Origin of the sequence: Ectopseudomonas alcaliphila (assembly GCF_900101755.1) — a bacterium.
GTDB lineage: Bacteria > Pseudomonadota > Gammaproteobacteria > Pseudomonadales > Pseudomonadaceae > Aquipseudomonas > Aquipseudomonas alcaliphila.
In genome coordinates, this window is record NZ_FNAE01000006.1 from 114548 (window position 1) to 170816 (window position 56269).

Annotated in this window: 49 protein-coding genes (2 of these 49 cut by a window edge); 25 read left to right on the forward strand and 24 right to left on the reverse strand. The window is 62.0% G+C overall.

From position 1 onward, the window contains the following. A protein-coding gene (locus tag BLR77_RS18265) for an acyl-CoA dehydrogenase (protein ID WP_074680467.1) crosses the window boundary here: on the reverse strand, window positions 1-730 show its start. Its footprint begins 1718 nt before the window's first position; 730 of the gene's 2448 nt are visible here — the first part of the coding sequence; it begins with the start codon at window positions 728-730; its stop codon lies beyond the left edge, outside the window. Between the two features lie 140 nt (window positions 731-870). Here BLR77_RS18265 and BLR77_RS18270 point away from each other — a divergent pair, with 140 nt between their 5' ends. The 6 genes from BLR77_RS18270 (at window position 871) to queF (ending at window position 8736) form a co-directional block, all read left to right on the forward strand. Then, on the forward strand, window positions 871-1533 hold the full coding sequence (locus tag BLR77_RS18270; protein ID WP_074680469.1) for a transglutaminase-like domain-containing protein: 663 nt from the start codon (window positions 871-873) through the stop codon (window positions 1531-1533). 154 nt (window positions 1534-1687) lie between these two features. Next, a complete protein-coding gene (locus BLR77_RS18275; RefSeq protein WP_074680471.1) occupies window positions 1688-2620 on the forward strand; it encodes an ABC transporter ATP-binding protein in 933 nt (310 codons plus the stop codon). Further along, a complete protein-coding gene (locus BLR77_RS18280; protein WP_074680473.1) occupies window positions 2617-3411 on the forward strand; it encodes an ABC transporter permease in 795 nt (264 codons plus the stop codon). Before BLR77_RS18275 ends, BLR77_RS18280 begins: the two co-directional genes overlap by 4 nt. 218 nt (window positions 3412-3629) lie before the next feature. Further along, window positions 3630-4652 carry an efflux RND transporter periplasmic adaptor subunit gene (locus BLR77_RS18285; protein ID WP_074680475.1) on the forward strand — a complete coding sequence of 341 codons (1023 nt, stop codon included), beginning with the start codon at window positions 3630-3632 and terminating at the stop codon, window positions 4650-4652. After that, a complete protein-coding gene (locus BLR77_RS18290) occupies window positions 4649-7717 on the forward strand; it encodes an efflux RND transporter permease subunit (protein ID WP_074680477.1) in 3069 nt (1022 codons plus the stop codon). The genes BLR77_RS18285 and BLR77_RS18290 overlap by 4 nt, the downstream gene beginning before the upstream one ends. A 188-nt stretch (window positions 7718-7905) precedes the next feature. Then, on the forward strand, window positions 7906-8736 hold the full coding sequence (gene queF, locus BLR77_RS18295; protein WP_074680479.1) for an NADPH-dependent 7-cyano-7-deazaguanine reductase QueF: 831 nt from the start codon (window positions 7906-7908) through the stop codon (window positions 8734-8736). A 68-nt stretch (window positions 8737-8804) separates the two neighbouring features. Here queF and BLR77_RS18300 read toward each other — a convergent pair whose 3' ends face one another. The 3 genes from BLR77_RS18300 to BLR77_RS18310 all read right to left on the reverse strand — a co-directional run bounded on the left by BLR77_RS18300 (window position 8805) and on the right by BLR77_RS18310 (window position 10523). Then, entirely contained in the window at window positions 8805-9071 is a 267-nt protein-coding gene (locus BLR77_RS18300) for a DUF4404 family protein (protein ID WP_003460925.1), read from the reverse strand. A 262-nt stretch (window positions 9072-9333) separates the two neighbouring features. Continuing rightward, window positions 9334-10050: an HAD superfamily inactivated hydrolase PcrP gene (locus BLR77_RS18305; RefSeq protein WP_074680481.1), complete on the reverse strand. Its 717-nt coding sequence runs from the start codon at window positions 10048-10050 to the stop codon at window positions 9334-9336. A gap of 62 nt (window positions 10051-10112) precedes the next feature. Next, entirely contained in the window at window positions 10113-10523 is a 411-nt protein-coding gene (locus BLR77_RS18310; protein ID WP_074680483.1) for an acyl-CoA thioesterase, read from the reverse strand. 105 nt (window positions 10524-10628) lie between these two features. Here BLR77_RS18310 and BLR77_RS18315 point away from each other — a divergent pair, with 105 nt between their 5' ends. Then, window positions 10629-11333 (forward strand): MlaA family lipoprotein, encoded by a 705-nt coding sequence (locus tag BLR77_RS18315; RefSeq protein WP_074680485.1) that lies wholly within the window; start codon window positions 10629-10631, stop codon window positions 11331-11333. A 57-nt stretch (window positions 11334-11390) separates the two neighbouring features. Here the strand turns inward: BLR77_RS18315 and BLR77_RS18320 are convergent, their stop codons facing one another. Beyond that, window positions 11391-11690, reverse strand: coding sequence for a PilZ domain-containing protein (locus BLR77_RS18320; protein ID WP_074680487.1), 300 nt, complete (start codon window positions 11688-11690; stop codon window positions 11391-11393). 213 nt (window positions 11691-11903) lie between these two features. On the opposite strand from BLR77_RS18320, the gene rssB reads away from it, so the two are divergent. Together rssB and rssC are read left to right on the forward strand one after the other, a co-directional pair. Continuing rightward, the gene (gene rssB / locus BLR77_RS18325; protein WP_074680489.1) at window positions 11904-13088 is read left to right on the forward strand and encodes a two-component system response regulator RssB; all 1185 of its coding nucleotides are present in this window, start codon (window positions 11904-11906) and stop codon (window positions 13086-13088) included. Window positions 13089-13096: 8 nt separating this feature from the next. Next, window positions 13097-13579 carry an anti-sigma factor antagonist RssC gene (gene rssC / locus BLR77_RS18330; protein ID WP_026088796.1) on the forward strand — a complete coding sequence of 161 codons (483 nt, stop codon included), beginning with the start codon at window positions 13097-13099 and terminating at the stop codon, window positions 13577-13579. 143 nt (window positions 13580-13722) lie between these two features. Here rssC and tal read toward each other — a convergent pair whose 3' ends face one another. Continuing rightward, complete coding sequence (gene tal / locus BLR77_RS18335; RefSeq protein WP_074680491.1) at window positions 13723-14649, reverse strand: transaldolase; 927 nt, start codon at window positions 14647-14649, stop codon at window positions 13723-13725. A gap of 195 nt (window positions 14650-14844) precedes the next feature. Here tal and BLR77_RS18340 point away from each other — a divergent pair, with 195 nt between their 5' ends. Continuing rightward, window positions 14845-15144, forward strand: coding sequence for a transcriptional repressor (locus tag BLR77_RS18340; protein WP_074680493.1), 300 nt, complete (start codon window positions 14845-14847; stop codon window positions 15142-15144). A 7-nt stretch (window positions 15145-15151) separates the two neighbouring features. Here BLR77_RS18340 and dusA read toward each other — a convergent pair whose 3' ends face one another. After that, a complete protein-coding gene (gene dusA / locus BLR77_RS18345; RefSeq protein ID WP_074680495.1) occupies window positions 15152-16153 on the reverse strand; it encodes a tRNA dihydrouridine(20/20a) synthase DusA in 1002 nt (333 codons plus the stop codon). A gap of 269 nt (window positions 16154-16422) precedes the next feature. Then, a complete protein-coding gene (locus BLR77_RS18350; protein ID WP_074680497.1) occupies window positions 16423-17124 on the reverse strand; it encodes an alpha/beta fold hydrolase in 702 nt (233 codons plus the stop codon). 214 nt (window positions 17125-17338) lie between these two features. Here BLR77_RS18350 and BLR77_RS18355 point away from each other — a divergent pair, with 214 nt between their 5' ends. Beyond that, window positions 17339-17881 (forward strand): hypothetical protein, encoded by a 543-nt coding sequence (locus BLR77_RS18355; protein WP_074680499.1) that lies wholly within the window; start codon window positions 17339-17341, stop codon window positions 17879-17881. Window positions 17882-18039: 158 nt separating this feature from the next. On the opposite strand, the gene BLR77_RS18360 is transcribed toward BLR77_RS18355, so the two are convergent. The 5 genes from BLR77_RS18360 to BLR77_RS18380 all read right to left on the reverse strand — a co-directional run bounded on the left by BLR77_RS18360 (window position 18040) and on the right by BLR77_RS18380 (window position 28713). Further along, window positions 18040-18252 carry a CsbD family protein gene (locus BLR77_RS18360; RefSeq protein WP_074680501.1) on the reverse strand — a complete coding sequence of 71 codons (213 nt, stop codon included), beginning with the start codon at window positions 18250-18252 and terminating at the stop codon, window positions 18040-18042. Then, window positions 18249-18467 (reverse strand): hypothetical protein, encoded by a 219-nt coding sequence (locus tag BLR77_RS18365; RefSeq protein ID WP_074680503.1) that lies wholly within the window; start codon window positions 18465-18467, stop codon window positions 18249-18251. Before BLR77_RS18365 ends, BLR77_RS18360 begins: the two co-directional genes overlap by 4 nt. A 106-nt stretch (window positions 18468-18573) precedes the next feature. Continuing rightward, the gene (locus tag BLR77_RS18370) at window positions 18574-19305 is read right to left on the reverse strand and encodes a trypsin-like peptidase domain-containing protein (protein WP_074680505.1); all 732 of its coding nucleotides are present in this window, start codon (window positions 19303-19305) and stop codon (window positions 18574-18576) included. Window positions 19306-19870: 565 nt separating this feature from the next. Continuing rightward, window positions 19871-20086, reverse strand: a complete 216-nt coding sequence (locus BLR77_RS18375) for a CsbD family protein (RefSeq protein ID WP_074680507.1) — start codon at window positions 20084-20086, stop codon at window positions 19871-19873. Window positions 20087-20091: 5 nt separating this feature from the next. Then, window positions 20092-28713, reverse strand: coding sequence for a glycoside hydrolase family 94 protein (locus tag BLR77_RS18380; protein ID WP_074680509.1), 8622 nt, complete (start codon window positions 28711-28713; stop codon window positions 20092-20094). 292 nt (window positions 28714-29005) lie between these two features. On the opposite strand from BLR77_RS18380, the gene BLR77_RS18385 reads away from it, so the two are divergent. Beyond that, window positions 29006-29719 (forward strand): Crp/Fnr family transcriptional regulator, encoded by a 714-nt coding sequence (locus tag BLR77_RS18385; protein WP_074680511.1) that lies wholly within the window; start codon window positions 29006-29008, stop codon window positions 29717-29719. Window positions 29720-29836: 117 nt separating this feature from the next. Here the strand turns inward: BLR77_RS18385 and BLR77_RS18390 are convergent, their stop codons facing one another. Together BLR77_RS18390 and BLR77_RS18395 are read right to left on the reverse strand one after the other, a co-directional pair. Beyond that, entirely contained in the window at window positions 29837-31075 is a 1239-nt protein-coding gene (locus BLR77_RS18390; RefSeq protein WP_074680513.1) for a diguanylate cyclase domain-containing protein, read from the reverse strand. A gap of 267 nt (window positions 31076-31342) precedes the next feature. Continuing rightward, window positions 31343-32176: a BON domain-containing protein gene (locus tag BLR77_RS18395; RefSeq protein ID WP_074680515.1), complete on the reverse strand. Its 834-nt coding sequence runs from the start codon at window positions 32174-32176 to the stop codon at window positions 31343-31345. A gap of 358 nt (window positions 32177-32534) precedes the next feature. On the opposite strand from BLR77_RS18395, the gene nhaA reads away from it, so the two are divergent. From nhaA to BLR77_RS25190, 4 genes are all read left to right on the forward strand, one after another. Then, window positions 32535-33836 (forward strand): Na+/H+ antiporter NhaA, encoded by a 1302-nt coding sequence (gene nhaA, locus BLR77_RS18400; protein WP_083366085.1) that lies wholly within the window; start codon window positions 32535-32537, stop codon window positions 33834-33836. A 242-nt stretch (window positions 33837-34078) separates the two neighbouring features. Then, window positions 34079-34297 carry a hypothetical protein gene (locus tag BLR77_RS25185; protein ID WP_139203037.1) on the forward strand — a complete coding sequence of 73 codons (219 nt, stop codon included), beginning with the start codon at window positions 34079-34081 and terminating at the stop codon, window positions 34295-34297. 109 nt (window positions 34298-34406) lie between these two features. Continuing rightward, window positions 34407-34565, forward strand: a complete 159-nt coding sequence (locus tag BLR77_RS18405) for a DUF3309 family protein (RefSeq protein WP_074680519.1) — start codon at window positions 34407-34409, stop codon at window positions 34563-34565. A 327-nt stretch (window positions 34566-34892) separates the two neighbouring features. Then, window positions 34893-35327, forward strand: coding sequence for a hypothetical protein (locus BLR77_RS25190; RefSeq protein WP_139203039.1), 435 nt, complete (start codon window positions 34893-34895; stop codon window positions 35325-35327). An 87-nt stretch (window positions 35328-35414) separates the two neighbouring features. Here the strand turns inward: BLR77_RS25190 and BLR77_RS18415 are convergent, their stop codons facing one another. Together BLR77_RS18415 and BLR77_RS18420 are read right to left on the reverse strand one after the other, a co-directional pair. Next, complete coding sequence (locus BLR77_RS18415) at window positions 35415-36140, reverse strand: Crp/Fnr family transcriptional regulator (RefSeq protein WP_074680524.1); 726 nt, start codon at window positions 36138-36140, stop codon at window positions 35415-35417. Between the two features lie 121 nt (window positions 36141-36261). Further along, on the reverse strand, window positions 36262-36993 hold the full coding sequence (locus BLR77_RS18420; protein WP_074680526.1) for a Crp/Fnr family transcriptional regulator: 732 nt from the start codon (window positions 36991-36993) through the stop codon (window positions 36262-36264). A gap of 1462 nt (window positions 36994-38455) precedes the next feature. Between BLR77_RS18420 and pqqF the strand changes: the two genes are divergently transcribed. From pqqF to nahK, 4 genes are all read left to right on the forward strand, one after another. Beyond that, window positions 38456-40846 (forward strand): pyrroloquinoline quinone biosynthesis protein PqqF, encoded by a 2391-nt coding sequence (gene pqqF, locus BLR77_RS18425; RefSeq protein WP_074680528.1) that lies wholly within the window; start codon window positions 38456-38458, stop codon window positions 40844-40846. Window positions 40847-41167: 321 nt separating this feature from the next. After that, a complete protein-coding gene (locus tag BLR77_RS18430) occupies window positions 41168-42352 on the forward strand; it encodes a porin (RefSeq protein WP_074680530.1) in 1185 nt (394 codons plus the stop codon). Between the two features lie 368 nt (window positions 42353-42720). After that, window positions 42721-43884, forward strand: coding sequence for a nitric oxide-sensing protein NosP (gene nosP / locus BLR77_RS18435; protein WP_074680532.1), 1164 nt, complete (start codon window positions 42721-42723; stop codon window positions 43882-43884). Further along, window positions 43814-46456: a hybrid sensor histidine kinase/response regulator NahK/ErcS' gene (nahK, locus tag BLR77_RS18440; RefSeq protein WP_162275019.1), complete on the forward strand. Its 2643-nt coding sequence runs from the start codon at window positions 43814-43816 to the stop codon at window positions 46454-46456. The genes nosP and nahK overlap by 71 nt, the downstream gene beginning before the upstream one ends. 256 nt (window positions 46457-46712) lie before the next feature. On the opposite strand, the gene BLR77_RS18445 is transcribed toward nahK, so the two are convergent. The 7 genes from BLR77_RS18445 to BLR77_RS18475 form a co-directional block, all read right to left on the reverse strand. After that, window positions 46713-47132 carry a GNAT family acetyltransferase gene (locus tag BLR77_RS18445; protein WP_074680536.1) on the reverse strand — a complete coding sequence of 140 codons (420 nt, stop codon included), beginning with the start codon at window positions 47130-47132 and terminating at the stop codon, window positions 46713-46715. Between the two features lie 203 nt (window positions 47133-47335). Beyond that, on the reverse strand, window positions 47336-48001 hold the full coding sequence (locus BLR77_RS18450; protein WP_074680538.1) for a response regulator transcription factor: 666 nt from the start codon (window positions 47999-48001) through the stop codon (window positions 47336-47338). Between the two features lie 23 nt (window positions 48002-48024). Beyond that, entirely contained in the window at window positions 48025-48600 is a 576-nt protein-coding gene (locus BLR77_RS18455; RefSeq protein WP_074680540.1) for a PQQ-dependent catabolism-associated CXXCW motif protein, read from the reverse strand. Between the two features lie 358 nt (window positions 48601-48958). Continuing rightward, complete coding sequence (locus BLR77_RS18460; RefSeq protein WP_074680542.1) at window positions 48959-49750, reverse strand: ABC transporter permease; 792 nt, start codon at window positions 49748-49750, stop codon at window positions 48959-48961. Beyond that, window positions 49747-50571, reverse strand: a complete 825-nt coding sequence (locus tag BLR77_RS18465) for an ABC transporter ATP-binding protein (RefSeq protein WP_074680544.1) — start codon at window positions 50569-50571, stop codon at window positions 49747-49749. Before BLR77_RS18465 ends, BLR77_RS18460 begins: the two co-directional genes overlap by 4 nt. Further along, window positions 50568-51533, reverse strand: coding sequence for a YVTN family beta-propeller repeat protein (locus BLR77_RS18470; protein ID WP_074680546.1), 966 nt, complete (start codon window positions 51531-51533; stop codon window positions 50568-50570). The genes BLR77_RS18465 and BLR77_RS18470 overlap by 4 nt, the downstream gene beginning before the upstream one ends. 214 nt (window positions 51534-51747) lie before the next feature. Beyond that, entirely contained in the window at window positions 51748-52929 is a 1182-nt protein-coding gene (locus BLR77_RS18475) for an ABC transporter substrate-binding protein (protein WP_074680548.1), read from the reverse strand. Window positions 52930-53175: 246 nt separating this feature from the next. Here BLR77_RS18475 and BLR77_RS18480 point away from each other — a divergent pair, with 246 nt between their 5' ends. The 5 genes from BLR77_RS18480 to BLR77_RS25195 all read left to right on the forward strand — a co-directional run. Next, complete coding sequence (locus BLR77_RS18480; RefSeq protein ID WP_074680550.1) at window positions 53176-53613, forward strand: cupredoxin domain-containing protein; 438 nt, start codon at window positions 53176-53178, stop codon at window positions 53611-53613. A gap of 13 nt (window positions 53614-53626) precedes the next feature. Beyond that, on the forward strand, window positions 53627-54892 hold the full coding sequence (locus BLR77_RS18485; protein WP_074680552.1) for a HAMP domain-containing sensor histidine kinase: 1266 nt from the start codon (window positions 53627-53629) through the stop codon (window positions 54890-54892). Beyond that, on the forward strand, window positions 54889-55539 hold the full coding sequence (locus tag BLR77_RS18490; protein ID WP_074680554.1) for a response regulator transcription factor: 651 nt from the start codon (window positions 54889-54891) through the stop codon (window positions 55537-55539). The genes BLR77_RS18485 and BLR77_RS18490 overlap by 4 nt, the downstream gene beginning before the upstream one ends. 287 nt (window positions 55540-55826) lie before the next feature. Then, entirely contained in the window at window positions 55827-56150 is a 324-nt protein-coding gene (locus tag BLR77_RS18495; RefSeq protein ID WP_074680556.1) for a hypothetical protein, read from the forward strand. A 95-nt stretch (window positions 56151-56245) separates the two neighbouring features. Next, window positions 56246-56269, forward strand: the beginning of a protein-coding gene (locus BLR77_RS25195; protein ID WP_139203040.1) for a hypothetical protein. 381 nt of this gene lie beyond the right edge of the window; the window shows 24 of its 405 coding nt (coding positions 1-24); the start codon lies at window positions 56246-56248; the stop codon falls past the right edge of the window.

Genomic DNA, 56269 nt, shown 5'->3' on the forward strand with positions numbered 1-56269 from the left:
TGAGGGCGAAGCAGGGAATGTCGTCACCGCGTGCCAGGCGCGGCAGATAGTGCTGGCGCTGCTGCTCGGTGCCGTAGTGCAGCAGCAGTTCGGCCGGGCCGAGGGAGTTGGGCACCATCACGGTGGAGGCCAGGTCACCGCTGCGGGTGGCCAACTTCATCGCCACCTGTGAGTGGGCATAGGCAGAAAAGCCCTTGCCGCCGTACTCCTTGGGAATGATCAGGGCGAAGAAACCGTGTTGCTTGATGTGCTCCCAGGCTTTCTCCGGCAGGTCCATCTGCTGGCCGACCTGCCAGTCGCTGATCATGGCGCAGAGTTCTTCGGTGGGGCCGTCGATGAACGCCTGTTCCTCTTCGCTCAGCTTGGCCTTGGGGTAGGCCAGCAGCTTGTCCCAGTCGGGCTTGCCGCTGAACAGCTCGCCGTCCCACCACACCGTGCCGGCTTCGATGGCATCGCGCTCGGTCGCCGACATCGGCGGCAGCACGCGCTGGAACCAGGCGAACAGCGGGCTGGTGAACAGTTGCCGGCGCAGATCGCCGAGCAGGATGAAGGCGGCTACGGCGCCGGTGACGATCCACAGCAGCAGTTGCAACCAGCCCGGCACCGGGCTGAACAATGTCATGGCCACCAGGTAGGCTGCGGTGATGCCGAGGGCAGGTAGGGCGGCGGTACGGCTATGGGCCAGGTAGACGACCCCGAGCAGCAGAACCAGCAACCAGATGACGAGCATGTGCATTCCTCCATGATTCAAGCGGGCGACGCCCCGAGCATAGCCATAAATGGCGGCAGGGGCGGTGAGCTTGGCCGGATCGTCGTGAACGTGGCGCAATCGACGGGATTAGACTGAAGCGAACTTCAGGAGTATCCGTCATGCAGACCTGTTTACGTCCCGGCCGCTTCATTGACAGTGACCACCCAGCGGTAATCGAGTTCGCCGAACGTTGGCGTGGCGCATCACGAGAACCGCTCGGTCAGGCCGTGGCGCTGTATCACGCGGTTCGTGACGAGATTCGTTACAACCCCTATGCCTTCAGCCTTGATGCGCAGACATTGAAGGCCAGCCATGCGCTGGCGGCCGGTGAGTCCTACTGCGTACCCAAGGCCAACCTGCTCGCCGCTTGCGCCCGGCATTGCGGCATCCCCGCGCGTATCGGCCTGGCCGATGTGCGCAATCACCTGTCGACGCCGCGCCTGCTGGAGCTGCTGCGCAGCGAGGTGTTCGCCATGCACGGTTATACCGAACTCCATCTGGACGGGCGCTGGGTCAAGGCCACGCCGGCGTTCAACGAGGCGCTGTGCCGGGTGTTCAAGGTCGCGCCGCTGGAGTTCGACGGCGTGCATGACAGCGTCTTCCATCCCTACAACGACAAGGGCGAGCGCTACATGGAGTACCTGCATGATCACGGTCAGTTCGAGGATCTGCCCGAGCAGCTGTTCTTCGAGCACCTGCGCGGGTGTTACCCGCACCTGTTCGAGGCCGGTGCGCTGGCACTGAGTGGCGACATGCAGCGTGAGGGCAGTGTTATCGACTGAGTCGATAATCAAGATCGGCAGGACGGCCTTTTCTCCGCGCGTTGGGGTCGGTAGGGTGCATGCCAGCAATGAGCGGACGAAACACGCAGTTGCAATCGAGCGTCTGTGCCCTCATCTATGACAACCTCACTCTCGCGCGGGAAACCCCATCTTCATGAGCTCCGCCCTGACCATTCGCCAGTTGACCAAGACCTACGGAAACGGCTTCCAGGCCCTGCACGGCATCGATCTGGACGTTGCCGAAGGGGACTTCTTCGCTTTGCTCGGCCCCAACGGTGCCGGCAAATCCACCACCATCGGCGTGCTTTCCACACTGGTGAACAAGAGCAGCGGTACGGTCAGCGTGTTCGGCCATGACCTCGACCGCGAGCCTTACGCGCTCAAGCGCTGCCTGGGCGTGGTGCCGCAGGAATTCAACTTCAACCAGTTCGAGAAAGTGTTCGACATCGTCGTCACCCAGGCTGGCTACTACGGCATCCCGCGCGCCATCGCCAAGGAGCGTGCCGAGCAGTACCTGACCGAGCTCGGCCTGTGGGACAAACGCGACGTGGCTTCACGCGAGCTGTCCGGTGGCATGAAGCGCCGCTTGATGATCGCTCGTGCGCTGGTTCACCGGCCGCGCCTGCTGATCCTCGACGAACCGACCGCCGGGGTGGATATCGAGCTGCGCCGTTCGATGTGGAGTTTCCTCACCGAGCTGAACAAGCAGGGCACCACCATCATCCTCACGACTCATTACCTGGAAGAGGCCGAGCAGCTGTGCCGCAACATCGGCATCATCGACCATGGCCGCATCGTCGAGCTGAGCAGCATGAAGGATCTGCTCAAGAAACTGCACGTCGAGACCTTTCTCTTCGACCTCAAGGACTCCTACAGCGCAGTGCCGGCGCTGCAGGGCTATCCGGCGCGCCTGGTCGATCACCACACCCTGGAAGTGCAGGTGGAGAAGAGCCAGGGCCTGAATGCGTTGTTCCAGCAATTGGCCCAACAGCAGGTCGAGGTGCTCAGCCTGCGCAACAAGAGCAATCGCCTGGAGGAGCTGTTCGTCTCCCTGGTGGAAAAGAATCTGGCCAAGGGGGCGCAATGACTTCTCAGTATCTCAACAGCGAGTTCGCCGCCAATCTGGTGGCCCTGCGTACCATCGTTCACCGTGAAATCCGCCGTTTCGTGCGTATCTGGCCGCAGACCCTGCTGCCGCCAGCGATCACCATGGTCCTGTATTTCGTCATCTTCGGTAACCTGATCGGCCGGCAGATCGGCGACATGGGCGGCTTCAGCTATATGGAGTACATCGTGCCGGGGCTGATCATGATGTCGGTGATCACCAACAGCTACGGCAACGTGGTGTCGAGCTTCTTCGGCAGCAAGTTCCAGCGCAACGTCGAGGAGCTGCTGGTATCGCCGGTATCGCCGCATACCATCCTCATCGGCTTCGTCGTCGGCGGTGTGTTGCGCGGCCTGGCGGTGGGCTTCATCGTCACGCTGCTGTCGCTGTTCTTCACCCAGTTGCAGGTGCATCACCTGGGGGTGACGGTGCTGGTGGTGCTGCTGACGGCGACCATCTTCTCCCTCGGCGGCTTCGTCAACGCGGTGTATGCGCGCAACTTCGACGATATCTCGATCATCCCCACCTTCGTGCTGACGCCACTGACCTACCTGGGCGGGGTGTTCTATTCGATTACCCTGCTGCCGCCGTTCTGGCAGACGGTATCGCTGGGCAACCCCATCCTGCATATGGTCAACGCCTTCCGCTACGGCATTCTCGGGGTGTCCGACATCCGCATCGGCGTGGCCATCGGCTTCATGCTGCTGGCCACGGCTGCGCTTTATACCCTGTGCATCCGCCTGCTGGTCAGCGGCCGCGGCATGCGTCAGTGACGTTTGCCGCTCATGTAGGAGCGGATTTATCCGCGATTCTCGCGGCGCAAGCCGCGCCTACACGTTTGCGTCATCCGGACTACGGTTGACGCTCGCGGCTGAAGCCGCTCCTACGGAGCCAGGCGGCGACAGAAAAAACATAGCGAAATAACTTGCGCTCCTGTCAGTAACGCAGCAGCCAGTTAGACTCCGCCTCTACCAAGAAAAAGGGGCTGATCATGACCGTGCTGTTGCGTGCTCTTCCATGGCTGTGGCTGGGCTTGTTCGCGTTGCCTGCGGTGGCTGCCGAAGGGCCGATGGTCGAGGTCGTGCCGGTACGGCAGATGGAGGTTCGTGACGAGCTGATCACCTTCGGTTCGCTGCGTTCCGACGAGTCGGTGATGATCCGCCCGGAAGTGGAAGGGCGCCTGGCCACCCTGCATTTTCGTGAAGGCCAGGCGGTGACCGCCGGTGACCTGCTGATCAGTCTCGATGATGCGATTACCCGTGCCGAATTCGCCCAGGCCCGGGCCAATCTCGATCTCGCCGAGAAGAACCACCAGCGCGCGCAGATGCTGTTCCAGCGCGGCGCCAGCAATGCCCAGGCGCTGGATGAGGCGCAGAGCCAGCTGCAGGCCGCGCGTGCCAGCCAGGCCCTGGCTCAGGCACGGCTCGACAAGACCCAGATCAAGGCGCCCCACGACGGTACGCTCGGCCTGCGTCAGGCCAGCGTCGGCGACTACCTCAGCGCCGGGCAGAACATCGTCAACCTGGAGGTGCTCGACCCGCTCAAGGTCGACTTCCGTATCCCGCAGAAGGCCGTGGCTCAGGTGCGCCTCGGCCAGACGGTGGAAATCACCCTCGATACCTTCCCCGGCGAGCGCTTTCGCGGCGAGATCTTTGCTATCAACCCGCGCCTGGACGAAGCCGGGCGCAGTCAGGCGATCCGTGCCCATATCGGCAACGATGACCGCCGCCTGCGTCCTGGGCAGTTCGTCCGTGTTTCGGTGATTCTCGAAGAACGGCCCAATGCGCTGGTGATTCCCGAGGAAGCAGTGATGCCGCAGGGTGACAAGCTGCTGGTCAATCTGCTGGTCGATGGCAAGGTCGAGCGCCGTGAGGTGATCCTGGGCAAGCGTTTCGATGGGCAGGTCGAGGTGCGTGAAGGCCTGCAGGGCGACGAAACCATCATCAGCGCCGGCTGGCAGCGGGTGCGCGAAGGGCTGACCGTGCGCAGCAAGAGCGGGGAGCGCCAGCCGTGACACTCTCCGATATCTGCATTCGCAGGCCGGTGTTCGCCACCGTCCTGTCGCTGATCGTGGTGCTGTTGGGCCTGATGGCCTACGACCGCCTCAATGTGCGTGAATACCCCAATATCGACGTGCCCATCGTCACCGTGCAGGTCACCTATCCCGGCGCCAGTCCGGAAATCATGGAATCGCAGGTGGCGCAGCCGGTGGAGGACGTGCTCTCGGGCATCGAGGGGCTGGACTTCGTTACTTCCATCAGCCGCGCGGAGAACACTCAGATCACCGCGCAGTTTCGCCTCGGGCGCAGCGCCGACGAGGCGGCCAATGACGTGCGTGATCGCCTGGGGCGGGTACGCAACCAGCTGCCCGACGAGGTGGACGAGCCCATTGTGCAGAAGGTCGAGGCCGACGCCCAGCCGGTGATCTGGATCGCCTTCCACAGCCAGCAGCACAGCGCCATGGAGATCACCGACCTGCTGGAGCGGGTGATCAAGGATCGTCTGCAGACCATTCCCGGCGTGTCCGAAGTGCAGGTACGCGGTGCGCGTACGTTTTCCATGCGTATCTGGCTCGACCCGGAGAAGCTCGCCGCGCACAACCTGACCGTGCAGGACGTGGAAGACGCCCTGCGTAGGCAGAACGTGGAGATTCCAGCCGGGCGCATCGAGTCGCGCGAACGTGAGTTCAGCGTGCTCTCGGAAACCGATCTGCGCACCCCGGAGCAGTTCAACGAGCTGATCCTCGACGACTCGCAAGGCTACCTGCTGCGCCTGTCCGATGTCGGCCGCGCCGAAGTGGGGCCGCGCGACGAGCGTACCGTGGTGCGCTTCAACGGTTTGCCGGCGGTGACCCTGGGCCTGGTCAAGCAGGCTACGGCCAACCCGCTGGATATCTCCGACGGGCTCGAAGCGGCCTGGGATGACGTCAAGGCCCTGCTGCCCGACGGCATGAACATGACCGTGGCCAACGACAACTCGCAGTTCATCCGCGAGTCCATCGACAACGTCTTCACCACCATCTGGGAAGCGGTGGCGCTGGTCATCCTGATCATCTTCATCTTTCTGCGTTCGCTGCGTGCCACGCTGATCCCGCTGGTGACCATTCCGGTATCGTTGATCGGCGCCTTCGCCCTGATGTCGCTGATGGGCTTCACCATCAACACCCTGACCCTGCTGGCCATGGTCCTGGCCATCGGTCTGGTGGTGGACGACGCGATCGTCATGCTGGAGAACATCCATCGCCATATCGAGGCCGGGATGAAGCCCATGCAGGCGGCCTTCAAGGGCAGCCGCGAGATTGCCTTCGCGGTGATCGCCATGACCCTGACCCTGGCAGCCGTCTTCGCGCCCATTGGCTTCATGCAGGGCACCACCGGCAAGCTGTTCACCGAGTTCGCCTGGACCCTGGCCGGCGCCGTGCTGGTTTCGGGTTTCGTCGCGTTGACGCTGACGCCGATGATGTGCGCGGTGATGCTCCGACCGCACCAGCACGAGCAGCGCCATGGTCGCGTGTATAACCTGATCGAAGGCTTCCTCAACGGCCTGACCTACAGCTACAAGCACAGCCTGGATCGTGCGCTGCACGCCTGGCCGCTGGTGCTTGGCGTGCTGCTCGGTGCTTTCGTGCTGTGCGCCTGGCTGTTCGGCGGGTTGCGCTCGGAGCTGGCGCCGACCGAAGACACCGGCACCATCGTCGGCGTGTTCAATGGCCCGGATGGCGCCACCATCGACTACACGGCGCGCTACGGCCGCGAGGTCGAGGCTGCTTACGCGAGCATTCCGGAGACCAATCGCTACCTGATGATCGCCGGTTTCCCCACGGTGGCCCAGGGCATCTCCTTCATGAAGCTGGAGGACTGGAGTGACCGCTCGCGTACCCAGTTCGAGATTCGCAACGAGTTGCTGCCACAGTTGCAGGATATCGCCGGCATGCGCGTCACCCCGGTCAATCGCCCACCGCTGGGGCAGAGCGCGCGCAACCAGCCGATCAACTTCGTCGTTCGCTCGTCCATGGAGTACGCCGAACTGCAGGGCTACGTCGATCAGCTGATGGAACGCATGCGCGATTATCCGGGCCTGGAAGGGCTGGACAGCGACCTCAAGCTCAACTCGCCGCAGCTCAAGGTCACGGTCAACCGCGAGCAGGCAACGGCGGTCGGCACCGATGTGTCGGTGATCGGCCGCAGCCTGGAGAGCCTGTTCGGTAGCCGCCAGGTGACCCGCTTCAAGCAGAACGGCGAGCAGTACGACGTGATTGTGCAGCTGCAGGATATCGACCGCAGCAACCCGCAGGACCTGGACCGTGTCTATGTGCGTGATCGCGACGGCGGCATGGTGCAGCTGTCCAACCTGATCGAGGTGCGTGAGACCGTGGCGCCGCGTGAGCTCAACCACTTCAACCAGTTGCGTGCGGTAACCATCAGCGCCAACGTTGGCACCGGATACACCCTGGGTGAGGCGCTCAATCATCTGGAAGTCGCCGCCCGCGAGGTATTTCCGCCAGAGACGCAGTACGACTACACCGGCACTTCGCGCGACTTCAAGGAGTCCAGCTCGGGCATCCTGCTGATCTTTGCCCTGGCCCTGGCGTTCATCTTTCTGGTGCTGGCGGCGCAGTTCGAGAGCTTCAGCGATCCGTTGATCATTCTGTTCAGCGTGCCCCTGTCGATGGCCGGCGCCTTGCTGGCGCTGACGCTGTTCGGTGGCACCTGGAACATCTATTCGCAGATCGGCCTGGTGACCCTGATCGGCCTGATCACCAAGCACGGCATCCTTATCGTCGAGTTTGCCAACCACCTGCTGCGCGAGGGCAGGGCGCTGCGTGAGGCGGTGATCGAGGCGTCGGTACAGCGTTTGCGGCCGATTCTGATGACCACCGGCGCGATGGTGCTCGGCTCGCTGCCGCTGGCCATCGCCAGCGGTGCCGGCGCAGAGAGCCGTCAGCAGATCGGCCTGGTGATCGTTGGCGGGTTGCTGGTCGGCACCTTCTTCACCCTTTACGTGATCCCGACGCTGTACCTGCTGCTGCGGCGCTGGGCGCCGCTGCGGATGATCGAGGAAGAGCCCGCCGCGGCCTGAATGGGGGGCATTGTGGTGCGCGCGGCGCACCCTACCTGTGTCGTCACGTGGCCGGGATTAAATTTGAGGCATTGATCGGCGGTAGGGTGCGCCATGCGCACCGAGCAGAAGCAGCTGTTGCGGCGGGTGCGGCGTGGCGATCAACCCGTTAAACTCGCGCGGTTTTTCGCCACCCTGGATTGCGCCCCATGCAGCACCCCGCCGAACATTCCCCGCTGGGCAAGTCCAGCCAGTACATCGCCGAGTACAGCCCGGAACTGCTGTTTCCCATCTCGCGTGCCACCAAGTGGGTGGAGCTGGGCCTGGATGGTGCTAGCCTGCCGTATCAGGGCGTGGACTACTGGAACTGCTACGAGCTGTCCTGGCTGCTGCCGTCCGGCAAGCCGGTGGTGGCCATCGGCGAGTTCGCCATTCCTGCCGATTCGCCGAACATCATCGAGTCGAAGTCCTTCAAGCTCTATCTCAACTCGCTGAATCAGACGGCATTCGCCAGTTGGGACGAGGTGCAGGCCACGCTGGTTCGTGATCTGTCGGCCGTGGCCGGCAAGCCGGTGGCGGTGCGCCTGCGTTCGCTCGCCGAGGTTTCTGCAGAGGGTGTGGCGACGTTGCCGGGGCAATGCATCGATGAGCTGGACGTCAATGTCAGCCAGTACGATCACCCGCAGCCCGAACTGCTGCGTTGCGACGCCGATCGGGTGGTGGAAGAGAGCCTGCACAGCCATCTGCTCAAGTCCAATTGCCCGGTCACCGGCCAACCGGACTGGGGCAGCCTGGTCGTGCAATACCGGGGCGCGGCGCTGGATCACGCTAGCCTGCTGGCCTATCTGGTGAGCTTCCGTCAGCACGCGGATTTCCACGAGCAGTGCGTGGAGCGCATTTTCCTCGATCTGCAGCGCCTGCTGCAGCCGCAGTCGCTCACCGTCTATGCGCGTTATGTGCGTCGCGGTGGGCTGGACATCAATCCGTACCGCAGCAGCGAGGCGGTCACGCCGGAAAATGGTCGCCTGGCGCGGCAGTAACCATGAAAAATGCCGCCATTTGGCGGCATTTTGCTTGAGGCGTCGGGTTTTATCCGGGGGAAGGGCGTTCAGATACCCATATTGGCCAGGCTCTGCATGATGTTGCGCAGGGTGCCGGCGAGGGTGGGGTGGCTGGCCTCGAAGCGTTCCACTGCCAGATTGACGCCATCGATCAGCGTGGCATCGGGCGCTGATGCGGCTTCACGCGCCAATTGCACCTCGATTTCCTGGGTCAGCAGGTAAAGCGATGCGCGTTCTTCCTCGCTGAGCGGCGTGTCCTGGGCCAAGTGTTGCTGGAGGGCTTCCAGTTGCTGCTGCAGGTCGCTTGCTGGCATAGAGTTCTCTCCTTGTCGAATCGGCATAGCAGGCCGTTGAAAAACTACCTACGTTGGCAATACTGCGTTAAAAACGACCTAAAAATGCTCATTTACAGCATGTAAACTCCGCTTTTTCGGTCGTTTTTGCCTTGTCTTGCCTGCCTCGCCTACGTTTTTCAACGGCCTGGTAGGCATTGACCCCCAGCACCGCCGGAAGTTTTCAGCCCGTACCTGAAGGTTAATCCAAGCGGGCCGGCTTTGCCTGATCCGAGTCAAAGGCTCAGGGCTTTTCGCCCTTGCTCCGGCGCACGCCGATATCGTCCAGGCTGGCCTCGATTTCCCCCAGATGATCGACCACCGAGTGTACGCCCAGACGATAGAGCTGCAGCGTGGCCTCGGCGCGCAGGTGCTCCTGATCGCTCGCGCCAAGTGCCTGCCAGTCGGCCAGGGCGTAGCCACAGAGTGGCCCGCAGGCGGCCAGGCCGATGGTCCAGCAGCCGGCATTGAGCCCGGCTTGCAGCAGTAGCGGATTACCGCTGACGACAATGCAGCCATCCAGGCGCTCGACCTCCAGCTGGCTCAGTGCCTGCCAGCAGCTGTCCGGCGCCGGCCACGGTCTGGCCTGGCGTGCCAGCACCGCTTCGATGGGCGTTGGCAGTGCCTCGGCCAGGCGCAGGCTGCTATCGGCTGGCAGGTCGTCCAGCCAGGCGCAGGGCGTACCGTTGGCATGCAGGGTTTGCAGCAACTGTGCAGCACCTGGGGTGAGTTCGGCATGTTCGCCGGCCACTTCGCTCAGCGTCTGTTGCAGCGCCTGCAGTTGCGCCGCGGTTGCCGGCTTGCCTAACCAGGCGTCCAGCGTCTGGTGCGGCGTACCGACGAGGTTCGGGGGCGTGCACTCGGGATGCAGTCGCTGTAGCGCGACGGGCAGCGTACGGGCGCCGAAGTCGACCAGGCAGCCGGACAGTTGAAAGATCAGGGCAGTGCAGGGGGAGGGCATGGGATCATCCGTGGCATTGGCCTAGGCCAATCTAACGCCGACGGATGACCGGAATGTGACTGCTAGATGACGTTGAACAGGGCGCGTACATGCTCCGGCAGGGCCACCGACTTGCCGCTTTCATGGTCGACCCACACCAACTTGCAGTAACCCTCACCGTAGACCGTGAGCGGGTCTTCGACGGTACGCAGCCGGTGTTCGATCACCAGGCTGCTGCGCCCCACCGCACCGGCTTTCAGTTCCACCACCACGGTGGCGGGATGTATCACCGGTTTCAGGTAGGTGTGCTGGGTCTGCAATACCACCGGGCCGAACGGCACGTTGCTCATCGGCACGCCGGCCAGCTCGAACCAGGCGACGCGGGCCTCTTCCAGGTACTGCATGTAGATGATGTTGTTGACGTGCCCGTAGCTGTCCATGTCGCCCCAGCGTACGGGGATGTGTGCAGTGTGCAGCAAGGTTTCGTCGGTCATCGCTTTTCTTCACTATGCTGCCCAATCAGGGCTCCAGGCTTTATACTACGCGGCCTTCGGCCCGCTGGCGGTGGCCACATTATTTTCCTCAAGGAGAGACTTCAAATGCATGTGATCGTTGCTCGCTGGATCGCGCGCCTGGGCGGCCTGATGGCCCTTGCTGGCCTGAGCCTGCTGCCTGCGATGAGTCAGGCAGCCTCGGAAGAAGATCCTTGGGAAAGCTTCAATCGCCCCATCTTCCGCTTCAACGATACCGTCGATACCTATGCGCTGAAGCCGATCGCCCAGGGTTACCGGGCCGTCACGCCGCAGTTCCTCGAAGACGGCGTGCACAACGTCTTCGGCAATATTGGCGATGTGGGCAACCTGGCCAACAACCTGCTGCAGGGCAAGCTGCACAACGCCGGTGTCGATACCGGTCGCCTGATCTTCAATACCACCTTCGGTCTGTTGGGTTTCTTCGACGTGGCCAAGCACATGGGCCTGCGCAAGAACGACGAAGACTTCGGTCAGACCCTTGGCGTCTGGGGCCTGGACAGCGGCCCTTACCTGGTCATCCCGCTCCTCGGCCCAAGCACCGTGCGTGATGCCACTGGTCGAGTACCGGACAGCTTCCTGACGCCGTATCCGTACATGGACCACGTGCCGACGCGTAACGTCACCCGTGGCGTTCAGGTGGTCGACACCCGTGCCAACCTGCTGCAGGCCGAGCGCCTGGTCAGCGGCGACAAGTACATCTTCATCCGTAATGCCTACCTGCAAAGCCGTGAGTTCAAGGTGAAGGATGGGCAGGTCGAAGACGACTTCTAAGTCCTCACAGATGCAAAAAAGGCGGCTCTGGAGCCGCCTTTTTCGTAAATGCAGATTTCAGCTCATGGAGATGATTGCCAGGCCCAGCGACTGACGACCATCGCCCAGATCGCCCACCCGCACTACCTCGGCCTGGGCGTCGAGGCCGGCCAGCTCGCTGTGCTCTGAGGGGATGTGGACCCTTACCTTGTCGCCCATGCTCAAGGCTGCTTCAGCCTCGATTTGCATGCCGGTACTGGAAAGATCCAGGCACAGCGCAGGGATTTCCTGGCCTGCATGATGGAGGACGACTGCAGCTTCCAGTCGCATGCGGATGTAGTCGCGTTTCTCGCTGTATGCTCGATCGTTCTGACTCATGGACCCTGTCCTCTTCTTATGAGCTCTTCCGCGGCTCTTATAACCCCCGTCGATTTGACCTGTAAAGCCGCCGAACGACGACCGGTCCCGGCTTGAATCGGCCGGCAGATGGGAGTACCGTCTGCCCCTTGAAATCGCCCTGGCGCCTTAGATGCGGCGCCGCGCCATGGGCAGTGACCAAAATTGCCCTGGCGCAGTTTGCCTGGATACCCCATGCACAAAACCAGTGCCACTCTGCTGATCATCGACGACGACGACGTCGTACGTGCAAGCCTCGCGGCCTACCTCGAGGACAGCGGCTTCAAGGTGTTGCAGGCCAACAACGGTTTGCAGGGGCTGGAAGTGTTCCAGCAGGAAGGCCCCGACCTGATGATCTGCGATCTGCGCATGCCGCAGGTCGATGGTCTTGAACTGATCCGGCGTATCAACGCGCTGGGTGTCGAAGTGCCGGTGATCGTCGTTTCCGGTGCCGGCGTGATGAACGATGCCGTCGAAGCGCTGCGTCTCGGCGCTGCCGACTACCTGATCAAACCTCTCGAAGACCTTGCGGTGCTGGAACATTCGGTGCGCCGCGCGCTGGATCGTGCGCGTCTGCGCGTCGAGAACCAGCTCTATCGTGAAAAGCTGGAAGCCACCAATCGTGAACTCCAGGCCAGCCTGCATCTGTTGCAGGAGGATCAAAACGCCGGCCGTCAGGTGCAGATGAACATGCTGCCGGTGACGCCCTGGCAGGCCGATGGCCTGAACTTCGCGCACCAGATCATTCCTTCGCTGTATCTGTCCGGTGACTTCGTCGATTACTTCCGGATCGATGAGCGACGTATCGGCTTCTACCTGGCCGACGTTTCCGGTCACGGTGCGTCCTCGGCATTCGTCACCGTGCTGCTCAAGTTCATGACCACGCGCCTGCTCTACGAGTGGCGTCGTGGCGGCACGCTGCCGGAGTTCAAGCCCTCCGACGTTCTCGGCCACATCAACCGCGGTCTGATCAATTGCAAGCTGGGCAAGCACGTGACCATGCTCGGCGGCGTGATCGATGAGGAGAGCGGCCAGCTCACCTACAGCATTGGCGGACATCTGCCATTGCCGGTGCTGTTCGAGAATGGCCAGGCGCGTTACCTGGAAGGGCGCGGCCTACCGGTCGGTCTGTTCGAAGAAGCCGAATATGGCGATCTGGTGATGGAACTGCCGGAGTCTTTCAGTCTGACCCTGCTCTCCGACGGCATCCTCGACTTGTTGCCGGGCGACACGCTGAAAGCGAAGGAATTGGCGCTGCCACAACTGGTTAGTCAGGCTGGCGGTACGCTGGGCGGTCTGCGTCAAGTTCTCGGTCTGGCCAATCTGGGCGAGATGCCGGATGATATCGCCTTGCTGGTGTTAAGCAGGAACCTTGCATGAATCCTGGGATAAGCCCCGGTCGCATCCAATTCGCCGAGCAGGACGGAACATTCGTCCTGAAGTTCGTCGGCGAAGTCCGTCTGACGCTGTGTTCAGCACTGGATGCCACGATTGAAAAGATCTTCACCGCGTTGAATTTTTCGGCCATCGTCATCGATCTGACCGAAACGCGCAGCATCGACAGCACCACCCTCGGTTTGCTGGCGAAATTGTCCATTCTGTCGCGGCAGAAGGTTGGCCTGTTGCCGACCGTTGTCACCACTCACGACGACATCACGCGCCTGTTGGAGTCCATGGGCTTCGATCAGGTGTTCAACATCGTCGACCGACCTATTCCGTGCCCGGATTGTCTGGATGATCTGCCCTCTCAGGATCAATCAGAAGAAGTGGTCAAGGCCAAGGTGTTGGAAGCGCACCGCATCCTGATGGGGCTCAACGACTCCAACCGCGAGGCCTTTCACGACTTGGTCAGCGCGCTCGAGCGGCACTGACTTTGCGCTTTTTCAGTGCTTACGCAGGGTGCGCTGTGCGCACCGATCTCTGCCGATAAAGTCGCTGGCGCGCACGGCGCACCCTACGTATTGAGCGCGCAGTATTGAAAAGGGGCGTCAGCTTGGCTGACGCCCCTTTTCATTCAGGCCTTGGCGGCCAGCAGGGCTTCTAGTTTCTCCTGATCGCGGGCGAACAGGCGGATGCCCTCGGCCAGCTTCTCGGTGGCCATGGCGTCTTCGTTCAGCGCCCAGCGGAACGCACTCTCGTTCAAGCTCTGGCGCGGTTCGCCATTGGCGCCCGGAGCGAGTTGGCGGCTCAGTTGGCCATCGTCCTCGGCCAGTTTCTGCAGCAGCTCGGGGCTGATGGTCAGGCGGTCGCAGCCGGCCAGCGCCTCGATCTGGCCGACGTTGCGGAAGCTCGCGCCCATCACCACGGTGTCGTAAGCGTTGGCCTTGTAATAGTCGTAGATGCGCTTGACCGACTGCACGCCCGGGTCTTCGCTACCTGCGAAATCACGGCCCTCAGCCTTCTTGTACCAGTCGTAGATGCGCCCCACGAACGGCGAGATGAGGAATATGCCGGCATCGGCACAGGCCTGCGCCTGGGCGAAGGTGAACAGCAGGGTCAGGTTGGTCTGCACACCGGCTTTTTCCAGTTGCTCGGCGGCGCGGATGCCTTCCCAGGTCGAAGCGATCTTGATCAGTACGCGTTCGCGGCCGATGCCCGCTTTTTCATAAAGACCGATCAGGCGTTCGGCGCGGCGCAGGGTGGCGTCGGTATCGAACGACAGTCGCGCATCGACCTCTGTGGAGATACGGCCCGGAATGACCTTGAGGATCTCCTGGCCGACGGCAACCGCGAAATGGTCGCAGGCCCGGCCCAGATCACCCTGGCCGGCGCTTACGGCCTGGCCCAGCAGGTCGGCGTAGCGGGGCAGGGCGGCGGCCTTGAGCAGCAGCGAGGGGTTGGTGGTGGCATCCACCGGTTGCAGGCGGGCGATGGCATCGAGGTCACCGGTGTCGGCGACTACGGTAGTGAACTGCTTGAGTTGTTCCAGCTTGGAGGTCATGACGAGGCCTTGTCGTTGCAGGTGACATGACCTTACCCGAGGCGCGGCAGGCGCTCAACGGTCGGGTCACTGACAAAATTTACCTTTTAGGGCTGTGCTTTTCGCCGGCTCGTTCGTCTTTACCTATGAGGGTGCGTGAGAACGCGCCGAAGTCGGTGGAGTCCGACTTTAGACGAGCTGCCAAGGAGCCCGAATATGTCGACCCAAACCCTGCCTTCTCGTTCAGTTTCCGCAGGGCCGGATACGCGCCAGTGCCGTGAGTGGCTGCAGGCCGTCGGACTGCGCTTCAGCATGCCCCGGCTCAAGGTGGTGGAAGCGTTGTGCAGTGCCAATGACGAACAGGGCGTGTCGGCGCGTGAGCTGCACCGGCAACTGAGCGAGGCCGGCGAGCCGCTGTCACTGGTCAGCGTGCGCCAGGTGCTGCGGCGCATGGAAGAAAACGGCCTGGTGCAGGCAACCGGGCGTAGCCGCTATCGCCTCAGTACGCCGGATTAACAGCCTGTTAGTGCCCGCGTAGCAGTTCGGCTGCCTGGTCGAGCAGCGCCAGCGGGTCTTTCACCTTGTGAATGTCGACCGACAGCAACTGGCGGAAGCGCCGCGCACCCGGGAAACCCTGGGCCAGGCCGAGCACGTGACGGCTGACGTGATGCAGGGTGCCGCCCTCGCGCAGATGCTGCTCGACATAGGGTTTGAGTGCCAGCAGGGCATCCATGCGGGTGATGCCGGAGTCCTTGGCGCCGAACAGGCGGCTGTCCACCTGCGCCAGCAGATAGGGGTTGTGATAGGCCTCGCGACCGAGCATCACGCCGTCGAAGGTCTGCAGATGCTGCTCGCATTCCTCTAACGTCTTGATGCCGCCGTTGAGGATGATTTCCAGGTCCGGGAAGTCCTGCTTGAGCTGTGCGGCCACGTCGTAACGCAGCGGCGGGATTTCGCGGTTTTCCTTCGGCGACAAGCCCTCGAGGATGGCGATGCGGGCATGCACGGTGAAGCTGCGGCAGCCGGCCTCGCGCACCTGGCCGACGAAGTCGCACAGTTCGGCATAGCTGTCGCGGCCATTGATGCCGATACGGTGCTTGACCGTCACCGGGATGTTCACGGCGTCCTGCATGGCCTTCACGCAATCGGCAACCAGCGTCGGATGACCCATCAGGCACGCGCCGATCATGTTGTTCTGCACCCGGTCGCTGGGGCAGCCGACGTTCAGGTTGACCTCGTCATAGCCATGCTCTTCGGCCATCTTGGCGCAGGTCGCCAGATCCTGCGGGTTGCTGCCGCCGAGTTGCAGGGCGATGGGATGTTCGCAGTCGCTGTAACGCAGGAAGCGTTCGCGGTCGCCGTGGATCAGCGCGCCGGTGGTGACCATCTCGGTGTAGAGCAGGGCGTGGCTAGACAGCTGACGGAGAAAGAACCGGCAGTGACGGTCCGTCCAGTCCATCATCGGCGCCACGGAGAAGCGGCGGGACAGGGCGGGCGACGTGGTTACAGCATTCTCTAAAGACATGTGGAATGACGCGTTCTGACGTGTTGACGGGGGTTGCAGGGCAAGAAAGCCGTGAGCAGCGCTGTGCCACTGGCAACCCTCGCTGAATGACAAGGAGGCTGCGGGCAGCGGTGTGCAAGTCTATCAGGAAAGCCAGGCGTTCGACCGGCAGCAGATCGCCAAGGCCCAGACCGCCGATAGCACCCCAGGGACCTGGGTTTGCTCGATGCCCTTGTACGAGGTCAGACCGGCATGATTAAGGCAGGGCAAGGCGCTGCGCGCATACGCACCTACAGCCTTGCCAGCCAATTGTTCATTTCCCTCGAGACAGCATGGGCTTGTTCCAGCGGAGCCAGATGCCCACAGCCCTCGATAATGGCCAGATGTGCGTTGGGGATTGCGTCGGCCATTTCCCGATGAACCTCTGGCGGAGTGATGGCATCGGCGCGACCACACAAGACCAGGGTCGGGCATGTGATTCGGCTCAGGTCAGGTCGGCTGTCGATACGGTCGATCATTGCCCGCTGCTGGTTGATGCAGACTTGAGCGCCTTGACTGTTGGCCATGGCGCGGACCACTTCGATTAACTCCGGGTGATCCAGGTGAGCCGGGTGGAGAAGTTTTGGCAGCAGTTCCTCGATGACCTGAGGAAAGTCCAGGGTCGCCATGATGATCGACTGTTTTCGGGCTTCGGTATTGGCCTCGGTATCGGGCCGGGCGCTGGTGTCAAGCAAGGCCATGGCGGTTACTCGATGCGGCGCCTGGCGGAATATTTCCAGGGCGACATAGCCACCCAGAGAAAATCCGGCCAAGGCGAAGGTCTCGTCCGGCGCCATGGCCAGTACAGCGCTGGCCATGGCGCTGATGGTGTTTTCATCAGCAAGGTTGGCGATCGACACATGGGCGCTGGAGGCGAGTGCTGAAGCCTGGTGTTGCCAGAGTCGTGCGTCGCATAGAAGTCCGGGAAGTAGCAGCAGGTGGGGTCTGCTCATGGTGATCCTCGCGATTGCAGGGAGGCGGAAGGAGTCAGCTGGCGAAAGGGCGAGAGAATGATTGTGTTCACTATGCGCCGCGTACTGCCGGCTTACCGTGCGCTGGCACACTCAGCAAAAGTGTGGACGTACGCGGCCGCACAGACGCGGCATTGCGGCGAACGTAGCCTTGGGCTGTAAGCGCTTTACGCGCCAGTCACTCGGGAGTAGAAAAATGGACGTTTATCGTCATGACCTATCCGCCAGTTTCGCCCAGCGTTCAGCCGCTGAGCTGACCCTGTCGCAGTTGGTTGAGCGTGGGATGTCACGTGAGCAATTGCAGATTTTCGACGCTGGCAAGCACGCACCCGTCAGCCTTTCGACTCGGCTCGGCAGTCGAGCCGCGCGCAACTCCATGCTCATGTACGGTGGCGCGGGCACCGTGATCGGTGGTGTGCTGGGAGGCTTGGTTCAAGCCGGCCTGGTTGTGTCCGACATGGGATTGCTGATCGCGAGTCCGGTGCTTGCGCCAGTCATGCTGGTTGGTAGCGGTGCGTTTCTGGGCGCCTTCGTTGGGGCTCTGGCCGGGGTCTCGTCTCTTGCACGGAAGTCTCCACCGCTTACGCAGGCCGAGATCGCGGCCGGCGGCAGCGTGCTGCTGGCCAATACTCGCAGTGCCGAGGAAACCGCCATGGCCCGTGAAGTGCTGACGGCTTCCAGTGGTACCTGCAAGGATCTGGATATGGCCAGGAATGAGCGTTCGGGCTGGTTGAGCTGACCTGCCAAACAGGCGCTGACTTCGATGTTCAGCGCTAGCGGGATATGCCACTGCTCTGTCGAATGAGTGCGAATCTCTCGTTCGCACTGATGGCAAGCGCTGAACGCCAGGTAACCAAACGCTCTGAATGAAACGGAGCGATGGCGTTCGAGGTTAGATCAGCTTTTGCAATTCTGCAGGACGCTGTTGACCTGTTCCTTGGCCTCGTCGCGGGTCACCCCGTAGCGCTCCTTGACCAGCTCAGCCAGTTTTTGCACCTGGCCTTCGGTTTTCAACAACTCGTCTTCGGTCAATCGTCCCCAGGCAATTCGCGCGGCTCCGATCCGTCGCTGCCATCTATCCCTGAATGCATCCGAACTGAGCAGACTCATGAGTTTTTCGGCTTGCGGTTCAGCGCGTCGTCCTGGCTTTGCGAGGCTTGTTTTTGAGGAGACTTGGCGGGGCCTTCAAACGTGTCTTTGCTGATCACTGGATCGCGATCGGCTTTGTAGAAGGGTTGAGGCTCACTGGCTGTTGCCGGTTTCTGAGTCTGTGCCTCGGGTTTGCCCGGGTTCTTGGAGGGCTGCTGGTAAGTGGGCTTGTTCATGGTGACCTCTGGTGAATCCGCCATCTGCGAAGGTGCGAGATGCCGAGCAGAGGAGTGTTGCAGCCTTCTGCGCTCCGGTCGGTGCGTTGACGAGCTTAGGTCGGAATCAGTGCTCGGTGAGCGTCATCAGGATGTCGGCATACCAGGTGCAGTTGAGGCCCAGTGCCTCGTCCAGTAACAGATCACGGCTGCCCAGGTCGACTCGGGCCGAGTGAATACCCAGCAGGCGCCACGGCAAGGCTTGCTGCCCGGCGGCGGGATTGCTGACGCGCATCACCACGGGTGCACCACTGGTGCCGCGGTGAGTGCGGGCATCGGTGAGAAAATAACCGAGCCCCTGAAAGCGAAGGCCGAACGAGGACGCGAGAATTGCGTGGCGTACCACTGGCATATGGTGAAGGCTGTCATGGAAGCCGAGCGGAAAGCCAACCACCAGCAACTGCGCGCCGATTTCGATGTGTTCCTGGGGCTGCAGTAAATGCTCGGGTCTGAAGGCGTGATACGCGATGGCATCGGGCAGTGCCGAGCGTTCGATTTCGATGGCGGCCACATCGATCTCGCCGGCGCTATCCTGGCCTTGGCGCCACAGGCTGCCGCCGTTGCGGTAAAGAGGGATGGAGAAGCCCGTGGAGCTGGCCATATTGGTCGAGTCGGTGTGGACCTCGATCTCGAGGCTGTCCGGGTGATGACCACTGGGCTCATCGATCAATACGTGGCGGCTGGTGACCAGGAACAAGCGCTCATCGCGAGCGAAGAAGAACCCGCTGGCATTGGTCAGCACCTGCGTGCCTGCAATGGTGGTGATGCGTGCCACGCTCAACATCAGGGAATCGATCATCGTCTTCAGGGCCTCCGGTCGATAATGTGCTTACCGACTGACATGTCGTATCAAGTCCTTGGGCTAGCCCGCAAACAGTGAAAGCAGCGTCAGTGTGTTGCTTGTACTGACTGTGTCATTGTTTCTTGATTTTTCATTACCGATGAATGCCGATCACCTCTCCACGGTGCCGCCCAGTCTATAGGGTGAAAAGCGAACCGTATGCGTGTCAGCGTACGGATCGGCTGGACACCCGGTGGCAGTATCCAGCTTGATGACGCGTATGCCTCGCGCCGGATACATCCGATGGGTGAACAACATGAGCAAGCCCAGAAAATCTGACCAAGCGAATAAACCTGCTGCCCAGTATTTGCCCGGTGGTTCTGATTCCAGCAGCTACCAGCAAGATGTTGAGCAGCGTGAGCGTCGGCTTTTCAAGCGTGAAAGGCGAGCGCAATCGACACGCGACTTGCAAGATGACTTGGATAGCTAGCTTGACGAGTGGCTTCTGCTCTTCGGGGTTTTACAGGTTGAGGTGGCTGCTCTGCTTTTCCAGCAGTCGTTGTGTTGAAGGCGTGCGTGGGCATCAGCTGGTGCGATTACGCTCGAAGAAGCTCAGCACCTGTTTTTCTGCCTCTTCGTGGGTCATGCCGTAGCGTACCTCTACCAGGTGGGTCAATTTATCCTTATCCCCTTCGGATTTGATCAACTCGTTGAGGGTCAACTCATCCCAGTTGATCATGGCCGAACCGGCTAGCTGCCGCCATTTCCCTTTGATGATGTCGGTAAGTTGTCTGCTCATGGGATCTACTCCGCAATGCCCAATGGCTGAGTGGGCGGCATGACAGGATCAGGGCCGCTGATGAGATTCAGCGGCAGCCTGATGTCCACGTGGTGTTCCCGGTCATCATCGCGCAACGGCAGCCCATCGCCTTCGAGGCGGATGCCATCGAGGTCGATCGTCTGTTCATTCTGTTCCGTGCGCCGCACCGTGATTCGGTAAGGCGTGGCGCCATAGCGGTAGTGCAAGGTGAAGCCGGGCCAGTGCGCCGGCAGTAGCGGACGCATGTGCAGGCAGGCGCCGCTGCGCTGTACACCGAGCAAGGACTCGACGATCAAGCGGTACATCCACCCGGCGGAGCCGGTGTACCAACTCCAGCCGCCACGCCCCTCATGCGGCGGCATGCCGTAGACATCGGCAGCCAGCACGTAGGGCTCGATCTTGTAGGTCGCAATCGCGGCGGCACTGTCTCCGTGCGTGATCGGGTTGATGGCGTGCAGGAGTTCCCAGGCCCGCGCGCTGTCGCCGAGCGCGGCGAAGGCCATGCTTGCCCAGACTGCAGCGTGGGTGTACTGGCCGCCGTTCTCGCGGATGCCGGGTAGATACCCCTTGATATAGCCCGGATCCATGGCGCCGCTGTCGAAGGGCGGGGTGAGAAGCTTGATCAGGCCGATGTCGCGACGAAACAGGTGATGGTCGAGCGACTCCATGGCCATGCGCTGGCGCTTCTCGGGGGCCGCGCCCGAGAGTACGCACCAGCTCTGGGTGATGGAATCGATACGGCACTCGTCGTTGCTGGCAGAGCCCAGCGGCGTGCCGTCGTCGAAGTAGGCACGACGATACCAGGCACCATCCCAGGCGTGGCTTTCCAGGCTTTCACCGAGGGCCCTGGCCTGCTGCAGGCAGCGGTGTGCAAAGTCCGGATCGCCATTGAGTTCGGCGGTCGTCGCGAACCGGCTCAACACTTCATGGCCGAAGAAGCCGAGCCAGACGCTTTCCCCCTGGCCCTGTTCACCGACACGGTTCATCCCGTCATTCCAGTCGCCATGCCCCATCAGTGGCAGGCCATGAACGCCGCGTCGCAGGCTGTGCTCGATGGCGCGCACGCAGTGCTGGTAAAGCGTCTCTCGCAGAGCCGACTGGCCGGGCAGGTCGTAATAGGATTCCTCACCGCTATTGAGTGCGCGGCCTTCCAGGTAACCAACGCTTTCCGAGAGTACGCTGTGGTCACCCGTGACCTGCACGTAGCGGCTGGTTGCCAGTGCCAGCCAGAGATAGTCATCGGAGCAGCCGGTGCGCACGCCACGGTTCATCGGCGGATGCCACCAGTGCTGCACGTCGCCCTCGATGAACTGGTGGGCTGCACACAGCAGCAGATGCTGACGTACTGCTGCCGGCTCGCTGTGCAGCATGGCCATGCCGTCCTGCAACTGGTCGCGAAAGCCGATGGCACCGCCAGACTGGTAGTAGCCGCTGCGTGCCCAGAAGCGGCTGACGATGACCTGGTACATCAGCCAACCGTTGATCAGCACATCGATCGCCGGCTCGGGGGTTTCAATCTGCACCGCTGCCAGTGTGGAACGCCAGTGGGTGCGTACGATTTCCAGTTCGACCGCTGCCGTGGCGCTGCCGCGCATGCGCTGAACCAGGCGCGAGGCGCTCTGTGCGCTCTGCTCGGCGCCCAGGCGGAAGATCACCTCGCGGCTTTCCCCAGGCGCCAGTTCGATCCCGACCCTGAGCGCTGCACAGGGATCGAGCCCCGTACCTCTGCGTCCTGACAGCTGCTCCTGGGCCATGGCTGCCGGTGCCTTGAGGTTGCCATTGCGGCCGATGAATTCGCTGCGGTCGGCCGTGCTGCTCATCAGTGACATGTCGACATCGAAGAACGCCACCCGGCCAGGGAATTCGATCGAGTAGGCGTTGCGTGCGAACAGGGCGCCAGTGTCCGGGTCCGCATCGGTGACAATGTGCATGGTCGATTGACTGCGCAGTTCGCCCAGAACCCAGGCTACATAGCCGGTGATCGAGAGTCGCCGTGGCCGATCCGAGGTGTTGCGCACCAGCAGCTGCGAGAACTTTATCGGCGCCTCCAGCGCCACGTAGACGCGCAGCTCGGTCTGAATGCCGTCCTCATCGTGCTCGAACAGGCTGTAGCCGAACCCGTGGCGGGTGAGGTAGTGACCGTTTCCCGGACAGGGCAGGGCAGTCGGTGACCAGTAGTGGCCAGTGTCCTCGTCGCGCAGGTAGAGCGCCTCTTCGCTGGCGTCGGTGACGGGGTCATTGCACCACGGCGTGAGGCGGAATTCGTGAGCATTCTCATGCCAGGTGTAGGCGCTGCCGCTTTCCGATATCACCGTGCCGAACTGCGGGTTGGCGATCACGTTGACCCAGGGCGCCGGAGTCGGCTGACCGGGCATCAGACGAATGACGTATTCGTTGCCATCGGCGCTGAATCCTCCATAGGGGTTGCTCAGTAACAGACTTGGGTCTGGCGCCGGAAGTGTTGAGCTGCGCGCGGGCTTGCGCAGCAAGCGCGCATCGAACGCCGGCAAGGCCGGGCCTGCTTTGCGATGGCGAATCTGCTCGGACAGACGGCCATGCCTGTCGCTGAGCACCAGGTGTGCCACGGCCTGCATCAGAATGCGGTCCTCGCTGGACAGCTGCTGCACCGGGCGGACGAAAATGCCGCCGGGTCTATCCAGCAGATGCGCCTCGCTGCCGGAGGTCGCCAGGCCCAGGATGAGGTCTTGCAGGTTTTGCCGGTAGCCGGCCTTGTCTTCGTTCCAGATCACAAGGTCTACCACCAGCCCCTTCTGGCGCCAGTAGGCATGGGCCTGGACCAGCTGGCGCACCAGTTCGATGTTGCCCACGCTGGAAATTTGCAGCAGCACGATGGGCAGGTCGCCCGAGATGGCCTGGCCCCAGAGCCCGCTCTGATTGCGCTGGTTGGCCGCCAGGACTTCAGGGGGCGCGCGCAGCGACGGTGCGCTGTAGAGGATCGACGCGGCCATTTGCTCGAACAGGCGGGCATCGGCGTGGCTGATGTTCAGTTGCCGCAGCAGCACTTGGCTATGTGTCCAGGCCAGATCGAAAACACGATCGGCGAGGTGACGATCGCGGTATTTGTTGATCAGGTGCAGGCACCCGCTGCGACTGTCGCTGACACCGCTTACCAGATCGATGATGGCGCCCTGGCCGGCCTCCAGAGTGAATCGGCAGCGTATCGCCACGATGGGATCGAGCACGGCGCCGACCGTCCCCGAGAGCTCATCGACGTCCATGGCCGCCGGCTGCGCCAGGTCGCGCCCGCGACCGATGAAGCGGGCGCGGTCGGTTTCGTAGGAAATCGCCTCGATGTCAACGCCATGGGCGGCCAGCAGATGGCATAGCCAAGGGGGGCGTTCTGTTTTCGAACGCGGCCGGCGGGTACACAGAATCGCCTGTAGATCCGCTTGCAGCTCGGTCTCTATGAACAGCTTGCTGAAGGCCGGATGGGCCGAGTCGCTGCGCTGCGGCGCCAGCACCACTTCGGCGTAGCTGGTCAGTTCGATGGATCGACGCGTAAGGCCACGATTGTTGATATGCAGGCGCCGCAGTTCGGCATTGTCCTCGGGGGAAACGACGATCTCCGTATGGGTGTCGATATCCTGTTCGCGCACGCGGAATTCGGCCCTGGCGTCGGTGAATATCGCTTCGAAGCTGTCCGTGCGTTGCAGCGTTGGTTGGAATGCGCTTGACCAGAATGCTCCACTGGCGGTGTCGCGCAGGTAGCAGAATGTCCCGGCGGCATCACAGGTAACGTCCTCCTGCCAGCGGGTGACGGCGAGCTCGTTGCATCGGCTGTAGCCGCCGCCGGCATGGCTGATCATCACGTGATAATGGCCGTTGGAGAGCAGCTGGACGGCAGGGTGGGCGCGATCAGGCTGGGTATAGACGCGCAACTTGCTTTCATCGGCGCGAGTTGCCGCTTCTTCCTGCGCCACCTGGGGCGCATGCAGGTATTGAGTCGCGCTCTTGGGCATGCGCTCCTGGAGCAGCAAGGCAGTGGCCTGGAACTGTGGATCGGCCTCGAAGCGCCGGTGCATGGGGCGCTCGAGCAGCACGGCAGTAAGCGCCAGGAAGCTCATGCCCTGGTGATGGGCCATGAACGACTGGATCACCGCCGAGCTGCGCCCCAGGGGCAAGCGCGTGCTGGTGAAGTCCAGTGCCTCGTACAGGCCATAGCGACCCGCCATGCCCATGCCAGCCAGCGCCTGCAGGTTTCGGCACGCCTCGGCAGGCGCCACCATCAGCGCCAGAGCCGATGCGTAGGGGGCGATGACAATGTCGTCGCCGAGCCCCCGTTTCAGGCCAAGGCCTGGAACGCCAAACGCTCGGTACTGGTAGTTCAACTGCGTGTCCAGGGCGTTGTAGCCCGACTCGGATACGCCCCAGGGCAGGCCGAGTTTGCCGGCATAATCGATCTGGCGCGCCACTGCGGCCTTGCAGGTCTGATCCAGCAAGGTTCTCGGGTAACTGGGCATGACCAGCAGCGGCATGAGGTACTCGAACATCGAGCCGGTCCACGACAGCAACACCGGGACGCCGCCGCTGCTGGTCAACAGCCGGCCAAGGGCGAACCAGCCCTCCTGTGGCAACTGACCCTGGGCAATCACCACGAAGTTGGTCAGCCGCGCCTCAGAGGCCAGCAGGTCGTAGTAGGCGCCATCGAGACGCTGTTCATCGGCGTTGTAACCGATGGCCAGCAGGTCGCGCTGCGGGTCATAGAGAAAGGTGAAATCCATGTCTGCCAGGTCGCCCGCCAATTTGGCCAGGCGCTCTACCAGCGCGATTCGCTCCATTGCGCAGCCTTTGGCTTTGCGCGTTGGCACCTGCGCGTCTGCCGGCCAGTCGTTGGCATCGAGCGTTGCCAGTTGCCGCCAGGTGATGCGTCGCGAGCGTTCGCCTGGCAGGAGCAGGCTGGACATTTCAGCGCTCAGGTCTCGGCATTGCGCGCTCAGCACCTGTAGCCAGTAGCTGGGTTCTTCTTGCTGGCCCAGGGGGATGGTCAGTTTCTCTGCCTGCTCGAGCAGGCGCTGCAGGGTAGGCAGCAGGTCGTTCGGGGGCTCTGGCGTGAGCGCTGGCGCTGCCAATACCTTGAACAGCTCGTCGAGAAGCTGTTCATCCAGATCGGCATCCTGCACGGCTTCCTGCAGGACACCGAGGCAATCTCTCAGGCCTTGCAGCGTGCACGCGTCATTCGGCGCAGCATCAGGCAGCTCCAGCAGTCCCTGGCGCAGCGTCATGAGCAGGCCGGCCAGGTTGCCGCTGTCCACCGTCGAGATGTAATGCGGCGGTAGCGGTTTCAGGGTCAGCGTGTCGTACCAGTTGTAGAAGTGCCGGTGATGGCGCTGCAGCAGGGCCATGCTGGTCAGCATGTGCTCCAGTCGCGAGAGCAGGTGCCCGCCGCTGATATAGGCGAAATCATGGGCAGCCAGGTGGGACAGCAAGGCCATCCCCATGTTGGTGGGGGAGGTGCGATGCGCGGTGACGGCCACCGGCTGTTCCTGGATGTTGTCCGGCGGCAGCCAGTTGTCCGCAGGCCCGACCAGGTCCTCGAAGAATGCCCAGTTTCGCCGGGCCTGCTGGCGCAGGAAGCGTCGCTCTTGCGCAGTGGGTTCGAACGCCAGCGAGGCCGATGGCTTGCTCAGCCACCAGGCGAGTGCGGGGGCCATCGACCAGGCGAGCAGGAAGGGCGCGGCGACCGCCAGAGCCAGAGGGTGCATGACCAGCAGGATGAACAGGCTGGCGGCCAGCGCTGGGCATACCCACATGAGGCGGTACAGCCCGGATAGATCGTTACGGCTACCGCGCTCGACTTGCCGAGAAGGGTTCCACTGCAGCAGGTTGCGATGACTGACCAGCATTCTCCATAGCGTCCGGCCAATCGCATCCAGACTGTTGAGCGTCTCGAAAGGCAGCCAGACCAGCGGCAAGAGGGCGCGCTGAAAGCTCGATCCGCTGCTGCGCAGGGTTGTACTCAGATGCAGGCGCAGCGGCACCTCGGGCGGCTTGTGCAGCAATTCGAGCAGTAGGCCAAGCAAGGGTTGCGTGACCACCAGGGCAATGATCGCCAGTGTCCATAGCAGCGGCTGCGAGCTGGCGAACCAGGCCCACAGGAGACCGCACAGAAAAGCCGTCGGCTCAAGGCTGCGGCGCAGGTTGTCGAGGATCTTCCAGCGGCCCAGGGCATCCAGGCCGGTGGCCTGCCGGCAGCCCGCCGAGGGCGGACATGAGAGCAACCAGGGCAGCAACTGCCAGTCGCCGCGAATCCAGCGGTGGTGCCGTTTGGCATCGGCGCTGTAACAGGCGGGGTACTCCTCATAGATCTGGATGTCGCTGATCAGGCCGGAGCGTGCATAGCACCCCTCGATGAGGTCATGACTGAGGATGCGGTTTGCCGGTAGGCAATCCGCCAGCGCACGCTCGAAGGCATCCACGGCATAGATGCCCTTGCCGATGAACGAACCATTGCTGAACAGATCCTGGTAGACGTCGGAAACGGTGCGTGTGTAAGGGTCGACCCCTGCATCGCTACCGAACAAGTGGGCGTAGGTCGAGCGCGCGATACTCGACAGGCTGATGCCGACCCGTGGTTGCAGGATGGCGTAACCGCTGGTGATGCGTCGCGTGCTGGCGTCGAACTGAGCCACGTTCAGCGGGTGCGCGAGGGTGCCGATGAGCTGGCGGGCGACATCACGCGGTAGCTGCGTGTCAGTGTCCAGGGTGATCACGTAGACGGTCTGCTGCAGTCTCGCCAGATCACCGACGATCGAGGCGAAGCGTTCTTGTCCTTGGCCGCGCAGCACGGCATTGAGCTCGCTCAGCTTGCCGCGTTTGCGTTCGTGCCCCATCCAGCGGCGTTCAGTCGGGTTCCAGCGTCTGGGCCGGTGCAGCAGGTTGAACCGGCTGCCTTCCATGGCCGGGTACTTGTCATTCAACGCTTCGATTGCCTGACTGGCCCGCTCCAGCAGCGCCGCATCCTCATCCTGCGTTTCCTGCTGCGCGTCGAGGAAGTCGGTGAGCAGGGCAAAATGCAGATGGCTGTCGCGGTTGGCCAGGTAGCGCACCTCCATGCCCTCCACCAACTCGTCGACATCCAGCGCGCTGCCAATCAGTGTCGGCACGACCACGAGGGTGCAGGCATCCGCGGGAATGCCCTCGCTGTAATCGAGGCGCGGCAACATGTTCGCCGGCATTGTCAGGGTCACTAGCCAGTTCACCAGGCCGATGGCCAGGCGGCTGGTCATCAGCAGGAGCGGCACGCTGAGCAGGGCCAGGTACAGCAGCGACCAATTGTCGGCATGCGCCAGGGCCAGCAGGGGCCAGGCCAGCAGGACGGTGAGCAGCAGGGCTGGAATCAGGAAAAAATACAGTGGCGCTCGGCTCAGCAGCCGTTGCCCCTGCTCGATGAGCGACAACCGCACGCCGAGCTGTCGCTCCAGTGCCGGTACGCCTTTATCGACCAGGAAGAAACCGACATGGGCCATGCGCGGAATATCAGGCGGTGCGCCTGCGGCCAGGTCGAGCGCCGCGCGCGCGACGGCTGTCTCGTCGTGCTGACACGCCCGGGACAAGCGTTCCACCGCATGCCGATAGTGATCGCGCGTGGCGAAGTCCATGCGCGCGTAGATGCCCGCAGGGTCCTCGCGCAGCACCTGCTCCACGCCACTCATGCGTTCGACGAACTTGCGCCAATCGGTTGCCGAGAGCATCCGCAGGCTGTTGATACTGTTGCTGATGGAGACCTGTTCGGCCGCTTGTGATTGCGCGTCCAGTTGCACCAGACGCTCGATGTTCAGGTCGGACTCGGCCAGCGTCTGCTCGATCCAGGTCAGCGGCAGGATCAGCGCGGTGTTCTGCCCCTGTAGCCGACGCGCCAGTTCGGCGACGAACGAACTGGTCATGGGCAGTGGTGAGCGCGCCATGTCCGCGACGGCCAACACGACGCTCTTGGCATCGCGCTCTGCGGTCTCGCTCAAGCGGTCTGCCCAATGGTTGGCCAGGTCGCGATCGTTCCAGCTGGCCATGACCCGAGCAGCGACGCGGCGCAGGTTCTCGATCAGCGCCAGGCGCAGCATGATGGGCACGGCCCAGAGTTCGCCGAGCGTCAGCGGAGTCGAGGCCTGGTAGGCGGTGATGAAGCGCCCCAGGCTTTCACTGTCGACCCGTCCATCGCCGTGGGAGATGGTCTCCAGGGCGATGTCATAAACGCGGGGCAGGGTGGACGATGGTCCATTGGCCAGCCCGGGCAACTCGCGGCAGTACCCTCTGGGAAGGTGCTTCTGGGCTGTTCGTATCTGCTCTTCGATCAGATAGAAATTATCCAGCAACCACTCGGCGGCGGGTGTAGCCCGTTGGCTGGAAAGCGTCGCGGCCGTCATCGCCTGGCAGCTGCTCGCCAGTACCCTGGCGTTCTCGGTCAGGCGCTCCAGCAAGGCGTCAGAGGTGGTGTGCGGGCTGAGTTGATGCTGATGCGCGAGCTCGGCACCGTGGTTTGCCATTTGCTCGGCACTGAACAGTTCGGAGCGTAAGACGGCCTCGTATTCGAATGTACGAGGCGCGGAGCGCCATAAACGCCGGATGAGGCTAGACCATTGAGTATCCATATGCTTCCTGGCGTGCGGCGTCAGCGTTCGGACAGGCCAACGCAGAGGAGTCACTCCAGAGTTGCCAGCATGCCGTTGCGCGGATCCAGATGCGTGAACATTCATCAGGCCTTGAAACAGCTGGAGCGTCTGTCCGCTGTCGCACATAGCTTCCTGGCTCGCGAGACGTCACTCCAAGCCCGGTTCGGCCATAGAACAAGCCTTTGGCGGCGTCTGTGCTCCAGCGTACTGACCGGCCGTATTTTCGGCGTATGCTGGGGCTGCGTTTCGCTTGTATTGCGGGAGATCGGACATGCAAGAACTACCACTGCCTCTGCGAAACCATCTGCTCAGTGCGCTATCGCCGGATGTCTGCACACGTCTCTTTTCACACCTTGAGCTGGTGCACCTGGTATCGGGTCAGGTTCTCCATGAGCGACATGACGTGATGAGTCACGTCTATTTCCCTGTCGATGCCCTCATCTCCCTGCTCTACCAGACAGAGCACGGCACCGCGACGGAGCTTTCGGTCGTTGGATATGACGGGATGGTGGGTATCGCCTTGTCGATTGGCGGGGAGAACCTGCCGAGCCGTGCCGTGGTCCAGCGCAGTGGCCATGCCTTTCGCCTGGAAGGAGGGTTGCTCAAGGATGAGTTTGATCGTCACGGCGATTTGCTGGGGCTGGTGCTGCGTTATACGCAGACCTTGATCTCGCAGATGGCGCAGGCCGCCGTTTGTATCCGGTATCATTCTATCGATCAGCAGCTCTGCCGCCTGCTCTTGCTCTGGCTTGATCATCTGCCGGGTAACGCTGCGACGGTGCCGCAGGAGTTGCTCGGAGACAGGCCCGGTAGCAGTCGCACCAACATGGTAGGCGCCGCCGATAAGCTCAAGCGCCAAGGGATAATCGATTACGGTCCAGAGAGCATTACCGTACTGGACCGGCATCAGCTGGAGCAGTTGTGCTGCGAATGCTACGGCCTCGTAAAACGGGAAACCGAGCGCCTGCAACTCTGCGTGCCGTAGTTCAAGTAGCCGCGTTGCCTGGACTTCGCTGCGGCTCGGACGAGGAGGGTAAGGCAGGGATCAGCCCGCGCCTGAGTCGCGTTCAAGGCATTGGGCAGGATCCCGACCGAACCTCGACTATCGACTATCGACTGAATTTTCCGCAGGTGCTTCCTGCATTTCTTGGTCGGTCCTGAAGAACTGATAGCGGTTGCGCCCGGCTTGTTTGGCTTGATACATGGCGTGGTCAGCATGACACACCAACACATCCGAACTCTGGCCATCACGCGGGTACAGGCTGATACCCAGGCTGCACGTGATCGTCAGCGCCAGGTTCTCGATAGCGTGCTCCAGGGCCATGGCCTCGAGAATCTTCTTTGCAGTACCTGCAGCATTGCGTTCACCCTGAACCTCGGTCAACAGCACGATGAACTCATCACCACCCGTGCGGCTCACCGTATCTGAGCTGCGCACGCAGGCTTGCAGTCGATCCGCCACCGATTTCAGCAACCTGTCGCCCACTGTATGGCCAAGCGAATCATTGATGGTTTTGAAGTTGTCCAGGTCAACGAAGATCAATGCCAATGCCCTGGAGTGCCGCTTTGCCTGCTCGATTCCCTGCGCGATGCGATCGTCGAGGAGCATGCGATTAGGGAGGTGAGTCAGAAAGTCGTGCTGAGCCAGGTGGGTCATCCTGTCAGCCGTTGCCTGCGCCTGGCTGACGTCATGCCGCACGATCACCGAGCCACTGAGCTTGCCATCGTTGTCATGTATCGGTGTTTGCGCATCTTCAAACACTTGCCGTAGGCCGTCGACCTGGATGGCCGGGCGAGACAGGGTGGAGCATTTGATTACGGCTGTAGGCATCACCTCGCTGAGCAGATGGCCACGCGCCTGCTCCAGTGTCCAGCCACTCATGCGCTGTGCGGCTCTGTTGAGATAGTCGATCTGACCATGCAAGTCAGTTCCGATGATCGCATCGCCAATCGAGTCGAGAATGGCCTGCGCACGCAGGTTTTCACTCAAGTAGCTGGACGCCGTGAGCCATTCACGTAACGAGCTTATGGGCGAAAAGGGCAAGCCATTGCTGACTGAGGGCTGGCTACTGCCATGGGTTCTCGCCATGTGCGCACAAAGCATGAGTGGAACCCTGGCAGCGATGCGTGACAGGAGTTCGAGTGTGGACAATGCATGGCCCTGAGCCAGTGCATCGTCCAGCAGTACGATGTCCAGTGAGCCGTTCTGCACTCGACTCACTGCGCTGTCCAGGCGGTCCAATTGTTCTATGACGATCTCGGTGTCCTGGCGCCTCAGCTCGCTCTGAGCCATCGCACTGAAAGCGGTATCGCTGGTAACCAGGAGAATTCGATAGCCCATCGTGTGTCGTCCCTTCGCAGTGCTCGACCGAGCCTCTTGTCAAACCCAGGCAGTGCCGCTGACGTTCTGCCACGTAGCCGTTTTCTCATGGGAAAGCTCGGCAAGCGCTCAACCTTTGCCACGTTCATTGGCCAATCGGTACGCGGTTTCCGAGCGTTCGATCCGCTGTGGGAGGTTGTAGAGGTTTGCAATGGGCGTCGGTGCGTTACCGCGCATAGGATGTTCGGCGGTAACGCGCAGTAATTTCGTGCTGGAAACGCGCTTTGTTCAGAATGTCAGTGCATTGGCCTGAACGCTTTTTACGCCTCGCACGCTTTGCGTCAGCTTCACCGCCAAAGCCCGTTCTTTGCCGTCATGGACCTTGCCCGTGAGCGTGACGATGCCGCTGGCGGTCGTTACATCGATGTCCGTACCACTGACATTGCGCGAGTACAGCAAAGTGGACTTCACTTTCGTGGTGATCCAGGTATCTGCGATGTCGTCACCCGCGTCGTCGACAGCGTTCTTGCCACTGGCGACCATTCCGGATTCATTGGCCTGAACCCTCAACTGATTGTCGACGCTGTTCACGCCTTCGGTATTCATCGCCAGATCCACGGCATGCTCCCGGGCTTCGCCGCTGGTGACCGTACCGCTGAGGGTCACCTTGCCGGCACGGGTAACGACTTTGGTATCCATGCCCTCGGCATACCGACTCCAGAGCAGCTTGGACTTGATCGCGGCCGTGACGCTTGCATCCTCGATGGCTTCGCCAAAGCTGCGCTCCTTGCTGGCGCGAGCAGGCGTGAAGTTCTTGTCCACGACGATGTCGTTGGTCACTGACTTTATACCGCTGACGTTCATGGCAATTTCATTGGCCAGCTCCTTGTTCGACTCATCGGGAACACGTCCGCTGAGGCTGGCGGTGCCATTGTCCACGGTGGCTTTCAAGTCGAAGTCACGCAGGTATCGGTTCAGGGTGTAAGCCGTTTCTATCTGGCTTTCCTGGCGAGCCTCGAGGATGTCTTGAGAGGGACTTTCGGCCATGGCGCCTGGGCTGGCGACAGCGATGGCAAGGGCAAGCGAAGAGGCCAGGAGCAGTGAGCGTGACGGGATGTTCATGATGGACTTCCTTGCTGGGGATCCAAACAAGACAGGTGCTTGCGACTTGTCCGGATAGAGGGCGAAAAAGGATGTGGCGCCCAAGGCAGCTGGCGTAATGGGCGACTGTTCCAGCTTTACCCTGTGCGCGTCGGAAGTCGGTGCGTTACCACACCAAGGTTTGAACAGCGATTGGACGATGCGTACTGACTTGTGTGCGTCAGCGGACAGACCCTGTCCCGGTTTGCCGACAGAGTCCTTCGGCTATCGACGCCCATCGACAATCCTGTCTTGGGCTCCTTTGGATCTTGGAGTGTTCAGACATGCGTGAACACCACAGGCCGGCATGAGCGGTCATTCACCTCGCCCAGGAACCGTGATGAAGCTGCCGGCAGAGCTGACCGATCGGCTTGCCAAGCCTTTCTCGCACTTTCTTCGGATAGAAGCTTCTGCAGCGTTTTTGCTATTGCTGGCGACTATTGTTGCCCTGGCCGTCTCCAATTCGCCCTGGGCGCCGAGCTATCACCAATTCTGGGAGATTCAGGGCGGGTTACAGGTCGGCAGTCTCAACTACATGCGCTCGCTCAGAGACTGGGTCAACGATGCAGCCATGACGCTGTTTTTCTTTCTCGTCGCGTTGGAACTCAAGCGTGAAATTTCCCTGGGTGAGATGAGTCGTCCGCGCCGCGCAACGTTATCGATCGCTGCAGCCGTTGGCGGCATGGCCGTGCCCGCCATGCTCTATTGGGGGCTGCAACAGGGGCTCCCAGGTGCACATGGCTGGGGTATGGTCATGGCAACCGACACTGCGTTCGTCATCGGCTGCCTTGCCCTGCTCGGTAAACGCATCCCGCGTAGCTTGCGCGTATTCATGCTGTCGTTGGCAATCGTCGACGATATCGGCGCCATCCTCATCGTCGCCATCGGCTACAGCGAGCAGGTATCCATGGGCATGCTGGCCCTGGCAGGGCTCGGAATCGCTGTGGTGCGTGCTATGTCCTGGGCGGGTTTTCGCGGATTTCCGCTCTACTTCCTGGTGGGTGGGCTGACCTGGATCGCGGTGGATGTGTCAGGCATCCACGCCACCATCACAGGCGTGATACTGGGCCTGATGACGCCCGCTCGCCGCTGGGTCAGTGACCGGCGTCTCTACGCGATACTGAGTCAGGTAATTGCTCATCCCGCGGGGGAAGGCAGTGGTGATACCAGGGACCGACACACGTTGTTGGCTGCAGAAATTGCAGCAAGAGAGACGCTCTCTCCGGTAGAGCGCCTTGAGCTGGGACTGCACCCCTGGGTTGGATTCGTCATCATGCCGCTATTCGCTCTGGCCAATGCCGGATTTTCATTGCAACTCGAGGCGCTGGACACCTCGCTGGCGTTCGCGGTCTTTGTCGGCTTTGCCGTGGGCAAACCGGTGGGTGTTCTGGCATTCAGTTGGCTTTCGTTGCGTGCAGGTATTGCTACGCGGCCTCCGACCTTGACCTGGGGGCTTATGAGCGGCGGTGCGATGTTGGCCGGCATCGGCTTCACCATGGCCTTGTTCATCGCCGGCCTGGCCTTGCCAGTCGATCTGCTCGACAGCGCCAAACTGGGTATTTTCATGGCATCGGGCTTCTCGGCACTTGCCGGCCTGGGCTTACTGTTTCATGCGTCCAGGGCGCCTGTGGGGCGCCGCTGAATGGATCATGCCGAGGCGCTGCCCTCACTCAGTTCGCTGCTCCACCACCTGGCTTGGCCAGGTAAACATATCTTTTAACTATGTTCAGCCAGCACGGCATTCACGGTTCTTTATCTATAAGACGCGGGCTGGGGTTGTTTTACGTTTAAGTGTGTTAGCGCACCGACGTATAGGTGCCAGCTGTCATTATCGAACTCGAGTGTCGGCAACAACGTCGGCATATCCCTTCCGTCGAGGTCATCATGAACAAGCCCCTTGTGCCCCGCACCCCCAATGACTCAGCTAAAAGTACCGAACAGTCAAAAGGTAATAATTCGGGGGGCAAACAACCTGCTGGCAAGCCCGAACGTAACTCACAAAAAAGCGACAATGCTCAAATACCCGACAAGCATGAGCGTTCTCAACAGAAGCATGCTCAGGTTGAGAAGTCAGCCGTAGATCGGGGCCCCAAAAAATCCTGAGCGATTTGATTGTGCAGGTTATCAAGTGGGTTTAGCCAGGCAGCGCTGACAATAGTGCTGCTTGCAGGGTACATGGTATCACCCACACGGCCCATGGGAGTACTTCACGATGAGTCTCGGTACGATTCTACTTATAGTTCTGGTGCTTATGCTTGTTGGTGTCTTCCCTGCCTGGCCGCATAGCCGGTCTTGGGGTTACTGGCCAACAGGTGGTTTGGGCATCGTGGTAATAATTTTGTTGGTTCTCCTGCTGCTTGGGCGAGTCTGAATGGAATATGTCCACCCGTAGCGGGTTACGTCCATCTCTACCCATGCGTTCACCGACTTTTGAAATGAAGCACCGTTAAGGAGTTCGTTATGAAAGAGCCCGCGACGCCAGGCAGCACATTGCCCGCTATAGAAGGCGGGCAGGAGAATATAAAGAAATTGGCTGAGGCCCCTGCGGCAGTTCCTAGGCGGCTACCGCTTCCGGGTGAGCTTATTGAACCCAGACTACCGACCGAGTGCTCCAATCAGAAGTTGAAGTCAATTCTGAAGGCAACTCGCCGCACGGCGGATCTGTTTCGAGCTGCCTGGTGAATAGGTGCGAGCCGGAATGAAGCACTCAAGCGCACATGCTGAGCAAGAGGGTGCTGTGCGAGAGCCAGCAAGCCTGAAGCTTCGCCGGGTGACTATCAGTGGCTGCGCAGTTGCTCTGGGGGGCGTGTGGGTTTCGTTGTGCGCGCTGCAGGTATCAGGCCCTTCCAGTTGCTGGATCAAGACTGCAAAAGAGAGCGTACTGGTGATCGCGCTGGGCTTCAGCGTTACACTCGCTTCAAGCGATATCTGGTATTTTCCTGCGGCGCGGGGGCAACACTTTGTCAGTGCTGAAGTGCGCCAGGCTTTAGATAAAGGCGTGGCGTTTTATGGTGAAGATTTGCGTGGTGTTTATATGGAATCTTCTTCCGCGTGCTGTGCGACGGTTGGTGATGAACATGTAATTCGTCAGCCCATAAGAGTGATAAGCACGGCGCCACGGCTAAGACTGTGAGAACGTTTCATGTTTGCAGTGTGGCTGAAATCATATGCGCCATGAGCGTGCCAATGAATGCGGCGGATGGCGGAAAATTGTATTGACTTATTCGCTGTTTTCAATGTGTTCAAGCTGGCGTGCGTATTCAGATTTCAGGATGGAGTAGCACTTGCACGTTTCCCGTTCAAGAGCCTGGCGATTTATTATCGTGATATGGCCACGTTTATATTGAACCAGATGGCGGGTCTTCAGCAGGCCCGCCGCAATGCTAATAGCGCTACGACGGACGCCCAGCATCCCAGCCAGATCGCTATGTGTCAGCTGCAAATGCTCGGACTGAACGCAGTCTTGAACCGTCAGCAGCCAGCGCGCCAGGCGATGCTCTACGCCATGATAGTGACCACAAGTGGCATTGCACATCAGTTGCGCCAGGAGGACATATAAATAGCGCTTGATGATGCTCAGTAATGTCGGGCAGGTAAGCGCGAGCTGTTGCATATGCCTGATGTCTATGCGAAGCGCTTCGCCGTCCGCTTTCACTACTGCATTGGCAGGGGCTGTATCTACCCCGAGTATTACAGTAGCTCCCAGCATACCCTCATAGCCTGTTAGCCCTAGCTCAATTGAACGACGATCACTTGAGTGATAGCTGTGCGAGATGAATCCGCTCAGGGGGAAGTAGAGATGGCGGATGGGCTGATAGGCTTCGAATAGAACTTCACCCACGTGCATGGCGACTGTTTCGCCGCTCAATAAGAGTCGCTGGCGCTCATGCTGGGGGAGCGCGCAGAGTAGTCTGTTTCTTTCGGTAAGGAGAAGAGAAGAGGGCATCTATATGTCCGCAGCACGATGAGGCCTTTGGCGGTAGGGGAAGGGTGCTATGCAGTCCCGTTCATATAGTCTGTCAAGATGCCGTTGATTTCAGTTCGTTATAGCACGCAGGGCAAGATTTTTATTCCTTCAGCGTGTCTCGTGGTAAATAGGGCAGCAGCCGGTCCGTTTCCCGTTTGACCACGGCATAACATTCGCAACTCAGCTGTTCGAGTTTATGCCTGTCCAGTACGGTTATATGGCCGCGGCTGTATTCGATGACGCCCAGTCGCTGGAGCTTTCCAGCGGCTTCGGTAACACCTTCTCGACGCACGCCCAGCATATTGGCGATCAGTTCCTGGGTCATGGTGAGTTTATTGTTCGGCAGTCGGTCCATTGACAGGAGTAACCAGCGGCATAGCTGCTGGTCGATCTGATGATGGCGGTTGCAGACAGCGGTCTGGGCCATCTGCGTGATAAGTGCCTGGGTGTAACGAAGCATCAGTACTTGAAGCTCGCCGTGACGATTGAATTCGTCCTTTAATTTTCGTCCAGGTAAGCGATAGGCATGTCCGGCACTCTGGACAATTGCGCGGCTGGGCGTGCTTTCGCCGCCCATGAACAAGGCGACGCCAACAAGTCCTTCGTTGCCCACCACTGAAATCTCGGCCGAAGATCCATTTTCCATTACATAAAGCAGGGAGATTATGGAGTCCGTTGGAAAATAGACGTGGCGCAGTGTCTCACCGGATTCGTAGAGAACCTTGCCAAGCGGCAAGGCTATTTTTTCCAGTTGTGGATAGAGGCGCTCTCTAACGTCCGCAGGTAATGCAGCCAGCAGATAATTGTTTTCAGGCCTGACTGTGTCGCTCATATTCCTCTCCCGATTAGGCTGCGCAAATGTAAAGATTACACCTTTCGAAACAGGCTTCTGTTCGGTAGCGTACGCAGCATGCGCCCAAAGCAAGCCTATTGAAATGCTTGACCACTATTTTTATGGCGCTTGAAATGGCCTGAGCCGGTGATGTCACAGGAATGGCGCTGGGTGGCTGTGTGCTATCAAGGCGATCGGCCAGATCGGTTGGAGTGCAAGGCCAGGTTTACATTGCGTGAGCGACTGTCTTGTGTGTCGTAAGTGCGTTATGTAGGCAGGGGTGTTGATTGTCTATTTGGAAGTGTCTCGGCTGATTGATGTTTTTCAGAGTTTGCTGCTTATACGTTTCCCTGCTGCCTGCTTATTGTCTATCTCTGCGGTTAATGATTGCGGGCGTAGAATGTCCAGGTGCATGTCCTTTTTTAGATAGTGAGTGGTTGTTCTCGGGGCAGAACTTATGCACTTGTTGCGATGAGTGTCGGGCGTTGATGTGCCGTAGTCTTTTGCTCTTGTACTAGGCTCAGCGCCACTCAGTGGCTTACAAAGGATGTACTTCTCTCTGTGTTCGCTGTCGCACAGACAGGCCGTCTCATGCTGCTAAGATCGTATTCCAATGTGTTCGTTCAATTTATGGGGTTTCTACCTGGATTATTGCGTCGGGTAGTGCCAATGCCGTGTCGTGTCATTCGGTATGGCGATATGTGCAGGTGTATTAACTTCCACGTTAATCTATGGCACAAGGAGGTAAAGGTGAAAACGATATCAAAGGACGCCGAGGTTTTTTTTGATGGCTGCATGACTCAATCCAAGATCCGGCCTGACGGGAGTCTCTTAATTACTGTCACGCATAAAGGTCGTAGGCTGGAGCGTGTTTTCGAACATACCTGTCCTATTGCCGAGTTGATTAGGACGATAAGGTACGACCTTGCATCTGCTGGCAACGAAGGTGGTCTGATTGGCATGCTTGACCAGTCCTCGTTGCGCCCATTGCCAACTTACGTAAATAAACCTCTGCATGAAACCCGCTGGGCCAGGCTGTGGCGGATGCGCAAGTTGAAAGGTTGTTGAGGGTGTCAGTGTCGACGCAGCCAAAAGAGGTGAGGTCGAATGCACTTGCTTTCATCTTCGCCGTCACCTACCGGGCAGCGTTCTCTCTGTGGCGCGGCCTGGATGCCGGGGCAAGGCTTGAGCCACATCAACATGCTGTTGACGCGGGTTCTGTTCCTGTTGGTTGCGCTCGGTATTGGTGGCGATAGCGCGCTCAAGAGCATGATCGACGACTGCCGCAGTTGACGTCTGCCAAACGATGCCCCGACACTGGCCTCAGGCCGGCGGCGGGGCGTTTTCGTTTCTGCGTGCAGTGCGTTTACGACCAAAGGCGCGTTTTGACCAGCCGAAGGCAGCATTGTCCGGCGCGGGTGCGTTGTCGAAGCTGGACGGTACGCTGCCCCGAGAACCCTCGATGACCCTGCAAACTCCACTTTCTGCCCCTGTTCGGCGCCTGGCTAATGGCGCGCAGCTGTGTGCGCAGCAACAGCCGTGGGCGCAGCAGGTGGGGTTGTGCTTGCGGGTGGCCGCGGGCAGTCATGATGAGCCGCAGGCCTACCCTGGCCTGGCGCACTTTCTCGAGCATCTGCTGTTTCTTGGTAGTCGGCATTACCCGAGTGATCAGGGCTTGATGGCCTTCGTCCAGCGCCATGGCGGCATGGTCAATGCCTCGACCCAGGCGCGGCATACCGACTTCGTCTGCGAGGTGCCGGCCGAGCTGCTGCAGCCAGCGCTGGCGCGTCTGCTGGATATGCTCTGCCAGCCGCTGTTGGCGATCGAGGCGCAGTTGCGCGAGCGCGAAGTGCTGGATGCCGAATACCAGGCGCGTAGTCAGGATGCCACCAGCCGCATCGATCACGCCCTGGGCCAGGCTCTGGCAGCCGGGCATCGCTGCGGCGAGTTCCTGGCGGGCGATCGCAGCACGCTGGTTGTGGAGTCTCCGGCGTTTCAGCGGGCGCTGCGCGATTATCACCAGCGTCACTACCAGGCCGGGCATATGCACCTGACCCTGGTGGGGCCGCAACCGGCCGAGCAACTGCTGGAGATGGCCGGTGCGCTGCTGGGGCAACTGGCGGCTGGAGAGCCCGCAGCCGAGTCGGAACCGGCGGCCGATCTGCTGCCGCTGCGCGCGTCTCGCTTGTGCCTGCAACAGAACCGCCCGGCTGTGCACCTGGGGTTTGCCGCACAGCTCGATGCCAGCGAGTTGGACGTGCCATTGGCGCTCTTGCTCGATGCCCTGCATGACCCCGCGCCTGGCGGCCTGCTGGCCGGCTTGCGTGAACTGCAGCTGTGTCGGCAGTTGCAGGCGCGGGTGCTGTATCAGCACCAGGGGCAATGCCTGCTGCGTTTGGACTTTCCTGGCGCCACGGCGGAGCAGGGCGCGGCCTTGCGCGCGGCCCTGCAGAGCTGGGCCGCGCAGTTGCAGGGCCATCCAGATTGGCCGCTGCGCCTGCGGCACTATCAGCAGGCGGCAGCGCTGCGGCTGCTCGGGCTCAGCCCTTTGGGCCTGGCCCAGCGCCTGCAAACGCCGCCGCAGAAGGACGACAACACCCTGGATGCTCTGACCGCTCTGCTGGGGCAATTGGCACAAGGTGATGGGTTGATAGTGCTGCAGTGCAGCGAACAGCCACAGCCCAAGTGGCCTGCAATAGGGCTGGATTTGCCGTTGCAGGCCTTGCCGGCGCAAGCGCTTGCACCAGTTCTGAAACACCAGTGGCGACTGTCCAGCGATGAGCCCTTGCTGGAACGTCGCGCCCCTGTATCAGCCGTTCTGCCGGTGGCTGCGCTGCGACATTGTCCGGGGCAGGCCGAAGGCGGGCCGGCCGCGCTTTACTGGCGCGGCCCCTGTTCAAGTGCAGGCGACCTGACTGCCATCGAAGCCGCTCTGCTGGCACGCAGCGCCGATCTGCGTTGGCGCGGTGAGCGGCTTGGCATCGGCAGCCAGCTGAGCGTGCACGCCTCTGGCTGGACCCTGGCATTGCAGGGGCCTGCGGCGCTGCTGCCGACTTTCAGCGCGCAACTGCTGCTGTTGTTGTTGGCGCCGGTAAGCGAGCCGGCCGAGCCCTTATCGCAGGGCATGCTGTTGCGGATGCTGCTGCAGCGCTTGCCTCAGCTGTGCGAGCTGCCCGCTGCATCGAGTCTGCAAGGGCTGAGCGTCGGCCTGGGCGAGCGGGAGCAGGCGCAACTCGCCGAGTTGTGCACGGCGGTCGAACCGCTGGCGGATCTGCCGCTAGCGCCAGGTGCCAGGACAGGGATCGACTGGCACCAGCTCGCGCAGCCAGGCACGGATGCGGCGCTGCTGCTGTTCTGCCCGCTGCCTGCTGGCGATGCCCATGCCGAGGCAGCCTGGCGTCTTCTCGGGCAGCTACTGCAGGGTCGTTTTTATCAGCGGCTGCGCGGCGAGCTGCAACTGGGCTACGCCTTGTTCGCCGGCTTTCGTCAGGTGCAGGGCAGCAGGGGGTTGCTGTTCGCCCTGCAGTCGCCGGTATGCGATGCGGCTGGAATCTTCGCCCATATCCGCGCCTTTCTTGAGGAGCAGCGTCAGGTGCTCGAAGCGCTGGACGACGCGGCGCTGTCGAGTTGTCGTGATGCGCTGCAATCCGCGTTGAGCCCGGCCAGGGCCAATCTGGCTCGCGCCGAGCAGCTGTGGCAGCTGTATCTGGCCGGCTTGCCCGAGGTGCATCCGCGGCGGGTGCAGCAGGCATTGAAGGCACTGTCCGCGAGCGATCTGCTGCGGGCGCATGAGCAGTTGCTGCTTGTCCGCGATTGGCGAGTATTGGCCAGCGGAGCGCCGGCGCCCGTCTAGGCAGCGCTGCTTCCCACGCATCTCCATGAAACCGGCCCGGAACGGCCTGGCGTTCTGCAGTGGGCGTCTTTCGGTATTCCTTCTTCACAACTTCTGCGCGACGCGTAATTGCGCTTCTACGCCCAAGGGCTGGCCAGGGACTACGACCTTTCTCCCGCTACCGGTAGGAGACCGGTCGTGAGCCGGCGGGAGCGGCCTGGTAGCGCCCGGCCAAAGCAGCAGCGAATCGCTGCCAAGGCAGCGTATGGCGGGCATGACGCGCTTTCGATAATCGCCTCCGACACGACTGCCCTGGCGGTCGCCACTCAAGCGGAGAGCGTTATGCACAACAAAAAGATCGCCATCACTCGATTTCTGCCCCTGACCCTGGCTGCCGCCGTCGCTCTGGCGACCGCACAGCAGGCCGCCGCCGAGATCGTCCTGTATGACAAGGACGACACCACGTTTTCCACCGACGGCTATATCAACGCCTTCTATGTCAACAGCGACGTGGACCGTGATGGCGAGCAGTTCGACCGTCGTCAGTCGCGAGTGAAGATGGGCTTTCTGCCCAACTGGATCGGCTTCAACTTCGGCAAGCAGATCGACGACCTGAAACTCACCGGGCGCTCGTCCTTCTGGGTCACCATCAACGACAGCGAAACCAACGGCACCGACACCGCCATCGACGTGCGTCAGTTCTACGGCACCGTCTCCAGCCCGGAATGGGGCGAGGTGCTGGTAGGCAAGGATTTCGGTCTGTTCTCGCGTTCCAACATCTTTCTCGACGAGCTGCTGGCCGGTTACGGCAACGTGTCCGACACCCTTGGCCTGGTGGACGGCACCGGCGTCTCCTTCGGCAACATCGGCACTGGCTACCCGTACCCGTTCCCGACCTCGCAGATCACCTACCGCAACAACAACCTGGCCGAAGGCCTGCGCGTTGCGGTCGGCATCATGGACCCGGTCGACACCAACGACGACAGCGCCACCGGCAAGGCCTACCAGGAAAATCCGCGCTTCGAATCGGAAGTCAGCTACCAGTTCGATCTTGGCGGCTCGACCATCTACACCTGGGTCAACGGCGCCTACCAGACCTCCGAGAACACCGACGACACCGTCGACAAGGTCACCTCCAAGGGCCTCGGCTATGGCGTACAGGCCAAGTTCGGCGGCCTGTCGCTGACCGGCTCGGGCTTCCAGGCCAAGGGCATCAACCCCTTCTTCACCAACAACCTGGGTGAGCCGACCCTGCGTGACATCGACAGCGACGGCTATCTGCTGCAGGGCTCCTACACCTGGGGCAAGAACCGCGTGGCGCTGTCCTACGGCAAGACCGAGGACGACGGCAACGGTCTGGGCGTGGCGGCGGACTACGAGACCCGCGGCATCGCCTATTTCCGCACCATCAATGACAACCTCAAGCTGGTCGCCGAGTACAACCAGTACCAGATCGATGCCGCCGCCGGCAGCGGTCTGAACGAGGACACCGACACCTTCGCCGTCGGTGCCGTGGTCAGCTGGTAATCACCGTTGCACAAGGCCGGGCAGGGGGCGACCTCTGCCCGGTCTTTTTTTTGTTCTATGGCTTCCTGGGCTACTTACGCCGACCCTACACAAGCGCGGTGCCGTCCCAGGTAGGGTGCGCCATGCGCACCAGTTTGTAGGGCGGGTGCAACCCGCCGTTTCCCCGTTGGCGGGTTGCACCCGCCCTACCTATTGAATTGCAGCGGGTTGTCGACCCATGTATGGCGTGACCAGGGTGGTGGCGTGCGTCGCGTACTGCTTCGCGAGTACGCCCTACGGATCTACTACCCAGTACTCAAGTAGCATGGGGTGGGCCGCGCCAGCTTCGTAGAATTTCCCCAGGATCAGCAGGTGTATTGGGGCGTCTTATGGCCTTGCAACAGTCGGAAGGCGTGCTTCGCGCCGTATCCAGCACGAAGGAGGTCGAGTTGGCAGCCCAGGAACTGGCGCGCCAGCTGATCCATCCCTATCTCGGGTTCGTGCTGTTCTTCTGCTCGGCGGAATACGACCTCGACGGGCTCGGCCAGGCGCTGGAGGCGCACTTCGGTGGCGTCAGCCTGGTGGGGTGCACCAGCGCTGGCGAGATCACCCCGCAGGGCTATGACCGTGGCTGTGTGGTGGCGCTGGGTTTCGACCTGCGCTGCTTCTCCATCGCCAGCGTGCTGATCGACGAGATGGAGCGCTTCAATCTGCTCGACGCGCAGCACCTGGTCGATGGCCTGGTCAAGGACTGTCGCAGCAACGAGCTGGCCTCGATCAAGGGCCACAGCTTCGCCCTGACCCTGCTCGACGGACTTTCCAGCCGCGAAGAGCTGGTGCTCGGCGCGCTCAGCGCAGCACTGGGCAGCATTCCGCACTTCGGCGGTTCGGCCGGCGACGACAACCACCTGACCCACACCCACGTCTATCACGGCGGACGCTTTCACAGCGGCGCGGCGGTGGTGGTGCTGTTCAACACCTGGCTGGAGTTCGAGGTGTTCAGCACTCATCACATCCAGCCCAGTGCGGAGAAGCTGGTGGTGACCCGTGCCGACAGTGCCATGCGTCGAGTGTACGAACTCAATGCCGCGCCGGCCGCGCAGGAATATGCCGATCTGATCGGTGTGCCGGTCGAGGCCCTGGATCTGCGCGCGTTCGCCGCCTATCCGCTGGCGGTGCGCATCAGCGATCACTATTACGTGCGCTCGATCCAGCAGGTGCATGACGACCTCAGCCTGACCTTCTACTGCGCGGTGGAGAACGGCATCGTCCTTACCGCCATGCGTCCGGGCCCGCTGTTGCCCAACCTGCAGCAGCTGTTCGCCGGGCTGGAGCAGCGCCTCGGGCCGCTGCTGCTGACCATCGGCTGCGACTGCTTTCTGCGCCGCCTGGAGATCGAGAACGATGGCGGCGTCGAGTCGGTTGCCACACTGCTGCGCCAGCAGCGGGTGATCGGCTTCAACACCTACGGAGAGCAGTTCAATGGCATGCACATCAACCAGACCTTCACCGGTGTCGCCATTGGCCGACCTGCTGGGCGTGGCGAACGCTGAGCTGCAGCCACGCTGCACGGCGCTGGAGCTGGAGAACGCCAAGCTCAAGCGCATCAACGCGGCGCTGATCGAACGGGTGGAGTCGATCCATTCACGTGGCGATGATGCCTACGCGGCCTTTCAGCATTCGGTGGTGCTGTCCGAGCAGGTGCGCGAGCGCACCGACGCGCTGAACCAGGCGATGGCCGAGCTGAAATCCAGCAACCAGCTGCTCAGCGACGCGCGGCTGCGCGCCGAGACCGCGCACCAGCACCTGATCGATGCCATCGAGAGCATCTCCGACGCCTTCGTGCTGTTCGACGACCGCCAGCGCATCGTGCTGTTCAACAGCCGTTTCAAGGCATTGTGGGCGCGCAGCCGGGCGCGTATCGGCACCGGCACCCGGCTGGAGGAGATCAAGCGCCTGAGTCGCAGCACCGGCCTGGTGGTGGAGGCGCAGTTGGGCAAGGAGGGCGAGCCGAGCCTGTTCCGCCTGCAGGACGGGCGCTGGGTGCAGGTCAGTGAACGCCCGACCCGCGAAGGCGGGCTGGTGATCCTCTACACCGATATCACCGAGGTCAAGCAAAGCGAGGCGTTGCGCCGCGAGCAGGCCCTGGCGCAGAAGTCGCGCCTGCTGCAGCGCGCGGTCGACAACCTGTCGCAGGGCATGGCCATGGTCAACGCCGAGGGTGCGCTGGAACTGTGGAACCACCGCTTTCTCGAACTCTGCGGCCTGGCGCCGATCAACGCCCACCGGCCGTTCGCCGAAGTCATGGCCGAAAGCGAGCTGGAGCCGCTGACCCCGGACAGCCGCGATGCCGGCGGCAAATCGCTGCGCCAGGTCGAGGTACGTCTGTTCGACGGGCGCATGCTGGAAGTGCGCACCCATCCGCTGCCCACCGGCGGTTTCGTCAACACCTTCACCGATATCACCGAGCGCCATCGCCAGGCCCAGGCGCTGAGCGACAGCGAGCGCTGGATCCGGCTGATCACCGACCACGTGCCGGCGCTGATCGCCTACCTGTCGGCCGATCTGGTCTACGAGTTCACCAACAAGGTCTACGAGGAATGGTACTGCTGGCCGCGTGGCGCCATGCTCGGTCAGAGCCTGCGCGAAGTTCACAGCGAGGAGCATTGCCGGCGTCTGGAGCCCTACGTCGAGCTGGCGCTGTCCGGCGAAAGCGTGACCTTCGAATTCGCTGAAACCAACCACAACGGCCAGGAGCGCTACATGCTGCGCTCCTACGTGCCCAACCGCCAGGCCAGCGGCGAGGTGGTCGGCATCTTCGTGCTGATCCGCGATATCACCGAGCGCCGCCGCACTGCCGAGGCACTGCACCAGGCCTATCAACACCTGGAGCAGCGGGTGCGCGAACGCACCGCCGAGCTGACCACGGTGAACGAGCAGCTACGCCGCGAGATCGACGAGCGCACGCAGATGGAGGCACGCCTGCGCGAGGCCAAGGGCGAGGCCGAACAGGCCAACCTGTCCAAGACCAAGTTCCTCGCCGCCGTCAGCCATGACCTGCTGCAGCCATTGAATGCCGCGCGGCTGTTCACCAGCGCCTTGCTGGAGAAGAACGACCTGTCCGGCTGCGCGCCGCTGGTGCGCAACGTCAGCAACTCGCTGGAAGACGTGGAAAGTCTGCTCGGCACCCTGGTGGACATCTCCAAGCTCGATGCCGGGGTGATCAAGCCGGATATCGCCCCGTTCGCCGTCAGCGAGCTGCTGGAGAACCTGGCCGCCGAGTATCACCAGATCGCCCGTAGCGAAGGCCTGCGCCTGGATTACCTGCCGAGCTCGGCCCTGGTGCGCAGCGACGTGCAACTGCTGGCGCGCATCCTGCGCAATTTCCTCAGCAACGCCATTCGCTACACCGCTGGCGGGCGCATCCTGCTCGGTTGCCGGCGGCGCGGCAACAGCCTGTCCATCGAGGTCTGGGACACCGGCATCGGCATCGCCCAGGACAAGCTCGGCGAGATTTTCCAGGAGTTCAAACGCGGCGATAACGTGCAGCGCAAGCAGGATCGCGGTCTGGGTCTGGGCCTGGCGATCGTCGACAAGATCGCCGGCATGCTCGGTCATCGCATCCGCGTGGCGTCGCAGCAGGGCAAGGGCTCGATGTTCGCCGTGGAAGTGCCGCTGACCCGCCGCGCGCCGCGCGTGCGCAGGGTGCAGGACAGCCCGGATCTGTTGCTCGAACGCCTGAGCGGCGCGCGGGTGTGGGTGCTGGATAACGACGCGGCGATCTGCGCCGGCATGCGCACCCTGCTCGAAGGCTGGGGCTGCCGGGTGGTCACGGCATTAAGCGAGGAAGACCTGGCGCGCCAAGTGGACAACTACCACGCCGAGGCCGACCTGCTGATCGCCGACTACCACCTCGACGACGAGCGCAATGGTGTCGACGCCGTGGCGCAGATCAATGCCCGGCGCAGCACGCCGCTACCGGCGCTGATGATCACCGCCAACTACAGCAACGAGCTCAAGCAGCAAATGCGCGAGCTCGGCCACAGCCTGCTGCATAAGCCGGTGCGACCGATGAAGCTGAAGGCGGCGATGAGTCATTTGATGGAGCGTGGGGCCGGGGTTTGAACCCCGGTGCGCACGGCGCACCCTACGATGCACTCGCATGGCGCCAACTGCGCAGGCGGCCTCGATTCCGTAGGAAGCTAGCCCGTAGCCCGGATGCAATCTGGGAGCGATCATGCCGTTCGGCCCCGGATTGCATCCGGGCTACGGTTCGCCTTGGCGAGCGGGACGCAGGAATTGTAGGGTGGATGTCGCTTTTTACATCCACCGTAGCGGTGGATCGGTCCAGCGTGATCCACCCTACGACGCCGGCGCGCTTTCAATCATCCGCAATCAGGCGCTTGCCCAGGCTTACCGAGGCATCGACCTTGTAGCCAAGCCGCTCGTAGAAGGCCAATGCCGCGGCGTTGGTATCACGCACCTGCAGGCTGAGCTTGGGGCAGCCCAGGGCCAGCAGTTTCTCTTCGATATGCGCCATCAGCTGGCGCGCCAGGCCTTGCTGGCGTTGCTCCGGGCACACCGCCAGGTAGTTGACCCAACCACGATGCCCTTCATAGCCGGCCATGGCCGAGGCCACCAGCCTGCCGTCGATCTCACCGACCAGAAACAGCTCGGGTTGCACCTGCAGCTTGCGCTGGATGTCCTTGTGCGGATCGTTCCAGGGGCGGGTCAGGTCGCAGCGTTGCCAGAGGTCGACGACGGCGGCTTCGTCGCAGAGCTGGAAGGGGCGGATGTGCATGGTGGGCTCCAGTCGGTGAGGCCGCCGTTTTAGCACGGGTTGGTGACGGGAGTCAGGGCAAACCTCGTCCGTCACTCCCGCGAAGGCGGGAGCCCAGGTGCTTCTCGGTTTCTGGCTTATTCCCCTGCGGGCCAGCGCAAGCGCTGTTCAGCGATGGAGCCGCTGTCCCGCCTGCGCGGGAATGACGGCCAACCTATCGGGTGCTAGCGACGCAGGTAGGAGGCGAAATCGATATCGCCAGCCGAGAGAATCGCCTGCACTCGGTTATGCACGTTGAGCTTGCGCAGAATGGCCGAGACGTGGGCTTTTACCGTGGTTTCGGCGATATCCAGGCTGTAGGCGATCTGCTTGTTCGATTCGCCCTTGGTCATACGCTCGAGCACCAGCAGTTGCTTGCGCGTCAGGGCCTGCAGCAGTTCCGGGGCGATGCTGTGGTTGTCGTGGTGCTGGCGCGAGCTGCCGCTCTTCTGCGAGCGGATGATGTCCGGCGGCAGGTAGACGTTGCCGTCGAGAATCTGCGCGATGGCGTCGGTCATCTGCGCCCGCGGCGAGGACTTGGTGATGAAGCCCACCGCGCCATAGGTGATGGCCTGCAGCACGATCTGCTTGTCCTGTTCGGCAGAAACGATCACCACCGGAATGGTCGGCGCCTCGTTGCGCAGGTTCATCAAGCCGCCCAGGCCATGCATGCCGGGCATGTTCAGATCGAGCAGGATCAGGTCCAGGTCGTCGTGCTCCTGGGTCAGCGCCAGGGCGCTGTCCAGATCGGCGGTCTCCATGATCTCGCTGCCGGGAAAACCGTCGGCGATGACGTTGTGGATGGCTTCACGAAACAGCGGATGGTCGTCGGCAATCAGAATCTTGTACATGGCCTTGCACCTCGTTGTTGTGATTATGGTGTGGCGGTGGGCGTGAGAAAAGCAGCAGGCAATTCGGCAGGTTGGGCGGGCACCAGCGGCAGACCGGCCTGCTCCCAGGCATCGACGCCGTCACGGTACCAGTAGATCTGGCGATAGCCCATGGCATGGGCGCGGCGTGCGGCGTTCCAGCTCAGCCAGCAGTCGGAGCGGCAGTAGAAGACGAAGGCTTGGTGCATATCGCCCTGGCTTGCCTGATCCAGGTAGTGCGCGAAGTAGCGTTGCCACGGAATGCCCAGATTGCCGTCACCGGCGTTGGCCAGCCACAGGCTGCCGGGCAGGTTGGCGTGGGGTGCGTCCTCGACGAAGCGATCCTGCACGAAAGGGCGGCGATAAACGTCGATCAGGCGTGTGCCAGGTCGTTCGGCCAGCAGCTTCTTCAGGGCAGGCGTGTCGACGATCTGCACGCCTTCCAGGCTGGATGGTGTGGGGCTGCGGTACTGACTGCTGCGATAGCCCTCGGCATCGAACAGTTCTTCGGCGTGCACGATGTACACCACCAGCAGGGAGGCGAGCATCAGGCCTGCTTGCAAAGGCAGACGGTACTTCATGGCGAGGTCTCTACTTATTGTTGTGGCGGTATTACAGGCCATGGTCGCAGGCTTGGGAATTCTACGTTGGAGAGGAAAACCAGTACCAAAGTAGTAGAAAGGCCGGGCTGGCCAGCAGCCGGATGCTGCGTGAGTAGCAGCCGCGCCCCGCGGCGAATGGCTGCGCCGCGAAATCGACCTGGATCGAAAAGCTTCGCCCCGGGGCGGGGCTCCTACAGGTTGAGTTCGTAGGGCGGGTGCAACCCGCCGCCGCGCTATTGGCGGGTTGCACCCGCCCTACGGATCTGGCCTGCCTTCGGCAGCGGACGTAGAGCCATTCCCACGCGGAGCGTGAGGAACGATCAGCGCAGCGCCGGCCTCAGCCCGCCTTGCGCAGCGCCGCGTGTTGCGGATTGAAGCTGGCCACGGCGAGCAGCGTCAGCAGCATGGTGAGGCCGGTACAGATCAGCAGCGCCTCGACATGCAGGCGCAGATACAGCGCGTTGCGCACCAGCTCCACGGCGTGGGTGAAGGGGTTGACCGCACACAGCCAGTACAGCCATTCGCTGGACTCGCGCATCTTCCACAGCGGGTACAACGCCGACGACAGGAAGAACATGGGGAAGATGACGAAATTCATCACCCCGGCGAAGTTCTCCAGTTGCCGTATGCCGTTGGACAGCAGCAAGCCCAGTGCGCTGAGCAGCAGCGCCACCAGCAGCAGCGCCGGCAGTGCGGCGAGCAGGCCCCATGCCGGCGGTTGCACGCCGTAGACCCAGGCGATGGCGAGAAAGGCATAGACCTGCAGCAGCGAGATCAGCGCCGTGGCCAGCAGCTTGGCCGCCAGCAGGAAGGCGCGTGGCAGCGGGCTGGTGAGCAGCACGCGCATGCTGCCCATTTCGCGGTCGTAGACCATCGACAGCGAGCCCTGCATGCCGTTGAACAGCAGGATCATGCAGGCCAGACCGGGCACGATGTAAGTGTCGTAGGTGATGTAGGTGTCGTACGGCTCGATGATGGCGATGCCCAGCGCGGCGCGAAAGCCGGCGGCAAATACCAGCAGCCACAGCAGCGGGCGCACCAGGGCGCTGAGAAAGCGCGAGCGCTGCAGGACGAAGCGCAGCCATTCGCGCAGGACGATGCCGCGCAGGCACTCCCAGTAGGCGGTCATGGGCGGACACCTTGCGTAGGGTGCGCCGTGCGCACCGAGGCTGTTTCGGTATTGTCGCTGTCGTCATCACGTCGCGGCCGCAACGCCTCACGCACATGGCCACGGCCCAGCGCCTCGTCGCCGGTCAGGCGGGCGAAGCTGATGGCCAGGTCGTCGCCGAACTGGCTGGCCTTGCCCCAGGCCACGCGCTCGGCACGATGCAGGATCAACAGGTCGTCACTGGACTCGATCTCGTCCAGCAGGTGGGTCGTCCACAGCACGCACAGCCCCTGCTCGCGGCACAGGTTGCGCACATGCCGGCCCAGCGCCAGGCGGCTGGCCGGGTCGAGCCCGGCGCTGGCCTCGTCGAGCAGCAACAGGCGCGGCTGGTGGAGCAGGGCGCGGGCGATCTCCACGCGGCGACGGTGGCCGCCATTGAGCGTGCGCACCTTGTCGTGGCGACGTTCGGCAAGATCCTGGCGCAGCAGCTCCTCGTCGATACGCGCCTGCGCCTGGCGACGCGGCATGCCGTGCAGCGCGGCGTGGTAGGCGAGGTTCTGCTGCACCGACAGGTCGAGATCCAGCGTGCTCTGCTGGAACACCACACCCAGCTGGCGCAGCGCCTGGCGCGGCTCGTCGCGCAGGCTGTGGCCGAAGATACGGATGTCGCCCTGCTGCAAGTCGTACAGGCGGGTGAGCAGGGCGATCAGGGTGGACTTGCCGGCGCCGTTGGGGCCGAGCAGGGCACCGAAACGACCCGGCGCCAGCTCGAAGGCCAGGTCGTTGAGGGCCTGGCGCGCGCCATAGGCGAAGCCGACGCCGCTCACCTGAAGCGCATTCATGGCGTCACCACCACGCCCCAGGGGTAGCGACCGACCTTGATCGACTTGGTCACCTTGAGCGTATCGACGTCGATCACCGACACATCGCCGCTGACGCCGTTGGTGGTCAGCAGGCGCTTCTGATCCGGGGTGAACGCCATGTGCCAGACGCGCCGGCCCACCAGCAGGTAGTCGAGAGTCTCGAAGGTCTTGGCGTCCACCACGGCCACATGGTTGGCCGGGCCGAGGGCGACGAAGGCGTACTTGCCGTCTTCCGAAAGTTTGACCCCCACCGGCTGCACCTTGTCCGGGTGCACGCCCTTGATGGCGAAGTTGAGCACCTTGAGCACCTGGCGCGAGTCCACATCCAGCACCGTCACCGTGCCGCCGATCTCGGCGGAGGCCCACAGGCGCTTGCCGTCCTTCTCGAACTCGACGTGGCGCGGGCGCTGGTCGACCAGGGTGTTGTCCACCAGTTGCTGAGTGCTGGTGTCGATCCAGTGCAGCATGTTGGTGGTCTCGCTGGTGTTGACCGCCCACTTGCCGTCCGGGCTCACCGCCATGCCTTCGGGCTCCACGCCCACTTCGATCTGCGCCAGCACCTCGTCGCTCTGGGTGTCGACCACGGTGACCAGGGCATCGTCCTCGTTGGAGATGTACAGCCAGCGGTCGTTGGGGTGCAGGGCGAACTGCTCGGGATCGGCGCCGGAAGGCAGCTCCTTGATGATCTTGCGTGTGGCCAGGTCCATCACCTGCACCCGGTCCGAGTCGCTGGCGCAGATGTACAAAAGCTTGTTGTCGGAGGACAGCAGCAGCCCACGCGGGCGCATGCCGACGTCCAGGGTGGCGGTGACTTCGAGGCTGTCGAGGTCGATGACGCTGATGCTGTCATCCTTCTCGTTGGACACGTAGGCAGTGGCGGCAAGGGCCGAGTGACAGGCCAGGCCGAAGGCGACGGCGCAGGCGAGACGGGTCAGGCGCATGGGGTTGATCCTCTTGTTGTTATTGCTTGGCGGTTTTCGCTGCTTACCGCGGAAGTTGGGGCAGTTCGGTTCAAAGTCGTACGCATTTGCTCCCCTCTCCCATTTATGGGAGAGGGGTTGGGGGAGAGGGTTGTCGCCGCGCGCAGTGCCTCTCTTTCTCTGTAGGAGCCCGCTTGCGGGCGATACCTTGCGATGATCGCCGGCAAGCCGGCTCCTACAGAGGCATACCCGCCAGATCACAGCTCACCTCTGGCCGGTCGTAGCCGAGGCTGTCCATCTCGTTGCTGGGGTGGAGAAAACCATCCTGCGGCGAGGTGCTGACCAGCGCGCGCGGGTGTACCAGCGGAATCGGCTGACGCAGCTCGCCGTTCCACGGGCGGAAGCTCAGCTTGCGGCCCTTGAAACCGTCCAGCGGCAGGTCGGCGGACAGCGCCAGGTTGCGAATCGCCTGCGGCTCGGCGGCGCGCAGCCTAGTCACGGCTGTGGCGATGCTGCGCACGGCCATCCAGGCGGCGAAGTCGCGGTCGTTCATCCAGCGCCCGGCCAGCGCCTCGAAGCGTTTCTGCAGCTGCGCGGCGCCGAAGGTTTCTACCGTCTTGTGCCAGGCAGTCGGGGTCAGCCCCTGTGTGCCGGCTACCGGGCGCGGCAGCCAGGTGTTGTAGGGCAGGTACTCGCCGAAATCACCGCGCTCGTCGGCCGCCAGCACCACGTCGTACTCGCTGGCCTGGGTGAACAGCGGCATTTCCGCCTGGGCGCTGCGCCGTTGGTCGTTGTCGAAACTCCACGGTTTCTCGGCGACGATCTTGTGGCCGAAGCGTTTCGCGGCGCGCTTGAGCGCCTCGGCGTAGGCGATGTCATCCTCGGTGGTGCCAGTCACCAGCAGCCAGCGCGTCCATTTGCGCACGGCGAGAAACTGCGCCAGGGCGTCGGCCAGCATGGCGCGGCTGGGCAGGGTGTGCAGCACGTTGCCCAGGCATTGCTCGCGGCGCAGGCCGTCGTCGGCACTGCCGGCATTGAACAGCAGGCTGTCCGGCAGGCGCTCGCTGAGCTGGCGCAGTGTCTCGGCCGGGGCGTTGATCACGAACAGACGGATACCGGCCTGGTATTGGCGTTCGGCGGCGGCAAGCAGTTCGTCAGCCTGGTCGCTCTCGGCGCTCTGCAAGGCGAATTGCTGCTTGAGAAAGCGCCCGGTGCTGTTGCTGTCGGTGATCGCCAGCTCGGCGCCACGGCGGCCAGCGTCTGTGGGTTCGGGGATGACGTTGGAGAGCAGCGGCCCGCGCGGCGGCAGATGCGCCAGGTAGCCGATGCGCACCTGCAGTTCGTCCGCGCTGGCGCCAGCTGCCACACCGAACGCGGCGGCGAGGCAGAACAACAGGCGGCAACTGATCCGGTGCATGGGGCGACTCCTGCAGAGGGTGTCGCCAGCATAGGAAGCGCTTACGGCTCGGGAAATATGCCCAAGGTAGCGCCGGACACGTACGAAGGTAGTAGTTCGTTCAGTCGCAAAGGGTTGGGTGGCGCAGCTGCGCGCCGGGAAATCTGCCCAAAGTACCAGGGCGTCAGTACCAAGGTAGTAACCCGGCGCAGGCCGTTACTTCCTAGCATGGCAGGCAACGTCCGATAACAAGAACAGGTGAACGCCATGCGTATTCTCAAGGCCCTCATGCTGCCGCTGCTGCTGATCCTCAGCCTGCTCGGCGTCGACCAGTTGCACGCCGCCGGTGATATGACCCGCCGCCCGGTTGCGCTGCCCGACCTGGTGCTGGGTAACGACGACAGCGACTACTCCATGTCGCAGACCGAGTATCAGTTGGAAACAGGCCAGGCCTACCAGCTCAAGATCATTTCCAGCGGACAGAAGGAATACGCCTTCCAGGCGCCGGAGTTCGCCACCTCCATCTACCTGCGCAAGGTCGAGGCCGGCGGCGTGGAGATCAAGGCCGTCACCCTCACCGAGCTGGAATTCGAGGACGCCGGCGAGGCGGAGATCTTCTTCCTGCCGGTCAAACCGGGCAAATTCCGCTTCTACGCCAAGGGCCTGGAAGGCAAGGGCATGCTCGGTCATTTCGTGGTCAAGTAGCGTGCTCAAGTAGATGACTGCCCTCGGCCGCATCAACCTCGGTGTCAGCCTGCTGTTCGTGCTGGTGACTCTGGCCGGACTGGCGCTGCTGTTGCGCCAGGCCAGCCACGATGTGCAGCGCGAGCTGCAGGCCGCCGAAGCGGTGGTGGAATACCTCGGTGAAGTGGCACGCAGCAATCCCGGCAGCCTGCGCCCGGAACTGACCGAGAACCTGCGGCATATCCGCGTGAGTTGGCTGCGCCCGGGCGAAGAGCCCGAGCAGCAAACCGAAAGCACCATCGAACACTGGATCGCCGAACGTCTGCTGGGCTCGGCGTCACTGGTGGCCGATGCCTGGCCGCTGGAGGATGGCCGCGAGCTGCGCATCGCCCTCGATCCCTATGACGAGATCGAGGAAATCCAGGACTCGCTGCTGCAACTGCTGCTGCTCAGCGCCTTCGCCCTGATCCTCAGCCTGCTGACCATTCGCTTTGCCGTGCACCGGGCTCGGCGCGTGCTGGACGAGCTGCTCGCCGGCCTGCGCGAAGTCGGTGCCGGCCACTTCGATACCCGTTTGCGCGACCACGGTCTGGCCGAGGCCAAGCGCCTGGCCGGGCATTTCAACGAGATGGCCATCACCCTGCAGCAGGTGCAGGCGGACAACGCCGAGCTGACCCAGGCGTTGCTGGAGCTGCAGGAGCGCGAGCGCACGCGCCTCGGTCAGACCCTGCATGACGATCTGGGGCAATACCTCAGCGGCATTCGTGCCCAGGCCTGCCTGCTCAAGGTGATCGCCGACCGGCCGCAGCAGGTGCAGGAAACCGCGCGCCTGCTCGACGACAACTGTGAGCGCCTGCAGCAGGGCTTTCGCAGCCTGATCCGCGACCTCTACCCGGTGGTACTGGAGCGTCTGGAACTGGGCCCGGCGTTGCAGCAACTGGCCGCCGACTGGCAGCAGGCACAAGGCATTCGCTGCCGCCTGCAACTGGGCGAGCGACTGCCGAACCTGCCGCTGGCGAGCAAGGCCCATCTCTATCGCCTGGTGCAGGAGGCGCTGACCAACGTCGCCCGCCATGCCGATGCCAGCGAAGTACGCATTCGCCTGCAACGCCGTGGCCATGGCCTGCGCCTGCTGGTGCGCGATAACGGCCAGGGCACCGCGCTACCGCTGCGCCCCGGCATCGGCCTGCGCTCGATGCGCGAACGCAGCCGCAGCCTCGGTGGCGAGCTGCGCCTGCACAGTCGCCCGCAAGCTGGCTGGGCGCTGTGCTTGAACATTCCCCTGGAGGCAACGTCATGAAGATTTTGCTGGTAGATGACCACGCCGTGGTGCGCCAGGGCTACGCCAGCCTGCTGCGCGCCCTGTTGCCGGGCGTGCAATTGCGCGAGGCCTGCGACGGCGAACAGGCGTTGCAGCGGGTGCAGGAAGAGATCCCCAACCTGGTGATCATGGATATCGGCCTGCCCGGTATCAGCGGCCTGGAAACCACTCGCCGCCTGCGCCAGCGCCTGCCGCAACTGCGCGTGCTGTTCTTCAGCATGCACGACGAACTGCCCCTGGTACGCCAGGCACTGGACGCCGGCGCCATCGGCTACCTGACCAAGAACTCGTCACCGGAAGTGCTGGTGGAGGCGGTCAAACGCACCGCCGCCGGTCACGCCTATATCGAGCAGCAACTGGCCACCCAACTGGCCTGCAACCCCGCAAGCAGCGACGGCCTCGACCCACGCCTGCGCGAACTGACCCAGCGCGAGTTCGAAATCTTCGTCATGCTCGCTCGTGGCCTGCCACCCCGGCAGATCGCCGAGAAGCTGTGCATCAGCGCCAAGACCCTGTCCAACTACCAGACCCTGGTGAAGAACAAACTGCAGATCGCCTCGCAGGCGGAGCTGGTACATTTGGCGATTGATAGTGGGGTGGTTCGGGTGGGTGGGGCGAGTGCTTGAGGGGGGGCGATGTATGTTGTCGCGGTGCATAAGCGGAAAGGCCGACCCTATTGCTGCTAGCCTTATACGCCCACACAGATGGACTTTTCGCTGGCAAAGCGGTGCTCGCAAGCGAACATAGGAGGTCAAGCGAATACATTCGCCTGCTTGGGATGCCTGCAACCTATTGATTTTATATTGGTTATTTGTTGTTCTTGGTGGCAAGTGTGGGGAGTTATACCGCCTTCTCTGCGATTGGACTAGCATGGCCGGCGATCTAATCACTGTTAGCTGCACAGGCAAAGAACATGGACATCCGAATATTCGAGCCAATGTCAACGCGCCCATGCAAGTATTGCCTTGCCTTGCAAGATGACGCCGTATTTGCTGATTTTCAAATAAACGAAACCGGCAAACTATACTTGGTGCGAATTTCTTACGATGGTTATGGCTGCTGCGAACCTGAAATTAGGATCATGGGAATAGAGATCACGAACACCAATCAGTTAATTTCAGCTATTGAAAGCAATAATTTAAATACACAAGCAGTAACCGAAATACTGAGTGGCTATTTCCGAGCGCACAAGGGTATGCTCTGGGAAAATGCGCTATTGGAATATAAGCTTATTTGAGTTTCGGTATATATCAGCTAGCAACTGGTTCAAATCGTTCGCTGCGCTTACTGGGACTTGCTAAAGCCGCCCCTTCACCAAACGTTAGAGTCGCCATGGATAAAATCATCACCGACATA

What these genes read in the sequence shown, in the direction of transcription:
- BLR77_RS18420 (WP_074680526.1), bottom strand. Translation starts at nt 36,993, where the DNA reads ATGAGCGACACAGTCAGGCCTGAAAACAATTATCTGCTGGCTGCATTA.
- nosP (WP_074680532.1), top strand. Translation starts at nt 42,721, where the DNA reads ATGGCCTTGCAACAGTCGGAAGGCGTGCTTCGCGCCGTATCCAGCACG.
- BLR77_RS18365 (WP_074680503.1), bottom strand. Translation starts at nt 18,467, where the DNA reads ATGAACAAGCCCACTTACCAGCAGCCCTCCAAGAACCCGGGCAAACCC.
- rssB (WP_074680489.1), top strand. Translation starts at nt 11,904, where the DNA reads ATGCACAAAACCAGTGCCACTCTGCTGATCATCGACGACGACGACGTC.
- BLR77_RS18380 (WP_074680509.1), bottom strand. Translation starts at nt 28,713, where the DNA reads ATGGATACTCAATGGTCTAGCCTCATCCGGCGTTTATGGCGCTCCGCG.
- BLR77_RS18490 (WP_074680554.1), top strand. Translation starts at nt 54,889, where the DNA reads ATGAAGATTTTGCTGGTAGATGACCACGCCGTGGTGCGCCAGGGCTAC.
- BLR77_RS18375 (WP_074680507.1), bottom strand. Translation starts at nt 20,086, where the DNA reads ATGAGCAGACAACTTACCGACATCATCAAAGGGAAATGGCGGCAGCTA.
- queF (WP_074680479.1), top strand. Translation starts at nt 7,906, where the DNA reads ATGCAGCACCCCGCCGAACATTCCCCGCTGGGCAAGTCCAGCCAGTAC.
- BLR77_RS18305 (WP_074680481.1), bottom strand. Translation starts at nt 10,050, where the DNA reads ATGCCCTCCCCCTGCACTGCCCTGATCTTTCAACTGTCCGGCTGCCTG.
- BLR77_RS18480 (WP_074680550.1), top strand. Translation starts at nt 53,176, where the DNA reads ATGCGTATTCTCAAGGCCCTCATGCTGCCGCTGCTGCTGATCCTCAGC.
- BLR77_RS18285 (WP_074680475.1), top strand. Translation starts at nt 3,630, where the DNA reads ATGACCGTGCTGTTGCGTGCTCTTCCATGGCTGTGGCTGGGCTTGTTC.
- dusA (WP_074680495.1), bottom strand. Translation starts at nt 16,153, where the DNA reads ATGTCTTTAGAGAATGCTGTAACCACGTCGCCCGCCCTGTCCCGCCGC.
- BLR77_RS18370 (WP_074680505.1), bottom strand. Translation starts at nt 19,305, where the DNA reads ATGATCGATTCCCTGATGTTGAGCGTGGCACGCATCACCACCATTGCA.
- nhaA (WP_083366085.1), top strand. Translation starts at nt 32,535, where the DNA reads ATGAAGCTGCCGGCAGAGCTGACCGATCGGCTTGCCAAGCCTTTCTCG.
- BLR77_RS18355 (WP_074680499.1), top strand. Translation starts at nt 17,339, where the DNA reads ATGGACGTTTATCGTCATGACCTATCCGCCAGTTTCGCCCAGCGTTCA.
- BLR77_RS18475 (WP_074680548.1), bottom strand. Translation starts at nt 52,929, where the DNA reads ATGCACCGGATCAGTTGCCGCCTGTTGTTCTGCCTCGCCGCCGCGTTC.
- BLR77_RS18495 (WP_074680556.1), top strand. Translation starts at nt 55,827, where the DNA reads ATGGACATCCGAATATTCGAGCCAATGTCAACGCGCCCATGCAAGTAT.
- BLR77_RS18405 (WP_074680519.1), top strand. Translation starts at nt 34,407, where the DNA reads ATGAGTCTCGGTACGATTCTACTTATAGTTCTGGTGCTTATGCTTGTT.
- BLR77_RS18450 (WP_074680538.1), bottom strand. Translation starts at nt 48,001, where the DNA reads ATGTACAAGATTCTGATTGCCGACGACCATCCGCTGTTTCGTGAAGCC.
- BLR77_RS18415 (WP_074680524.1), bottom strand. Translation starts at nt 36,140, where the DNA reads ATGCCCTCTTCTCTTCTCCTTACCGAAAGAAACAGACTACTCTGCGCG.
- BLR77_RS18340 (WP_074680493.1), top strand. Translation starts at nt 14,845, where the DNA reads ATGTCGACCCAAACCCTGCCTTCTCGTTCAGTTTCCGCAGGGCCGGAT.
- BLR77_RS25190 (WP_139203039.1), top strand. Translation starts at nt 34,893, where the DNA reads ATGAAGCACTCAAGCGCACATGCTGAGCAAGAGGGTGCTGTGCGAGAG.
- BLR77_RS18390 (WP_074680513.1), bottom strand. Translation starts at nt 31,075, where the DNA reads ATGGGCTATCGAATTCTCCTGGTTACCAGCGATACCGCTTTCAGTGCG.
- BLR77_RS18280 (WP_074680473.1), top strand. Translation starts at nt 2,617, where the DNA reads ATGACTTCTCAGTATCTCAACAGCGAGTTCGCCGCCAATCTGGTGGCC.
- BLR77_RS18395 (WP_074680515.1), bottom strand. Translation starts at nt 32,176, where the DNA reads ATGAACATCCCGTCACGCTCACTGCTCCTGGCCTCTTCGCTTGCCCTT.
- BLR77_RS18460 (WP_074680542.1), bottom strand. Translation starts at nt 49,750, where the DNA reads ATGACCGCCTACTGGGAGTGCCTGCGCGGCATCGTCCTGCGCGAATGG.
- BLR77_RS18470 (WP_074680546.1), bottom strand. Translation starts at nt 51,533, where the DNA reads ATGCGCCTGACCCGTCTCGCCTGCGCCGTCGCCTTCGGCCTGGCCTGT.
- BLR77_RS18465 (WP_074680544.1), bottom strand. Translation starts at nt 50,571, where the DNA reads ATGAATGCGCTTCAGGTGAGCGGCGTCGGCTTCGCCTATGGCGCGCGC.
- BLR77_RS18430 (WP_074680530.1), top strand. Translation starts at nt 41,168, where the DNA reads ATGCACAACAAAAAGATCGCCATCACTCGATTTCTGCCCCTGACCCTG.
- BLR77_RS25185 (WP_139203037.1), top strand. Translation starts at nt 34,079, where the DNA reads ATGAACAAGCCCCTTGTGCCCCGCACCCCCAATGACTCAGCTAAAAGT.
- BLR77_RS18300 (WP_003460925.1), bottom strand. Translation starts at nt 9,071, where the DNA reads ATGCCAGCAAGCGACCTGCAGCAGCAACTGGAAGCCCTCCAGCAACAC.
- BLR77_RS18270 (WP_074680469.1), top strand. Translation starts at nt 871, where the DNA reads ATGCAGACCTGTTTACGTCCCGGCCGCTTCATTGACAGTGACCACCCA.
- BLR77_RS18310 (WP_074680483.1), bottom strand. Translation starts at nt 10,523, where the DNA reads ATGACCGACGAAACCTTGCTGCACACTGCACACATCCCCGTACGCTGG.
- nahK (WP_162275019.1), top strand. Translation starts at nt 43,814, where the DNA reads ATGGCATGCACATCAACCAGACCTTCACCGGTGTCGCCATTGGCCGAC.
- BLR77_RS18275 (WP_074680471.1), top strand. Translation starts at nt 1,688, where the DNA reads ATGAGCTCCGCCCTGACCATTCGCCAGTTGACCAAGACCTACGGAAAC.
- BLR77_RS18320 (WP_074680487.1), bottom strand. Translation starts at nt 11,690, where the DNA reads ATGAGTCAGAACGATCGAGCATACAGCGAGAAACGCGACTACATCCGC.
- BLR77_RS18315 (WP_074680485.1), top strand. Translation starts at nt 10,629, where the DNA reads ATGCATGTGATCGTTGCTCGCTGGATCGCGCGCCTGGGCGGCCTGATG.
- tal (WP_074680491.1), bottom strand. Translation starts at nt 14,649, where the DNA reads ATGACCTCCAAGCTGGAACAACTCAAGCAGTTCACTACCGTAGTCGCC.
- BLR77_RS18360 (WP_074680501.1), bottom strand. Translation starts at nt 18,252, where the DNA reads ATGAGTCTGCTCAGTTCGGATGCATTCAGGGATAGATGGCAGCGACGG.
- BLR77_RS18350 (WP_074680497.1), bottom strand. Translation starts at nt 17,124, where the DNA reads ATGAGCAGACCCCACCTGCTGCTACTTCCCGGACTTCTATGCGACGCA.
- BLR77_RS18455 (WP_074680540.1), bottom strand. Translation starts at nt 48,600, where the DNA reads ATGAAGTACCGTCTGCCTTTGCAAGCAGGCCTGATGCTCGCCTCCCTG.
- BLR77_RS18385 (WP_074680511.1), top strand. Translation starts at nt 29,006, where the DNA reads ATGCAAGAACTACCACTGCCTCTGCGAAACCATCTGCTCAGTGCGCTA.
- BLR77_RS18485 (WP_074680552.1), top strand. Translation starts at nt 53,627, where the DNA reads ATGACTGCCCTCGGCCGCATCAACCTCGGTGTCAGCCTGCTGTTCGTG.
- BLR77_RS18445 (WP_074680536.1), bottom strand. Translation starts at nt 47,132, where the DNA reads ATGCACATCCGCCCCTTCCAGCTCTGCGACGAAGCCGCCGTCGTCGAC.
- pqqF (WP_074680528.1), top strand. Translation starts at nt 38,456, where the DNA reads ATGACCCTGCAAACTCCACTTTCTGCCCCTGTTCGGCGCCTGGCTAAT.